Raw genomic sequence first — 57,671 nt, forward strand, 5'->3', positions numbered from 1 at the left:
CCACACGGGCACCGTCCTCCAACGACAGACCACCCGCCACACACGCCGCAGCGATCTCACCCTGCGAATGCCCCACCACCGCCGACGGCACCACACCAAACGAACGCCACAACTCAGCCAACGACACCATCACCGCCCACAACACCGGCTGCACCACATCAACCCGCCCCAACGCCACCTCATCACCCAACACATCCCACAACGACCACTCCACAAACGGCGCCAACGCATCCGCACACTCACCCAACCGCCCCGCGAACACCGGCGAGAACTCCACCAACTCCAACGCCATCCCAACCCACTGCGACCCCTGCCCCGGGAACACGAACACCACGTCCCCGGAGGCTCCGCTGCCCCGTACCACTCCCGGCGCGGGTGTCCCGTTCGCCACCGCATTCACACCACTCAGCAACTCGTCGCGTCCGGCGCCCACGACCACCGCACGGTGCGACAACGTCGTACGGGTCGATGCCAGCGACCATCCCACCTCCGCCGGGGTGGGGCGGGGATCGCCCGCCAAGAAGGCGCGCAACCGCTCGGCCTGGGCCCGCAGCCCGGCCTCGCCCTGTCCCGACAACACCCAGGTGACGGCCGCCGCTTCGCCGTCGCCTTCCCCGATGGCCCCGGTCGGCCGGGCCGGCTCCGGGGCCTGCTCCAGGATGACGTGAGCGTTGGTGCCGCTCACTCCGAACGATGAGACGCCCGCTCGGCGAAGGCCACCGGTCGTGGGCCATGGCGTCGTCCCGGTGAGCAGCTCCACCCGGCCGCCGGACCAGTCGACGTGGGGCGACGGCTCATCCACGTGCAGCGTTCGCGGCAGCACCCCGTGCCGCATCGCCATCACCATCTTGATCACACCAGCCACACCCGCGGCCGCCTGCGTATGACCGATGTTCGACTTCAGGGACCCCAACCACAACGGCCGGTCCGCATCCCGGCCCTGACCGTACGTGGCCAACAACGCCTGCGCCTCGATCGGATCACCCAGCGCCGTACCCGTACCGTGCGCCTCCACCGCGTCCACATCCGCCGCCGACAACCCCGCGCTCGCCAACGCCTGCCGGATCACCCGCTGCTGCGACGGACCATTCGGCGCCGTCAGACCATTCGACGCACCATCCTGATTCACCGCCGACCCACGCACCACCGCCAACACCCGATGCCCATTGCGCTCGGCGTCCGACAACCGCTCGACCACCAGCACCCCGACGCCTTCGGCCCACCCCGTTCCGTCCGCCGCCGCCGCGAACGCCTTGCACCGACCGTCCCTGGCCAGTCCCCGCTGACGGGAGAACTCCACGAACATCGACGGTGTGGCCATCACGGTCACACCGCCCGCCAACGCCAGTGAGCACTCGCCCGCCCTCAGCGACTGTACGGCGAGGTGCAATGCCACCAGCGAGGACGAGCATGCCGTGTCCACGGTGACCGCCGGGCCCTCGAGGCCCAGGGTGTAGGACACCCGGCCCGAGGCCACGCTCGCGGCGGTGCCGGTCAGCTGGTAGCCCTCGGCCGCCTCTCCGGCGTCCGCCGCGTAGCCGACCGACGAGGCGCCGATGAACACGCCCGTGCCACTGCCCTTGATGTGCTCCGCGGGGATCCCCGCCCGTTCCAGCGCCTCCCACGATGTCTCCAGCAGCAGCCGCTGCTGCGGGTCCATCGCCTCGGCCTCGCGCGGTGAGATCCCGAAGAACCCCGCGTCGAACTCGGCCGCGTCGTACAGGAATCCGCCGTCGCGTGCGTATGACGTGCCGGGGCGGTCGGGGTCGGGGTGGTAGAGGCCGTCGAGGTCCCAGCCCCGGTCGGACGGAAAGCCGGAGATGGCGTCCTCGCCGTCGACCACGATCCGCCACAGGTCCTCGGGCGAGTGGGCCCGGCCGGGAAACCGGCAGCCCATCCCCACGATCACCACCGGATCGCCGCCGTCAGGTGTCGCCACGGTCGCGGGCATGGCCCGCTCATCCGTCCGGCCGTGGAGCCTGCGGTGCAGATGCTCGGCGAGCGCGGCGGGCGTCGGATAGTCGAACAGCAAGGTGCCGGGCAGCGGAAGGGCGGTCGCCTCAGCGAGCCGTTCGCACAGTTCGACGGCGGTGATCGAGTCGAACCCGAGCTGCTTGAAGGTGTGCTCGGCGCCGATGGCTGTTGCCGACGCGTATCCGAGCACGACGGCCGCGTGCGCCCGGACCATGCCGAGCATCTCGCCACCGCTCAGTCCGGTGTCGGGCACCTCGTCGTGGCTCAGGCCCTCGTCGAACGCCTCGTCGCGGCTGAGGCCGGTGGCCGTGCGCTCGGGCCCGGATGTGGCCCCATGGCCAGGCGTGGTTCCGCTCTCGGGCCCGGGTGCGGAGAGCCAGTACCGCTGCCGCTGGAAGGCGTACGTGGGCAGTGGAATCCGCCGCCCACCGGACACCAGCGGGCTCCATGCCACTTCGACACCCGAGACGTACAGCTCGGCCAGCGCGGTGACCAGGGCTTGTGGCTCGGGCCGGTCGCGGCGGAGGGTGCCCACCAGCGTCCCGGGCCCGGTCAGGCAGTCGCGGGCCAGGGTGGTGAGCGCCTTGTCCGGGCCCAGTTCCACGATGGTGGTGACGCCTTCGTCCTCCAGACAGCGGACGCCGTCCAGGAACCGTACGGTCCGGCGGACATGTTGGACCCAGTACTCCGGAGAACACAGCTCTTCCGCCGTGGCCCGCCGACCGGTCACATTCGACACCAGCGGGATCCGGGGCGCCCGGTAGGTAAGGCTCTCGGCGATGTGCCGAAGCTCGTCCAGGACGGGATCCAGATGGGGCGAATGGAAGGCGTGGCTCGTCCGGAGCCGCTTCGTCCTGCGTCCACGGCGGGTCCACTCCACCGCCAGGTCGAGTACGGCGCGCTCGTCCCCCGAGATCACCGTGGCGGTGGGGCCGTTGACCGCCGCCACGCAGACCCGGGCACCGTCGTCCGAGGCCCCGCTCGCCATGAGCGTCCGGGTGACCTCGTCCTCGGTGGCTTCGAGCGACACCATGGCGCCCGGCTCCGTCACGGCTTGCATCAGCCGCCCACGGGCGGCGACGAAGGCGGCGGCGTCCGCCAAGGACAGCACACCCGCCACATGGGCGGCGCTCACCTCGCCGAGGGAGTGGCCGATCAGCAGGTCCGGTACGAGGCCGAAGTCCTCGAGCAGCCGGAACAGCGCCACCTCCACCGCGAAGAGTCCGGCCTGGGCGTACACCGTCCGGTTGAGCAGTTCGGCGTCGGCACCGTGGATCACGTCCCGAAGCGGCCGGTCCAGGTGTGCGTCCAACGCAGTGCACACTTCGTCGAGAGCCTGGGCGAACGCGGGGAACGCGGCGCTGAGTTCACGTCCCATGCCGAGACGCTGCGCGCCCTGGCCGGCGAAGGCGAAGGCCAGCTTTCCCGCCGTCCTCGCCGTGCCCGTCACCAAACCTGCCACCGTGCGGCCTTCGGCGAGCGCGTCCAGGCCGTGTGCCGCGTCGGTCGCCTGCCCGGCGATCAGCACCGCGCGGTGGTCGAAGGAGGTTCGGGTGGTGGCGAGGGAGTAGGAGAGGTCGGTGAGGTTCGGCGATCGCTCCAGATACTCCCGTAGCCGCGTCGCCTGGCCGCGAAGCGCGGCAGCGGACACCCCGGACAACGGAAGCGGGACCGGGACCGGGACCGGAGCCGGAATCGGGATCGAGCTGGGCAGGGACTCAGGCTCAGGGTGATGCGCGCAGACGTGGGAAGCGTGGGAGGCGTGCGAGGCGACACCGACGAGTGGTTCTGCGAGTAGGACGTGGCAGTTGGTGCCGCCCATCCCGAAAGAGCTGACACCGGCGACCAGGCGGCTGTCCGACCTCGGCCACTCCCCCGGTGCCAGGCGCATCTCCAGGTTGAGCTCGCCCATGGGGATACGGGGATTCGGCGTGCGGTAATTGAGGCCGGCCGGCAGCTGCCGGTGGTGGATGGCCAGTGCGGTCTTCAGAAGGCCGGCGATACCGGCGGCGGCTTCGAGGTGGCCGATGTTGGTCTTCACCGACCCCAGCTGCACCGGCCCCGCTCCGCTCCGGCCGAAGACGGCGCCCAGGGCCGCCGCTTCCGCCGGGTCGCCGAGTGCCGTTCCGGTGCCGTGCAGCTCCACGTACTGAACGGCCTCGGGGGAGATCGCGGCCCGCCGCTGGGCGAGCCGGAGCACCTGCCGCTGACCGTTCGGGTCGGGTGCGGTGAGCGATGCACCGCCGCCGTCGTTGTTGACCGCGCTGCCCTCGACCACGCAGTAGACGGTGTCGCCGTCGGCGCGAGCGTCGGAGAGCGGTTTCAGGACGACGAGTCCGCCGCCCTCGCCCCTGACATAGCCATTGGCGCGTGCGTCGAAGGTGAAGCAGTGGCCGTCCGGGGAGAGCGCGCCGAACGCGGCGATATCGGCGGCGGTCTCCGCGGAGAGGTTCAGATTGACCCCGCCCGCCAGCGCGAGCCGTGACTCGCCGCGGCGCACGCTCTCCACGGCCATGTGCACCGCGACCAGGGAGGACGCCTGGGCCGCGTCCACGGTCACGCTCGGGCCGCTCAGGCCGAACACATGGGAGAGCCGGTTCGCGATCATGCCCCGCTGGGTGCCGGTCAGCGTGTGGTGTGAACGGCCGCGGGCGCGGATCAGCGAAGCGTAGTCGTCGGAGCCGGCGCCGATGAACGCTCCTACGGTGGCGCCCCGCAGGGTGGCGGGCACGATGCCCGCGTCCTCCAGCCCTTCCCAGGCCAGCTCGAGCATCAGCCGCTGCTGGGGGTCCATCGCCGCGGCTTCCCGTGGTGAGATGCCGAAGAACGCGGGGTCGAAGCGGTCGACGTCGTCGATGAAGCCACCGCGGCGGATGGCGGGCGGTGTGGACCGGTCGTCGGTCCACCGCCCCTCGGGCACCTCACCGATGGCCGAGACGCCGTCGCTCAGCAGCCGCCAGAACGCCTCGGGATCGGGTGCCTGCGGAAAGCGGCAGGACATTCCGACAACGGCGACGGCCTCATCCAGTTCCATGCGATTCCTCGGGGCGGGATCGTTCACTGGTCGCGGCCCCGGCCCTGCCACACCTGTGAGACCGGCCGTCCGGGATCCGCGGCGGCCGCGGAGACGACCGCCACCACGTCGTCGCAGAACCGCTCGATCGTGGCACGGTCGAAGAGGGACTTGCTGAACAGCACGGTGCCGGCGAGGCCGCCGTCCTCCGCGCTCTCGTACAGGTCGATCTCCATGTCCACGTTGACCGTCACCGGCGGGTGGGTCATCAGGAACGGCTCGGCGGTCAGTCCGGTGAGCCGGAGTGGCCGCGGCGGGGTGTTGACGATCTGAAAGATCACCTTCACCGGCGGGTCGTCCGACAGCCGCGTCCCGGCCCGCTTGCCGACGGTGTCACCGGCGAGGTCACCGGCCGGGTCGGCAGCGGGGTCGGCAGTGTGTTCACCGATGTGCTTGAGGACGGACACGAAGGGCACGTCCTGGTGGGTGTGGGCGTCGGACATCGCGTCGCGCACCGTGGCCAGCAGCGTGCCGAAGTCCGTGGCGCCGGGCACCTCGGTGCGCAGTGCGAGCATCTTGGAGACGAGGCCCACCGTGTTCTCCAGTTCGTCCCGGCCACGGTTGGCCGTGGGCACACCGACGAGGACGTCCTGGTTGTCCGAGCGGGCGGACATGACCACCTTCAGGGCGGTCAGCAGCGTCATGTACAAGGTGGCGTTGGACGATTCGCCCAGCCGTCGGGCGGTTTCGACGGCGTCCTTCGGCAGTCGCCAGTGGAAGATGTCGCTCTCGTAGCGGGCCGACGCGGCGCGGGGCCGGTCGGTGGGCAGTTCGGCGGGGGCCATGCCCTCGAAATGCCGCTTCCAGAAGTCGAGTTGGCGTTGCAGCAGCGGACCGTGCAACCACTTCCGCTCCCAGCTCGCGACATCGGCGTACTGGACGGGTACGGGTGGCAGGTCCGGTTCGGTGCCGTGCAGCAGTGCCGCGTAGACGATGGACAGATCGCGGACCAGCACTCCCTGGGACCAGCCGTCGGTGACCAGGTGGTGCAGGGTGAGCACCAGTACGTGGTCGGACTGGGACAGCCGCAGCACGCGCAGTCTCGCCAGCGGGCCGCGGGTGAGGTCGAAGGGGCGGGCCGCCTCCTGGCCGGCCAGTACCGAGGCTTCGGTCTCGTCGTGCGCCTCGGCCACCTCCACCTGGACCGGCGCACTCGCCCGGATCACCTGGACGTATCCGTCGGCCTCCCTGACGAAGGTGGTGCGCAGGGCCTCGTGGCGGTCGATCAGCAGGTCCATCGCCCGGCGCAGGCAGTCGAGGTCCAGTTCGCCCGAAACCCGCACCGCCATGGGGATGTTCCAGTGCCCGGCGTTCAGGACATCGTCGAAGAAGAGGTCCGTCTGCTGCTGTGCGAAGGTGAGGGGGACGGGCCGGTCGCGCCGCGTGGGAACCAGCGGGGGCAGCTCGGGTTCGGGACCGGAGCGGGCCGCCGCGGTGAGCGTGGCCGCCAGCTCTCGGGGGGTGCGCTGCTGGAAGACGGTCTTCAGCGGTACGGCGATACCGAGGGCGGACCGGAGCCTGGCGACCACCCTGGTGGCGATGAGGGAATGGCCGCCCAGCGCGAAGAAGTCGTCGTCGATGCCGACCTTGGTGGCGCCGAGCAGATCCGCGTAAACCCGGCAGACGGCCTCTTCCTCGGCGGTGCGGGGTGCGACGTAGCCGACCTCGAGCACGGTGCGCAGATCGGGGGCGGGCAGCGCCTTCCGGTCGATCTTGCCGCCGGAGGTCAGGGGCACGCTGTCCAGCAGGACGAACGCGGAGGGCACCATGTATTCGGGCACCGCGGACTCGACGTACCGACGCAGGGTCTCGGGCAGCCGGCCGTGCCGGTCCGCGGCGGTGGCGTCGGCCACCACATAGGCCACCAGCCTCTTGTCGCCGGGGGTGTCCTCGCGCACCATCACGGCCGTGTGCAGAACGTCCTGGTGCCGGGCGAGGATCGCCTCGATCTCGCCCGGTTCGATCCGGAAGCCGCGTATCTTCACCTGGTCATCGATCCGGCCGAGGAATTCCAGGTTGCCGTCGGGCAGCCAGCGCACGAGGTCGCCGGAGCGGTACATACGCGACCCGTCGCCGCGGAACGGGTCCGCCACGAACCGGGCGGCGGTCAGGTCCGGGCGGCCGAGATAGCCCCTGGCCAGCCCCTCTCCGGCCACGCACAGCTCACCCGGCACCCCCACCGGGACGGGCCGGAGCCGCCGGTCGACCACGTACACCCGGGTGTTGCCGATCGGGCGGCCGATGGGCGCGGTGAGCGGCCACTCGGCCACCTCGGCGGGGAGCGAGTACGACGTCACCACATGGGCTTCGCTGGGACCGTAGTGGTTGTGCAGCCGCAGCTCGGGGCGGCGGGCGCACAGCTCGCGCAGATCGTGGTGGAGGGAGAGGGGTTCGCCGGCCTGTGAGAGGTGGCGCAGTGCGGCCAGCTCGGTGCCGTGCGGATCCACCTCCTCGGAGATCGCCCGCAGCATCACATTCGGGACGAAGAGCTGGTCGATCTCCTGGGCGTGGACCCATTTGGCGAACTCGACGGGGTCCATGCGCAGTTCCTCGCCGGGGACGACGATCGTCTCGCCGTACAGCAGCGCGGAGAAGATCTCCTGCAACGAGATGTCGAAGGTCAGCGTGGCGAACTGTGCCGTCTTGGCGTCGGGACCGATCGGCAGGGCCCGCTTCTGCCAGGCCACCAGGTTGAGCACACAGGTGGCGGGCATGAGGATGCCCTTGGGGACTCCGGTGGAGCCGGAGGTGTAAATGACATACGCGAGGTTCTGGGCGCTGGGCCGTGCCGTGGGCGGGGTCCGGGGCTGCCCGGCGAGCGGTTCGTGCTCGGCGTCGAGCAGGATGAGCCGGATCCCGGACGCCGCGGACGCATCGGATGCCCGGAGTGCATCGGCCGTCCCGGACGCATCGGGTGTCCCGGGCACATCGGGCGTGCCGGACGCATCGGGCGTCCCGGGTGCCTCCGGGGTTTCGAGCAGGCCGGTGAAGCGCTGCTGGGTGACGGCGACGGTCACCCCGGAGTCGGCCAGGACGAACTGGACGCGGTTCCGGGGGTGGTGGGGATCGATCGGCACATAGGCCGCTCCGAGCTTGAGGATCGCGAGGATCGCCACGATCATCTCGATGCCGCGATCGACGCAGAGCCCGACCAGGGTCTCGGGGCCCACCCCCCGGGCCTCCAGCAGATGGGCGAGCTGGTTCGCCCGCTGATCCAGCTCGGCGTAGGTCACCCGGTCATCACCGCAGATCACGGCCACCGCGTCGGGGCGGCGCTCGGCCTGGGCGGTGAAGAGCGCGGGCAGGGATCCGGCGGGTACGGGGCCCGTGGTCGCGTTGAACTCCTCCAGGACCTTCGCCCGCTCCGCCTCGTCGAGCAGCGAGATCTCGGAGATGCGCCGGTCCGGCTCGGCCAGGACGCCCCGAAGGACGACGGTGACGTGGTGCAGCAGCCGTTCAACGGTGCTCGTGTCGAACAGGGCCTTGCTGAAGACGACGTGTCCCAGGACCCCGTCCCCGGTCTCGACGAGATGGACCTCCAGATCCATTCGGGTGAGGATGCCGCCGTGGTCGTAGGGCTCGGTCCGCGCGCCGGGCAGATCGAGCCGCTCCGCCGGTACGTTGATCATCTGGAAGAGCACCTGGACCAGCGGGTTCCGCGACAGGTCCCGCTCGGGGTGCACCTGCTCCACCAGATACTCGAAGGGCAGGTCGCCATGGGCGAAGGCACCGGCCGCCGTGTCGCGGACGCGGCCCAGCAGTTGGCGGAAGGTGGGGTCGCCGGACAGGTCGGTCCGCAGCACCACGGTGTTGACGAAGAACCCGATGAGCCCCTCGACCTCGGCACGGCCCCGGTTGGCCACGGGGGTGCCCACCGTGATGTCGTCGCTGTCCACGTACCGGCCCAGTACCAGCTGGAAAGCGGCCAGCAGGGTCATATAGAGGGTCGCGTTCTCACCGGCGCCCAGTCGGCGGGCCGCCCGGATCAGTTCGGGCGGCAACTCCCAGCGCACCGCGTCGCCTTCCTGGCTGGCGATCGAGGGCCTGGGCCGGTCGGTGGGCAGTTCCAGCGCGGGCGCCATGCCGTCGAGCCGCTTCGTCCAGTAGTCCAGCTGACGGCGCAGGGTCGGGCCGGACAGCCAGTCGCGCTCCCACTCCGCGTAGTCCGCGTACTGCACGGGCAGCGGGGGCAGTACGGGCTCGTGCCCGGCGTCGAGCGACGCGTACGCGAGGGACAGCTCACGCACCACGATCCCCTGTGACCAGGCGTCCGTCGCCACATGGTGCACCGTCAGCAGCAGGATGTGGTCCTGTTCGTCCAGTCGCAGCGCCTTGGCCCGCAGCAGCGGTCCGGTGCTCAGGTCGAAGGGCTGGGTGATCTCGGCTCCGGCCAGCCGCCGGACCTCGGCCAGCCGCTCCTCCTCCGAGCCGCCGGACACCACTTCACGGCGCACCGGGACGGGGGCGGGGGGCTCGATCCGCTGCACCGGCTGACCGCCGGCCTCGCCGAAGGTGGTGCGCAGCGCCTCGTGCCGGGCGACCACGAGCGAAAGGGCCCGGGCGAGATGAGAGATGTCCAGGCGACCGCGCACCCGCACGGCGAAGGGGAGGTTGTACGAGGCGTTGCCGGGTTCCAACTGGTCGAGAAACCACAGCCGTTGCTGGGCGAACGACGCCCTCAGCTCCCGGCCCCGGTCGACCGGCACAATGCCGGTGGATTCGTTTCTCCTGGTCCGCTCGAAGAGATTGCTCATGGCCGCGCTGAGACCACGGGATTTGGGTGCGCCTGAATTCCCCACAACACAGCCTTCCCCGACGACTGATGGAAATTGCTTTTCGCGGCTATTCCGCTGGTGCTGTCGCTTTCGCTTGCCAACTGATGGCGTAACGCTTCTTAAACGGCAGTACGGCCGGGATTACATTCGGCGGCAAACCCGAGAAAGGTATCGACTGCGAGGTGTTCTTCGCGCGTGAATCCTGTAGCGGCGATGGAGCCGGGAGAGTCGAGGGACTCGAATGCGGTGGGCTCGGCCGACCGCCGGTACTCACCCTCGACGCGGGCCGCATGACCGGCATCGATGGTGTGATCGGCGTCGATATTGCCGATAAAACCGCCACGCCGCGCCGAGTGGTCGTATTCCGCGCAGCCCAAGGCGGCAATCCCGGAGGTTCGCAACTCCGAAACACTCACTACAGTCCCCGTCCCCCGTCCAACGAGCCCCCTCGAAAGGAACCTAGATCGTTGGCTGATCCGCTGTCAACCCATACTTTTGGGGCGGCAAATAGGGCGAATTGCCGACCCGCCCGAACTCACCCGCCGACCCGATCCGCATGTCAGCGGCGCCGAGCGATTTCCACTCCGGGCCGGGGGCCGCCGCCGGAGTCACACGTTCCGCACCCCGCCAACGCAAGCCACTTGCAGTAGTTGCGCTACGCTTGCGTACATGACGCGACGACTTGCTGAAGTGGCGAAGAAGGTCGGTGTCAGCGAGGCCACGGTCAGCCGGGTACTCAACGGCAAGCCCGGGGTCTCCGCAGCCACCCGGCAGGCGGTGCTGTCCGCGCTGGACGTCCTCGGCTACGAACGGCCCACGCAGCTGCGGGGCGACCGGGCCCGGCTGGTGGGGCTGGTGCTGCCCGAGCTCCAGAACCCCATCTTCCCGGCGTTCGCCGAGGTCATCGGCGGGGCGCTGGCACAGCTCGGACTGACTCCGGTGCTGTGCACCCAGACCAAGGGCGGGGTCTCCGAGGCCGATTACGTGGCGCTGCTGCTGCAACAGCAGGTCTCCGGGGTGGTGTTCGCGGGCGGGCTGTACGCGCAGGCCGACGCGCCGCACGACCACTACCGACTGCTCGCCGAGCGCAACATCCCGGTGGTGCTGGTCAACGCGGCCATCGAGCACCTCGGCTTCCCCGCCGTCTCCTGCGACGACGCCGTGGCCGTGGAGCAGGCGTGGCGGCATCTGGCCTCCCTCGGCCACGAGCGGATCGGCCTGGTGCTCGGGCCCGGTGACCACATGCCGTCGGCACGCAAGCTGACCGCCGCGCGGGCGGTCGCCGGCCACCTTCCGGATGAGTTCGTGGCCCGGGCGATCTTCTCGATCGAGGGCGGCCACGCCGCGGCGTCCCGGCTGATCGACCGGGGCGTCACGGGCATCATCTGCGCCAGCGACCCGCTGGCCCTGGGCGCGATACGAGCCGCGCGCCGCAAGGGGTTCGGCGTGCCGTCGCAGGTGTCCGTGGTCGGCTACGACGACTCCGCGTTCATGAACTGCACCGAGCCACCGCTGACCACCGTCCGCCAGCCCATCGAGGCCATGGGCAGGGCGGCGGTGGAGGTGCTGAACGCGCAGATCGGCGGGGTGGCCGTGCCGTCCGAGGAGCTGCTGTTCGAGCCGGAGCTGGTGGTCCGCGGCTCCACCGCCCAGGCGCCACGGGACTGAGCGGACGGAGGCCCGTCGAGGGGGGACCGAAAGGACGGTCGCGAAATGCCGACAGGCTCAATCGACATGATCCGCAGCGCAGTTGAATAATTACAGAATCTACGCGACATCTTGCGGGCCGATGTCGTCGGTGCTTGAGTGTGCGGCGCACTCACGGTTGTGTGCGCCCCGCTCACGGCCGTGGGGCTTCCCTGCTCCTGTACAGAGGGGTCCACCCATGAGAAGCACCGGGTTCCGTCGTACTCTCATCGCGCTCAGCACGTTCTCCCTCGCCCTCACCGCCTGCGGTGGATCGGGCGACGGCTCGGCGGGCGGAAAGACGCGTATCACGGTCAACTGCATGCCGCCCAAGAGCGCCAAGGTCGACCGCAGGTTCTTCGAGGAGGACATCGCCTCCTTCGAGAAGCAGAACCCGGACATCGACGTCGTCGCGCACGACGCGTTCCCCTGCCAGGACCCGAAGACGTTCGACGCCAAGCTGGCCGGGGGCCAGATGGAGAACGTCTTCTACACGTACTTCACCGACGCCGGACATGTGGTCGACATCAACCAGGCGGCCGATCTCACTCCGTACGTCAAGGAGTTGAAGAGCTACTCCACCCTCAGCAAGCAGCTGCGCGACATCTACACGGTCGACGGCAAGATCTACGGCATCCCGCGCACCGGCTACTCGATGGGTCTGATCTACAACCGCAAGCTCTTCGAGAAGGCCGGACTCGACCCCGACAAGCCCCCGATGACCTGGGAGGAGGTCCGCGCCGATGCCAAGCGGATCGCCGAGCTGGGCGGTGGCACGGTCGGCTACGCGGACTACAGCGCCCAGAACCAGGGCGGCTGGCACTTCACCGCCGAGCTGTACTCACAGGGCGGCGATGTCGTCAGCGCGGACGGCAGGAAGGCCAGCATCGACACCCCCGAGGCGCGCGCCGTGCTGCGGAACCTGCACGACATGCGCTGGGTGGACGACTCGATGGGCAGCAAGCAGCTCCTGGTCATCAACGACGCCCAGCAGCTGATGGGCTCCGGCAAGCTGGGCATGTACCTGGCCGCGCCCGACAACATCCCGATCCTGGTGAAGGAGAAGGGCGGCAGCTACAAGGACCTCGCCATCGCTCCCATGCCCGGTGGCAAGGGCACGCTCATCGGCGGCGACGGCTACATGTTCCAGAAAAAGGACACACCGGCCCAGATCCGGGCCGGTCTCAAGTGGCTCGACCACATGTTCCTCACCCCGGGCAAGGGCTTCCTCGGTGACTACGTCCGCGCCAAGAAGCGGCACGCCCCGGTGGGCCTGCCCGAGCCACGGCTGTTCACCGGCGCCGCCGATGCCGAGGACCAGCGGATCAAGAAGGCCAACGCCAATGTCCCCGTGGGCAACTACCAGACCTTCCTCGACGGCAACCAGAAGCTGCGGATGAAGATCGAGCCGCCGCACGCCCAGCAGATCTACTCCGTGCTCGACGGGGCCGTCTCCGCCGTCCTGACCAAGAAGGACGCCGATGTCGACCAGCTCCTGGAGGAAGCCTCCGACAAGATCGACGGCATTCTGGCCCGGGACTGACCCCGATGACCAAGACCGCTGCGCGGCCGCCCGCCGAGGCGATCGCCGTCCACCCGGTGCAGGCGCCGCCCCCGGCGGGGGGTCGGGGGCGGCGCCGTCTCGCCGATCAGGTCCGGGCCTATGGCTTCCTCCTCGGCGGCCTGATCTGCTTCGCGCTGTTCTCCTGGTACCCGGCGATCCGCGCGGTCGTGATCGCCTTCCAGAAGTACACGCCCGGCTCGTCCCCCGAATGGGTCGGCACCGCCAACTTCACCCGCGTCCTGCACGATCCGGAGTTCACCGCGGCCTGGCGTAACACCCTCACCTTCACCCTGCTGGCGCTCCTCATCGGCTTCGCGATCCCCTTCCTGCTCGCCCTCGTGCTCAATGAACTCCGGCACGCCAAGGCGTTCTTCAGGGTCGTGGTCTATCTGCCGGTGATGATCCCGCCGGTGGTCAGCGCCCTGCTGTGGAAGTGGTTCTACGATCCGGGCGCCGGGCTGGCCAACGAGGCGCTGCGCTTCCTGCACCTGCCCACCTCGAACTGGTCCAACGGCGCCGACACCGCCCTGATCTCCCTCGTCATCGTGGCCACCTGGGCCAATATGGGCGGCACCGTCCTGATCTACCTGGCGGCGCTCCAGTCCATCCCCGGTGAGCTGTACGAGGCGGCCGAACTCGACGGCGCGAGCCTGTTGCAGCGCATCCGCCACGTCACGGTCCCCCAGACGCGGTTCGTGATCCTCATGCTGATGCTGTTGCAGATCATCGCGACGATGCAGGTCTTCACCGAGCCCTTCGTGATCACCGGTGGTGGCCCGGAGAACGCCACGGTCACCGTCCTCTACCTGATCTACAAGTACGCCTTCCTCTACAACGACTTCGGTGGCGCCTGTGCGCTGAGCGTGATGCTGCTCGTGCTGCTCGGCGCCTTCTCCGCCCTCTATCTGCGGCTCACCCGCTCCGGGGAGGACGACGCATGAGCACCCGGACCCTCGTCTCCCCAGCCGCCCTGGCCCGCCCGCGCGGCCGGGCCGTCTACTGGACGGTCTTCACCTCCGTGGTGGTGCTGTTCGCGATCGCCTTCCTCTTCCCGGTCTACTGGATGGTGACCGGTGCGATGAAGTCGCCGGACGAGGTGGCGCGTACCCCACCCACCATCGCCCCGAAGGAGTGGCACCTCAGCGGCTACGGCGACGCCTGGGACCTGATGCAGCTTCCGCAGCACCTGTGGAACACGGTGGTCCAGGTGGCCGGCGCCTGGGTGTTCCAGCTGGTCTTCTGCACGGCCGCCGCCTACGCCCTGTCCAGGCTGAAGCCCGCCTTCGGCAAGGTGATCCTCGGTGGCATCCTGGCCACGCTGATGGTCCCGGCCCAGGCGCTGGTCGTGCCGAAGTACCTGACCGTCGCCGACCTGCCGCTGATCCACACCAGCCTGCTCAACGACCCGCTCGCGATCTGGCTGCCGGCCGTCGCCAACGCCTTCAACCTCTATCTCCTCAAGCGGTTCTTCGACCAGATCCCGCGCGATGTCCTGGAGGCCGCCGAGATCGACGGTGCCGGGAAGCTGCGCACTCTGTGGTCGATCGTACTGCCCATGTCGCGCCCGGTGCTGGGCGTTGTGTCGATCTTCGCGCTGGTGGCGGTGTGGCAGGACTTCCTGTGGCCGCTGATGGTCTTCTCCGACACCGGCAAGCAGCCGATCAGCGTGGCGCTCGTCCAGCTGTCGCAGAACATCCAGCTGACCGTGCTCATCGCCGCGATGGTCATCGCCAGCATCCCGATGGTCGCGCTGTTCCTCGTCTTCCAGCGGCACATCATCGCCGGGATCAGCGCGGGCAGCACGAAGGGCTGACACCGCCCCCTCGACAGAAAGGCTCCCACCGTGGCCCAGCCCACCCCTGCCCGGACGCCGAACGACTGGTGGCGCTCCGCCGTCATCTACCAGGTGTATGTGCGCAGCTTCGCCGACGGGGACGGCGATGGCACCGGCGACCTCGCGGGTGTCCGCGCCAGGCTGCCGTACCTCGCCGAACTCGGCGTCGACGCGCTGTGGTTCAGCCCCTGGTACCAGTCGCCCATGAAGGACGGCGGCTATGACGTCGCCGACTACCGCGCCATCGATCCGGCCTTCGGCACCCTGGCCGAGGCGGAGAAGCTCATCGCCGAGGCCCGTGAGCTGGGCATCCGCACGATCGTGGACATCGTGCCGAACCATGTCTCGGACCAGCACCCCTGGTGGCGGGCCGCCCTCGCGGGCGGCGCCGAGCGCGAGCTCTTCCACATCCGCCCGGGCCGCGGCGACCACGGTGAACTGCCGCCCAACGACTGGACGTCGGAGTTCGGCGGCCCGGCGTGGACCCGGCTGCCGGACGGCCACTGGTATCTGCATCTGTTCGCCCCCGAGCAGCCGGACCTCAACTGGGCCCACCCGGCCGTGCGCCAGGAGCACGAGGAGATCCTGCGCTTCTGGTTCGAGCGGGGTGTGGCGGGGGTGCGCATCGACTCGGCCGCCCTGCTGGTCAAGGATCCCCGGCTGCCCGACTTCGTCGAGGGCCGCGATCCCCATCCGTACGTCGACCGCGATGAACTCCATGACATCTACCGCTCCTGGCGCGGCGTGGCCGACGAGTACGGCGGTGTCTTCGTCGGCGAGGTGTGGCTGCCGGACAGCGAGCGCTTCGCCCGCTATCTGCGCCCCGACGAGCTGCACACCGCCTTCAACTTCTCGTTTCTGGCCTGCCCCTGGGACGCCCGGCGGCTGCGGACGTCGATCGACGAGACGCTCGCCGAACACGCTCCGGTGGGGGCTCCGGCCACGTGGGTGCTGTGCAACCACGATGTGACCCGGACGGTGACCCGCTACGGGCGCGAGGACACCGGTTTCGACTTCGCCACCAAGGTCTTCGGCACCCCCACCGACCTCGCCCTCGGCACCCGGCGGGCACGGGCCGCCGCCCTGCTGTCACTGGCCCTGCCCGGTGCGGTCTATGTCTACCAGGGCGAGGAACTGGGCCTGCCCGAGGCCGACATCCCCCGCGACCGCATCCAGGACCCGATGCACTTCCGCTCCGGCGGCACCGACCCGGGCCGGGACGGCTGCCGGGTGCCGCTGCCGTGGGCGGCCCAGGCGCCGTACGCCGGTTTCGGCTCGCGCGAGGAGCCATGGCTGCCGCAGCCCGCGCACTGGGCGGAGTACGCGGCCGATGCGCAGACGGAGGACCCGGGCTCGATGCTCGCCCTCTACCGCGCGGCGATCCGCATCCGCCGCGCCACCCCCGGCTTCGGCGACGGGCCGCTGACCTGGCTCCCCTCGGCCGACGGCGTCCTGTCCTTCGCCCGTGACGACGGTCTGGTCTGCGTGGTCAACCTCGCGGACACCCCCGCCGAGCTGGACGGCACCTCCCGGCTTCTGCTCAGCAGCGGCCCGCTGGACGCCCGGGGCCGCCTTCCGCGGGACACGGCGGCCTGGCTGCTCCGCTGAGCCGCCACCCCCCGCACCGCGCTATCCCACCACCCCCACCACGAAGGGATCAGCACATGCACCGCAGCAGTACCGCATCGGCATCCGCCAAACGCCTGTCGGCGATCGGCGTGGCCGTCGCCCTCGCGGCCGGCACGCTCGTCACCCTGACCCCCACGGCGGCACACGCGGCCGCGGGCGCCTCCCTGCCGTTCACCTCGGCCGAGGCCGAGTCGGCCACCACCACGGGGACGAAGATCGGCCCCGACTTCACCCAGGGCACGCTCGCCTCCGAGGCGTCCGGGCGGCAGGCCGTCCGCCTCGCCGCCGGGCAGCGCGTGGAGTTCACCGCGCCACGCGCCGCCAACGCGGTGAACGTGGCCTACAGCGTGCCCGACGGCCGGGGCGGCGAAGTTCAGCGATGTCACGGCCTCCAGCGTCGGCGCGGCGGGCGTCTACAACTGCCCCTACCCGACCGGCTCCGGCACCTTCGACCTCACCGACGGCGGCGGCAACTCCGGCTGGAGCAGCACCTGGTCCGACTGCTCCAGCTGGCCCCGGCCCGGCCAGGGCAACCCGGACCCCGAGCCGGGCCGCAACCTCGCCAAGGGCCGCCCGGCCACCGCGACCGGCTCTTGGGACGTCTACACCCCCGGCAAGGCGGTCGACGGCGACGCGAACACCTACTGGGAGTCGACCAACAACGCCTTTCCGCAGGCCCTGACGGTGGACCTCGGCTCCAGCCAGGCGGTCCGCCGGCTGGTGCTGAAGCTGCCGCCGTCAGCGGCGTGGGGCGCCCGCACCCAGACGCTGTCCGTGCTGGGCAGCGCCGACGGCTCCTCGTACACGACGGTGGTGGGCTCGCAGGGCTACCGCTTCGACCCGGCGTCCGGCAACAAGGTGACCGTCGCCCTGCCCGACAGCGCCAATGTGCGCTACCTGAGGCTCAACGTCACCGGCAACACCGGCTGGCCGGCGGCCCAGGTCAGTGAGGTGGAGGCGTATCTGACCTCCTCGTGACCCCATCTTCGCGCCGGGGAGCGAGGTGTGGATCAAGGTCATCACCAGGGGCGCTTGCATGATCATGCGTAACCCTGCATACTCCTGCTGTGTCCAAAGTTCTCACCTCCCTCCCTGTCGGCGAACGCGTCGGGATCGCCTTCTCCGGCGGCCTCGACACCTCGGTAGCGGTCGCGTGGATGCGCGACAAGGGCGCGGTGCCCTGCACCTACACCGCCGACATCGGCCAGTACGACGAGCCCGACATCGCCTCGGTCCCCGGGCGCGCCACGACGTACGGCGCGGAGGTCGCCCGTCTGGTGGACTGCCGGGCGGCCCTGGTGGAGGAGGGGCTCGCGGCCCTCGCCTGCGGGGCGTTCCACATCCGCTCCGGCGGCCGCAGCTACTTCAACACCACCCCGCTCGGGCGGGCGGTCACCGGCACCCTGCTGGTGCGCGCCATGCTCGAGGACGATGTGCAGATCTGGGGCGACGGCTCCACCTTCAAGGGCAATGACATCGAGCGGTTCTACCGCTACGGCCTGCTGGCCAACCCCTCCCTGCGGATCTACAAGCCGTGGCTGGACGCCGATTTCGTCAGCGAGCTCGGCGGCCGCAAGGAGATGTCGGAGTGGCTGCTCGCCCATGACCTGCCCTACCGGGACAGCGCGGAGAAGGCGTACTCCACCGACGCCAACATCTGGGGCGCGACCCACGAGGCCAAGTCGCTCGAGCACCTCGACACCGGTATCGAGATCGTCCAGCCGATCATGGGCGTGCGGTTCTGGGACCCGTCGGTCGAGATAGCGGCCGAGGACGTCACGATCGGCTTCGAGCAGGGCCGCCCGGTGACGATCAACGGCAAGGAGTTCGCCTCCGCGGTCGATCTGGTGCTGGAGGCCAACGCCATCGGCGGACGCCACGGCATGGGCATGTCCGACCAGATCGAGAACCGCGTCATCGAGGCCAAGAGCCGGGGCATCTACGAGGCACCGGGCATGGCGCTGCTGCACGCGGCCTACGAGCGGCTGGTCAACGCGATCCACAACGAGGACACCGTCGCCACCTACCACACCGAGGGGCGCCGCCTCGGCCGGCTGATGTACGAGGGCCGCTGGCTGGACCCGCAGGCGCTGATGGTGCGCGAGTCGCTCCAGCGCTGGGTCGGCGCGGCGATCACCGGCGAGGTGACCCTGCGGCTGCGGCGCGGTGAGGACTACTCCATCCTGGACACCTCCGGACCGGCGTTCAGCTACCACCCGGACAAGCTCTCCATGGAGCGGACCGAGGACGCCGCCTTCGGTCCCGTGGACCGGATCGGCCAGCTGACCATGCGCAACCTCGACATCGCCGACTCGCGCGCCAAGCTGGAGCAGTACGCCGGTCTCGGCATGGTCGGCAGCTCGCATCCGGCGCTGATCGGCGCCGCGCAGGCGGCCTCCACCGGGCTGATCGGCGCGATGCCGCAGGGCGCCTCCGAGGCGATCGCCTCGGACGGGCATGTGTCCGGGCAGGACCAGCTGCTCGACCGCGCCGCGATGGAGTTCGGTGCCGACTGACCTCCCCGCCTGCCTGGTCCGCCGCCCCACCCGCGCCCGAGCGCGGGTGGGGCGGCGGCGTGTGACGGCCGGGCCGGGTCAGCGCACCGACTGCTCCGCCGTGCCGCCTCCCAGACCGTCGACGTACGAGGCGATCCAGGCCAGCGGGGCGTTCCAGTTGATGGTGATCTCGTTGGTGGAGAACGCCATCAGGCTGTCGGTGTAGCACATCGCCGGGGCGCAGCCCTTCAGCTTCTTCTTGGCCACCGGGTCCTGGAGCCCGGAGTTCGGGCCGCCCGCCAGCGAGCCGGGCGCCGGATGCGGCAGCCGGTGGTCGCGCTGGTGGGCCCAGAAGCGGTGGTGCTGGTTGTGCGAGTCCCGTTCGCCGTGGCCGGTGACATAGGACTGGTTGAGCGGATTGCCGCCCAGCAGGTAGTCCATGCCGCGGAGCACCGCGTCGAGGTAACGGTCCTTGCCCGTCAGGTCGTGTGCGGTGGCGAGCACGATCATGTTGTTCAGCACTTGGCTGTTGGAGCCCCACTCGTACTTGCCGTCCTTCGGCGCGTACGGCACGCCGTAGGCCGACTTCGCGGAGTCGGCGGCGTAGCGGTCGGCGGCCTTCGTCACCATCGCGCGCACCTCGGCGCGCTGCTTCGGGGTGAGCTTGTTGGGGACGGTGGCCAGGTCCAGCGCGCCGAGGCCCGCGACCTGGGCCCACGACATGCCGCCGCCGCGCGGGAAGAGCGCGCCCACGTCGCGGTGGAGCGGCGAGTCGAGCACCGCCTTGGCGTAGCCGTGGTCGCCGGTGGTGATGAACAGCTCGGCCGCGGCCCAGTAGAACTCGTCGCCGACGTAGCGGTCGCCGTAGGCACCGCCGCCCGTGGAGTCCTTGTCGCTGGCGTAGATCTTCGGATGTGCCTTGGCCGCGTCCCAGGCGGCCCGGGCCGCGTGCAGACAGCGCGCGGCGAACTCCGGGTCGTAGGACTTGAACAGCCGGGCGCTCTGCGCGGCGGACGCCGCCAGGTTGAGCGTGGCCGCGGTGGACGGCTTGTGCAGCTCGCGTTGCTGGTGGTCCTGGTCCGGCCGGGTCGGGAACCCGGTCCAGTGCTTGTCGTGCACCTTGTGGAACGCCATACCGGCGAGCGGCTTGCCCTTCGGCACCTGCATGCGCAGGAGGAAGTCCATCTCCCAGCGGGCCTCGTCCAGGATGTCCGGGACGCCGTTACCACGCTCGGGCACCCGGAGCCTGCCATCGCCCAGCGACGCGGCGTCGACGCCCTTGGTGGTGCGGGTGCGCTCGTACGCGGACATCAGCTGGGCCACCGAGATACCGCCGTTGACGACGTACTTGCCCTGGTCACCGGCGTCGTACCAGCCACCGGCGACATTCCGGCGGTAGTCGCACACGCCCTTGACGCACGGGACGTCGGTGTCGCCCCGGTGCGGGGCCGCCTTGTCATGGCCCGCGGGACGGGCGTACTTGGAGCCCACCAGATCCTTGTCGATCTTGATGCCGCTGCGGTTGTGGTAGAAGTACGCGAGCGCGTCGCTCCGCAGTGAGTCGTAGAGGTGGTCGCCGATGGCGAACGGCTCGCTCTTCTTCCCGTCGATGGTGACGGTGTACCCCTGGCCCGCGTCCGTGACCTTGCTGAAGTCGAAGGTCTGGACGTGTTGCCGGGAGCTGGGGTCGACGCCCGCGGGGGTGGTGGTGCCGCTCGCCCGCTCGGTGCCGTCGGCGGCCCGGAGCGTCCAGGTCAGCGGCTTGGTGGCGGGCGTGACGACGGTGCCCTTCTTGGGGCCGTGGGTCAGATAGCCGACCTGGTTCACCCGCACCGGCGAGCCGGTGTCGGCCTTGGGAGCGGCCGTCCCGGCGGCGTGCCGCGCGTGGTGGTCCGCGGCGCTCGCCGCGGGTGCGGCCAGGGCGCCGAGGGTCAGTCCGGCCGCGACCGCCGCGCCCACCATGCGCCGGCGGCGGCGGTCGGTCCGATCAGGGGTGATCCGTACGCGAGCAGCAGTAGCAGACAAGACTCAGCACTTCCGGGGTTCGGCGTCTCTTCCGTCCCTCAGAGGCTAAGAAGAGGCCCTGGCCTGGAGCTTCGTACGCTTAGCCGAAATCCGGGTACACCAGGTGACCGGGGCCGGCCTCCTTCAATCGAGGTATCGCGGGAGGTGAGCCGCGGTGGCGGCGGGCTACCAGCGGGCGAGGTCCGCCTGGAAGGACGGGTCGAAGCGCCGCATGTACCCGGTGTCATCGCGGTTGCGCAGTCCGCATCGGACGTACTGCTCATGCAGGCGCGCCAGGGCGTCGGGGTCCAGCTCCACACCGAGGCCGGGGGCGCCCGGCACGGGCACCGCGCCGTCCACGAAGGTCAGCGCGCCGTCCACGATCACGTCCTCGGTCTTCCACGGCCAGTGGGTGTCGCAGGCGTAGGTGAGGTTCGGAGTGGCCGCGGCGAGGTGGGTCATCGCGGCCAGGCTGATGCCCAGGTGCGAGTTGGAGTGCATGGACAGGCCCATGCCGAAGGTGTCGCAGATGCCGGAGAGCAGCTTGGAGCGGCGCAGCCCGCCCCAGTAGTGGTGGTCGGAGAGGACGACCTGGACGGCGTCGGCGGCCACCGCGGGGGCCAGCTCGTCGAAGGCGACCACGCACATGTTGGTGGCCAGCGGCATGGGGACCTCGCGGGCGACCGCGGCCATGCCGTCGATCCCGGGGGTGGGGTCCTCCAGATACTCCAGGACGCCCTCGAGCGCGCGTCCGACCTTCACCGAGGTCTCCGTCGTCCAGACGGCATTGGGGTCCAGGCGCAGCGGATGGCCGGGGAAGGCGCCGCGCAGCGCCCGGATCGCCTCGATCTCCTCCTCGGGGGGCCGGACGCCGCCCTTGAGCTTGATCGCGGTGAAGCCGTAGTCGTCCACCATCCGGCGGGCCTGGGCCACGATGGCGTCGGGGTCGAGGGCCTCGCCCCACTCGTCCGGCTCCTGGCCGGGGTGGGCGGCCCACTTGTAGAAGAGGTACGCGCTGAACGGGACGGCGGACCGCACGGCGCCGCCGAGCAGGTCGCTGACCGGGCGGCCGATGGCCTTGCCCTGGATGTCCAGGAGCGCCACCTCGAACGGGGAGGCGACGCGGTCGACGGTGCTGCTGGTGGTGATCATGCCGGTGAGCCCGGAGCCGCCGGAGCCACCCACGCGGTCGATGACCCGCTGGACGCGCTGGTGCAGCTCCTCGGTGGCGAAGGCGTCCAGCCCGACGATCTCGTGTCCGACGGCCGCCAGGCGCTCCAGATGGAGCTCGTCCGCGTAGGTCTCGCCGAGCCCGGTCAGGCCCGCGTCGGTGTGGATCTGCACGATCGAGCGGAGCGCGAAGGGCTCGTGGACGCCGACGGAGTTGAGCAGGGCCGGGTCGCGGAAGGCGACGGGGGTGAGGGTGACATCCGTGATGCGCAGGGGTGCTCCGTCAGACATCGACGTCCATTCATATGGTTGAACAGATGGTAGGTCCATGAACCCTATCAAGGGTTGCCCCGCCGATGAGCAGCCAAAACACCCGGCACAACTCATGTGATTCCGCGTGGAATTGTTGCTTCCGGAGCCATTGACCGAGGGAACGGGTGATCGTAAGGTCTGCACCCCACTGCCAGTGGATTCATGTGTGTGAACGAAGCGAGGAGAGCCGCCATGGTGAATCCCCCCGCCCCCGACCGCGAACCGGCCGCCTCCTCGGAGCTCGTCCAACGGTCCGTGACCAAGTTTCTGCGACGTGTGATGCCCATCCTGGTCATCATGCTCGTGGTCAACCAGATGGACCGCACCAACGTCGGCTTCGTCCAGGACGACCTCAAGGCCGACATCGGCATCGGGAGCGCGGCCTACGGGCTCGGTGCCGGGCTGTTCTTCATCGGCTACGCCCTGCTCGAAGTCCCCAGCAACATGCTGATGGAGCGCTTCGGCGCGCGCGTCTGGCTCACCCGGATCATGATCAGCTGGGGCGCGGTGACCGTGCTCATGTGCTTCATGACCGGGGCCACCTCCTTCTACGTCCTGCGGTTCCTGCTGGGCATCGCGGAGGCGGGGTTCTTCCCCGGGGTGATGTACTACCTCACCACCTGGCTGCCGGACTCCGCGCGCGGCCGGGCCAGCGCCATCTTCCTCGGCGGTTCCGCCACCGCCTACATCGTCACCGGCCCCATCAGCGGCGCGCTGCTGGAAATGCACGGCCTGGGCGGATTCGCCGGCTGGCGCTGGATGTTCGCGCTGGAAGGCGCCATCTCCATCAGCGTGGGCCTCGTCGCCGCCTTCTTCCTCGTCTCACGGATCAGCGACGCCCGCTGGCTGAGCGCCGAGGAGAAGGCCGCCCTCAGCACGGCGGTCGAGCGGGACCGCGAGGCGCGCAGCCGCGAGCCCCAGGTGTCCAGGCTGCGGCTGGTGGTCCACCCCCAGGTGGCGCTGCTGACCGGCGTGTTCTTCGCCATGGCGCTCACCGGATACGCGATCACCTTCTGGCTGCCGAGCCTGGTGGACGACATCGGCGGGCTCTCGTCCTTCCAGATCGGGCTGCTCACGGCCATCCCGTGGATCTGCGCGGTCATCGCGATGTACACGATGAGCCGCTACACCGACCGGGTGCCGGACCGGCGGCCCTACCTCGCCATCGTGCTGGTGCTGTCCGCCATCGGAACCTTCCTCGCCACCCTGGGCTCCCCGTGGTTCGGGCTCGCGGCCGTCACCCTGGCCGCCGTGGGCAGCAAGTGCGCCGCCAACCTCTTCTGGCCGCTGGCCCAGTCCACGCTCGACCTCAAGGTCACGGCCGCGGGGCTCGCCGTCGTCAACTCCCTCGGCAACCTCGGCGGCTTCGTTTCCCCCACCCTCTTCGGCTATCTGGAGGAGACTACGGGCAGCACCAACGGCGGCCTCTACGCACTCTCCGCGGCCTCGCTGCTCGCCACCGTCGGCGTCTACTTCATCCGCCGCGGCAGTGGCCGTGGCGGGGCCGACGAGGCCGCCGCGCCCGCTCCGGTCCGGACCGCCTCCGGGTGACCATGGCGCGGCCCCGCCCGGAACCGTGGGGCCCCGCCCGGAACCGTGTGGTTACGGGCGGGGGCCGTGTGGTTACGGGCGGCCGTGTGGTTACGGGCGGGGCCGTGTGGTTACGGGGGCCGCGGCCGTCACCGTCGTACGGCCGTCGCGTCGCTGGCGCCGGTCGCGGTCAGCGAAGCCCGGACGCGGGCGTGGGCACGGCCCGCGTGACCTGGATCTTCTCCCGGAACAGCAGTTCGTCGACCCGGGGGCCGATCTCCTGCTGCCACCGCTCGCTCTGGTAGACGGCCTCGTAGAGCCGGACCCGCTCCGCCTCGTCGGCGAAGCGCCGCAGCCACACATAGCCGTCCGGGTCCTCCTCGTCGATGAACGAGGCGATGACGTTCATCCCCTGCGCCGTCTGGAAGGGGATCACCACCTCCTCCATGAAGCTGACCCATTCCTCCCGGCGGCCGGGCCTGGTCTGGTAGCGGCGGATCTCGTAGAACATGCTCGTCTCCTGGGGCTGGTGTGCGGGTGGTGCGAAGTGGCCTCGGGCATCCGCCGTCGGGCATCCGCCGTCGGCCATCGGTCGGGGAACGGTCAGGCGCCGGTGCGGAGCACCAGCTTGCCGCGGGTGTGGCCGTCCTCCCCCTGGCGGTGGGCGCGGGCGGCCTCCTCCAGCGGGAAGACGTCCTCGACCTCGACCTCCACCGCGCCCTGGTCGATCAGTCCGGCGATGGTGGTCAGGGCGGCCCCGTCCGGCTCGACGAGGAAGGGGCTGGTGCGCACGGCGCGGGCGTCCGCGGCCTCCCGCAGCTCGGGGCTGACGCCACTGGGGACGGCCACCAGCAGTCCCCCCTTCCTGAGCACCTCCAGGGAACGGGTGCTGGTGGCGTCGTACTCCTCTCCCAGCAGGTCGATCACCACATCGACGTTCTCGACCGTGTCCTCGAAGCGCTGCCTGGTGTAGTCGATCAGCTCCGCCGCGCCGAGCCGGCCGAGCCACTCGTGGCGGCTCTCCCGGGCGGTCCCCACGACCGTTGCCCCCAGGTGGCGTGCGAACTGGACGGCGAAGTGGCCGACACCACCGGCGGCGGCGTGCACCAGAACCCGCTGACCGGCCTCCACCCTTGCGGTATCCACCAGGATCTGCCAGGCCGTCAGCGCCGCAAGCGGCACGGCGGCCGCCGCCTCATGGCTCAACGTGGCGGGCTTACGGGCGAACTGACGGGAGGGGGCCGTCACGAACTCCGCGTAGCCGCCCGCCTGACGGGGGAACCACGGCATCCCGTACACCTCGTCGCCGGGGGCCAGCGTGGTCACCCCGAACCCGACCTCCTCGACCACACCGGAGACGTCCCAGCCCAGGGTGAACGGCGGCTCGCCCAGCACGCCCGCCATACCGCCGCCCTGACGGGTCTTCCAGTCGACCGGGTTGACGCCGGCGGCGTGCACCCGCACCAGCACCTCGGTGGGCAGCGGTTCCGGCCGCGCGACCTCCGCGACGCGCAGCACCTCCGGGCCGCCGGGCGCGTCCTGCACCACCGCACGCATCATGGACCTGGACACGTGTTGCCTCCTGAGCTCATCCGTATCTCTCGCGCCCGCTCTCCGAACGCGCTCGCACGCTAACCTCAGGGACCTGGTTACCCACAAGGGACGCTGCTACCTTTTAGGTAGTACGAAGCAGCCCGGAAGGTCTCCTCCATGAGTACGCGATGCCACACGGGCCAGCACGCCCATCATGATGTGTACGAGGCCCAGTGCCCGTGCCGCGCCATGCTGGATCTGCTGGCGAACAAATGGTCGGCGCTGGCCATCGGCGCCCTGGAGGACGGCCCCCTCCGATTCGGCGCGCTACAGCGCCGGCTTCAGGGGGTCAGCCCCAAGGTGCTCACCCAGACACTGCGGCGCCTCGAGGACGCCGGGCTGGTGGAGCGGACCGTCTACCCGGCCGTTCCGCTCCATGTGGAGTACGAGCTCTCCCCCCTGGGCCACAGCGCGTCCGTTCCGCTCCGGAATCTGCGTCTGTGGGTGGAGGACAATCTGGATCTCACCACCTCGGCCGCGAAGCCGATGTGACGGCGCCGGTTCCCCTGCCGGTCGCCGCCCGGCCCCCCCCCTCAGCGCCCTCCTCGCACAGCGCGAGGGCACCCTGGTCCGGGCCCTTGTCAGGCGGTGGGGGCGGTGCGGATGGCGGCGATGTCGAACTGGAGCCGGACCTTCTCACTCACCAGGGCGCCGCCCTCGGCCAGCCTGGCGTTGTAGGTCAGCCCCCATTCGGAGCGGTTGATGGTGGTCGTGCCGTCGAAGCCCGCCCGCTGGTAACCGAAGGGGTCCGTGACATGTCCGATGTAGGTGAGCTCCAGGACGACGGGGCGGGTGACGTCCCTGATCGTGAGCTCCCCGACCATGCGGTAGACATCAGGGCCCGCGACCTCCACGGCGGTGCTGATGAACCGGATGTGCGGGAAGGATCTGGCGTCCAGGAAGTCCCGGCCCATCAAGTGGTCGTCGCGCTGCTCGACACCGGTCTGGACACTGGCGGTGGACAGCAGGACCTCGGCCCGGGAACGGCGCGGGTCACGGCCGTCGAAGTAGAGTCGGCTCTCGAACTCCGTGAAGGCGCCACGCACCGTGCTCACCATGGCGTGCCGGACGGAGAAACCGATCCGGCTGTGCGCCGGGTCGACGATCCACTCTCCGGTGAGAGCCGCGAGGCCGGGGTCCGGCAGAGCGACGGCGCTGGATGTCGCCCGAGTAGTGGGGGTCTCCGGTGCGGCGCTGGCGATCGCGCGGCGGGAGGTACTGCGGCTGAACAGGTTCATGCCACCCGTTGTTATTTCAACTTAGGGGATGACGCAACCCTTGATCAAGAGCAGATACTCAAGGATCTTGAGTAAGTGTCTGCGATGTTCCCCCCGAGGAGAAGCCCCCGTTGACGACCGACAGTTACTACGAGCCGATCGACGAGTACCGCTACAAGCCCACCTCCCATGTCAGTGGCGCCTGGAGCACCGACGAACAGCACTTCAGCCCGCTGGGCGGGCTCATCGTCCACGCCATCGACCGCCACCTCGCCACCCGTCCGCACACCGGGCTGCTGCTCAGCCGGATCAGCTTCGACATCCTCGGGCGCCTGGCTCTCGACGAGTGCGAGGTGCGGGTGGAGACCATCCGGCCCGGCCGCACCATCGAACTCCTCGAGGCCGTGGTGCTCATCGCCGACCGTCCCGTGGTCCGGGCGCGCGCCTGGCTCCTGGCCGCCGTGGACACCGCCGCCGTGGCCGGTGGCCCCGGAGACCGGCTCACCCCTCCCGAGCGGCTGGCCCCCTGGTCGATGGCCTCGCTGTGGCCCGGCGGCTACATCGCCTCCCTGGACTCCCGTCCGCTCGCACCGCGCGAGCCCGGCCGCGCGACCCTCTGGGTCTCCACCCCGCTCGACCTCGTGGCCGGGCAGACCAGCACCGCGCTGGCCTCGTACATCGCGCTCGTGGACACCGCCAACGGCATCGCCGTACGGCAGTCGCCCACCACCTGGATGTTTCCCAACGTCGACCTGACCATCCACCTCCACCGGCAGCCCGAGGGCCGCTGGACCGGGCTGGACACCACGGTCACCTTCGGCGGCACCGGGCAGGGCATCACCAGCACCGTGCTGCACGACCTGCGCGGTCCGGTCGGCCACGCCCAGCAGATCCTCACCGTCCGGCCCCTGCCCGGCACCTGATCGCGCACGGGACAGGCCGCCACCGGCGAGGTGGCGGCTCCCCCTGTACGATGAGCCCGCAAGCAACGAACCACTCTGCCTGACGCAGAGCTGGCGCGACCGCTCGGCGGCCGCGGTCCTTCAAGCCCTCCGATCGGCGCGGACCCGGTATCTACCCCGGTCCAGCGCGAGAGGACAGCTCTCGGCGCACTCCGCCACGCCGGCCCGGGTGCGCTACCAGGCGGCGGAAAGGCGTCGGCCGTGGCATCCGCGGTCTCCAGCGACACCCCTCCCCCCGTACAGCGCGTCGGCTACCGGCAACTGCTGCGCACCCCGGGCGCGTGGACCTTCCTGCTGCCCGGGTTCGCCGCCCGGCAGCCGTTCGCGATGCTGACGATCAGCATCGTGCTCCTGTTGCGCCACACCACCGGGTCGTACGGTGTCGCCGGTGCGGTCGCGGCCGTCACCGGCGTCTCCATGGCGCTGTGCGCGCCCCAGAGCGGCAAGCTCGCCGACCGCCACGGACAGCGCGCGGTCCTGGTGCCCGGTGTGCTGCTCCACGCGGCGGCCGCGGCCCTGCTGACGGCGCTCGCACTGGCCCACGCGCCACTGTGGGCGCTGATCGCCGCCGCGGTGCCCACGGGCGCCTCCGTCCCGCAGGTCGGACCCATGGTGCGGGCCCGCTGGGCGACCGCCCTCGGGGACGGCGCGCCGGGCGGATCCGGGCCGCGCCCTGGACGCCATCCGCTGCTGGCGACCGCGGCCGCGTTCGAGTCCGTGACGGACGAGCTCACGTTCGTCATCGGCCCGGTGCTCGCCACCGCCCTGAGCACCGCCGTGCACCCGGCCTCCGGCCTGATCGCGGAGGCCGCGCTGACACTGGTGGGCGGGCTGCTCTTCGCGGCACGGCGCCGTACCGCGCCACCGCCGAGCCCGGCGCGGGCGGACGCGCGGGAGCCGCACGCCTCGGCCCTGTCCGTGCCCGGCGTACGGGTCCTGGCCGTGGCCTTCCTGGGCATCGGCTCGGTGTTCGGCGGGATGCAGGTCGCCCTGACCGCCTTCACCCAGGAGCACGGTCAACCGGGCCTGAACGGTGTGCTGTACGGGGTGTTCGCGGCGGGCAACATGCTCGCGGGCGTGGCCTGCGGCGCCATCGCCTGGCGCACCTCCCCGCGCCGGCGGCTGCTGACCGCCTACGCCGCGCTGACGCTGATCTGCTCGACGCTGTGGGCGGTGTCCTCAGCCCTGCCGCTGGGCGGGCTGGGACTGCTGGCGGGCCTGTGTATCGCACCGGCGCTGATCACCGGGTACACCCTGGTGGACGCGCTGGTCCCGGCCGCCTCCCGGACGGAGGCGTTCACCTGGCTGACCGGCTCGGTCGCGCTGGGGCAGGCCGCGGCGGTGACGGCGGGCGGCCAGGTGGCGGACGGCTTCGGCGCGAGCGCCGCCTTCACCGTGCCGCTCGCGGGCACGGCCCTGGCCCTGCTGACGGTGGTGTCCCTGCGCGCCCACATCGCACCGCGCGGCACCACCACGGCGATACGCCAGGACCGGCACACCGCCGACCCCTCAGTGTGTCAGTCGGTGAGGAACGACGACACGATCGCCCCGGCCTCCGCCCGGCACTCCTCGAAGTAGCCGTGCCGGGCGCCCTCGAAGATGTGCGTCCGTGCCCGGGGAATGCGCGAGGCGAGCAGCGGTGTGTTGGCCGCCGGGGTGAGCCGGTCGTCCGCTCCGTGCAGGATCAGCGTGGGCGCGCCGATCAGCGGGAGGACGTCCCAGGCGTCGTGCTCATTGCTCGCCACCAGATGGCGCCGCCGGGCGTGCGGGGGCATGCCGGGATCGCCGAGGGTCGTATACGGCCCGGGGTGCCCGGACCGCCAGGCCGGGGTGTACATGAGGTCGATCAGCGCCTCCCTCGCCGCTGCCGCGTCGGCCTGCGCCAGGGAGCGCCGTACCGCCATGTCGCGCTCCATCGCCCGTGGCCCGCCGGGTGAGGTGCAGCCGAGGACGAGCCGCCGGATCCGCTCCGGGTGGCGGGCGGCCACCCACTGGGCGACCCGTCCGCCCATGGAGGTCCCGTACAGATCGGCGGACTCGATGCCCAGATGGTCGAGGACGGCGATCACATCGTCGGCGAAGTCCCGCGTCGCGTAGGGGTGGTCGGGCTTTCCGCTCTCCCCGGTGCCGCGCCAGTCCATGGTGAGGGTGGAGTGGGTGGCGTGGAAGTCCGCCCGTATGCCGTCCCACCAGTGGTGGTTGTTGGCCTGGCCGGCCAGGAGCACCAGCGGCGCCCCGGTGCCCTGGCGCTGGTAGGCGAGGAGGGTGCCGTCCAGTGCGCGGGCGTGGCCGCTGACCTGCTGGGGGACTTCGGTGTGTGGCATGGCTGTCTCTCGTCTCTCGGGGTTTTCAGTCGTCGTCGGTGTGCGCGGTCCGCGACGTCCCCCGCCACGCGCTCAACCGCGGGCGATGACCTTGCCCGGGTTGAGGATCCCGTGCGGGTCGAGGGCCGTCTTGACCGCTCGGTGCATGTCCAGAACGGCCGGGGTGAGCTCCCGCTCCAGACCGTCCCGCTTCAGCAGCCCCACCCCGTGTTCACCGGTGACCGTGCCGCCGAGGTCGATGGCGTCCGCGATGATCTCGTGGAACGCGGCCTGGGCCCGCTCGCGGGCCGCGGTGTCGCCGGGCCGGGTGATCAGCAGTGGGTGGAGGTTGCCGTCACCGGCGTGGGCGATGTTGGCGATGAGCGTGTCATGGCGGGTGGCGGCGCGCTCGATGCGCGCCAGCATCTCCGGTACGGCCGCCTTGGGCACGCACACGTCCTCGGTGAGCACCGGGCCCAGCCGCTCCAGCGCCGGATAGGCGAGCCGCCTGGCCGCGAACAGCGCGTCGGCCTCCTCCTGGTCCGTGGACTGCGCGGCCCAGGTCGCCCCCGCCTCCTCGAAACAGGCGAGCATGCGCTCGGCCTCCTGGGCGCCGGCCGGGCCCGGGGCGTCCGTACGCCCGAGGAGCACCACGTCCGCGTCGACGGACAGGCCCATGTTCTTCCACTTGTCGACCGCCGCCAGGCAGTGCCGGTCGATGAGCTCCAGCGCGGACGGGGTGAGCCCCGCAGCGCCGATCGCGGCCACCGCGCGTCCCGCCGCCACGACCGAGGAGAAGTATCCGGCGACCGTGCGCTCCGCCTCGCGCCGCGGCCGCAGCCGCACCGTGACCTCGGTGATCACTCCCAGGGTGCCCTCGGAGCCGACCATCAGCCCCGCCAGGTCGTACCCGGCCACGCCCTTGGCGGTCCTGCGGCCGAGCCGCACCAGCTCACCGGTACCGGTCACCACTTCCAGGCCGAGCACATAGTCGCGGGTGACGCCGTACTTCACACAGCACAGCCCGCCCGCGTTGGTCGCCACGTTGCCGCCGATGGTGGACCAGGGCGCGCTCGCCGGGTCCGGCGGGTACCACAGCCCCCGCTCGGCGCAGGCGGCCCGCAGATCGTCGTTGACCACCCCGGGTCCGACGACCGCGAGGCGCTCCACCGGGTCGATCTCGTGGATGGTGTCCATGGCCTCGGTGGAGAGCACCACACAGCCCTCGACGGCGTTGGCACCACCGGAGAGACCGGTGCCGGCGCCCCGGGTGACCAGCGGAACGCCGTGCCGTACGCAGGCCCGCACCACCGAGCGCACCTCCGCCGCCGTACGTGGTCGCACCACCACGCGGGGCGTGCCGTATGGCGCCCACTCCGCCTCGTCGTGGACGAACCCGGCGGCGACACCGGGGTCCTCGACCATCCGGCCGTCCGGCAGCTCCTGCCGCAGATCATCGATCAACACGCCGGTCCCCTGCCTTGTCGTCGAGCGTGGCACTTCCCGCTCGCACGGTACCCACCGCCATCGGAAAGCGTGATCACCACCCCCTGGCTCCGGGGCGGTGGCGGGTCGGCACTTGCGCGAGAACCATCGTTCTCCTAGTGTCGTGACCGATGGAGAGAATGCCCGTTCTCCCCTCCTCCCGCCACGACTCGAGGAGTCGACATGACCGATGCCGCACGCCCGCCGTTCCCCCCGTTCACCCGCGAGACCGCCATCGAGAAGGTCCGGCTGGCGGAGGACGGCTGGAACTCCCGCGACCCGGAGAAGGTCGCCCTGGCCTACACCGTCGACTCGCGCTGGCGGAACCGCGCGGAGTTCGCCACCGGGCGCGCGGAGATCGTCGCCTTCCTGACCCGCAAATGGGCGAGGGAGCTGGACTACCGGCTCATCAAGGAGCTGTGGGCCTTCGACGGCGACCGCATCGCCGTACGCTTCGCCTACGAGTCCCACGACGACTCCGGCAACTGGTTCCGCTCCTACGGCAACGAGAACTGGGAGTTCGACGACAACGGTCTGATGCGCCTGCGTTACGCCTGCATCAACGACCTCCCCATCGAGGAGTCGGAGCGCCTGTACCACTGGCCGCTCGGGCGCCGCCCCGAAGACCACCCCGGGCTGAGCGACCTCGGCCTCTGAGACCTCGGCCTCCGGCCGGCCCGACACCAGGAGAGCAAGGCAATGATCAGTCCCGAGACCGCGGAGCTCCGGATCCTCGACGCGGCCGAGACCCTGTTCTACGGACGGGGCATCCAGGCGGTGGGCATGGACGAGATCCGCTCCGCGTCAGGCGTCTCCCTCAAGCGGCTCTACCAGCTCTTTCCGTCCAAGGGTGAGCTCATACAGGCGTATCTGCGGCGGCGCGACATCCGCTGGCGCCAGCGGCTGGCCGCGTACGCCGATTCCCGGGCCACCCCCGAGGAGAGCATCCTGGCGGTCTTCGACTGGCTCCACGAGTGGTTCGGCGAGCCGGACTTCCGCGGCTGCGCCTTCAGCAACTCCTTCGGAGAACTCGGCGCCACCTCCTCGGCCGTGGCCGAGACGGCCCGGGCGCACAAGGAGGCGTTCTTCCGCTACCTCGCCGAGCTGACGGCGGCCGCGGGCAAACCGGCCTCGCTGGGCGACCACTTGGCCCTGCTGGCCGAAGGCGCCATCACCACCGCGGCGATCACCGGCAGCGCCGAACCCGCGCATCGGGCGAAGGCGGCCGCGCGTGTCCTGCTGGACGCGGCTCAGCCGTCGGCGTGACGGGCATAGCGGTCACCAGCAGGCGCACAGCCGCTACCATCCAGTCTTATGCGGGGGTGGTGGGAGCGGGGCCGGGCGCTGGGAGCAGCCCACCCGCAGGCCGTGGACATCGGGATCGCGCTCCTGGTCCAGGCGGCCATGACGATGCCGTTCGTGGTGCCGCGGCCACCCGATCAGGAACCGGCGACCTGGCCCGCCTACGGGCTGACCACTCTCACCGTCGTCCCCCTGATCTGGCGCCGGCGCGCTCCTCTCGCCGTGCTGACCGCGATCATCGCGACCAGCGCGCTGTACAAACTGGCCGTGGAGGGGCCCGGGCAGCCGCTGCCGTACACCGGGCTCGTCATCATCTACACGATCGCCGCCGCTTCACCGCCGTGGCAGCGGCTGGTCGCCGGGGGGCTGCTGACGGTCGCCGTGCCGGTGTCGGTGTGGCTGAACACCCGGACGGCACGGGAGCTGACCTTCTCCCTCTTCGTGTTCGCCGCGGCGTATGTCTTCGGGCGGCTGACCGATGCCCGGCAGCGGGAGCACCTGATCGGGGCGGAGCGGGCCGCCGCGCGCGAACGGGCCCGGATCGCACGGGAGATGCACGACATCCTCTCCCATGCGGTGAGCCTGATGATCGTGCAGGCGGAGGCCGGTCCGGTGGCGGTGCGGACGGCGCCGGAGCGGGCCGAGGCCGCCTTCGACGCCATCTCCGCGACCGGCCGGGACGCCATGGCCCAGCTGCGCCGGATGCTGGGTGTGCTGCGCGAGGGCGATGAGCCGGACCGCGCCCCGCGCGAGCCACAGCCGGGCCTGGCCGCTCTGCCCGAGCTGCTCGACCGGATACGGGCGAGTGGCCTCGAGGTGGCGTACGAGTCGGCGGGGGCCGTGCGGTCGCTGCCGGAGGCCACCGGCGCGAGCGTCTTCCGGATCGTCCAGGAGGCCCTGACCAACGTGGTCAAGCACGCGGCCGCCCGTGCCGTCTCCGTCCAACTCACCTACGGCGAGGCCGCGGTGGACATCCGGGTGCTGGACGACGGGCGCGGACCGCGGTCCGGCTCCGGTGGCGGCCACGGTCTGGTCGGGGTCCGCGAGCGCGCGGCGGCACACGGCGGTACGGCGGCCACCGGGCCGGGTCCGGACGGCCGGGGCTTCGAGGTACGGGTCCATCTCCCCGTACCCACCGCGACGGAGGTGGCGCGTTGACGATCCGGGTGGTGGTGGCCGACGACCAGGAGCTGGTGCGCAGCGGCTTCGCCATGATCCTCGACGCCCAGACGGACATCGAGGTGGTCGCGGAGGCGGGCGACGGGGCCGAGGCCGTCGAGGCGGTGCGGCGGCACACGCCGGATGTGGCCCTGCTGGACATCCGGATGCCACGTGTGGACGGTATCGAGGCATGCCGCGAGATCGCCGCGTCCGGCGGCTGCCGGACGGTGATGCTGACGACCTTCGACTCCGACGAGTACGTCTACGAGGCGCTGCACGCGGGCGCGAGCGGCTTCCTGCTGAAGGATGTGCGCAGGGACGACCTGGTGCACGCGGTACGGGTGGTGGCGCGGGGCGACTCACTGCTCGCGCCGTCGGTGGCCCGGCGTCTGGTGGAGCAGTACACCCGGGCCACCGCCCGGCCCCGGCGGCCGGACCCCCGGCTGGGCGCGCTGACCGGGCGGGAGCGGGAGACGCTGCTGCTGCTCGCGCGGGGGCTGTCGAACGCCGAGATCGCCGCGGAACTGGTCGTCAGCGAGCACACGGTCAAGACGCATGTCGGCAATGTGCTCGCCAAGCTGGGACTGCGGGACCGGATCCAGGCGGTGATCTGCGCCTACGAGACGGGCCTGATCACGGCCGGGGATCCCCCGCCCGGGGGAGCGGCCGGGCCCGGCTCCTCCCCCGCGTCGGCGAGGAACTGACACCGGCAACACCGCTCGCGCGGGCGATCCGCGCCGTACCGCCGGTCACCAGGATGGAGCCACCGGGAACAACGGCTCATATCACTGGAGTTGACCATGAAGAGCACCAGCCGCACCCTGCTGGCCGCGGCGCTCGTCCTGGGCGTCGTGGCGGGCCCCGCGGTGCCGTCGGCCCTCGCGGCCGCCTCATCGCCCGCGGACACCTCATCGTCTACGGACACCTCATCGCCCGCGGCCCCCGAGCAGTCCGGGATCCCCGAGCGGGCCGGGATCCCCGGGCTGGAGGCCGCCATCGCGGATCTGCCGACGAGCGATGCCACTGCCGCGCTGGTACGGGTCGGGGGCACCGAGGGCGTCTGGAGAGGCAGTTCGGGCGTGCACGACCTGACGACCAACCGGGCCGCCGATCCGACGGCCCGGTTCCGCGCCGGTTCGGTGACCAAGGTCTTCACGGCCGCGCTCGCCCTGCAACTGGCCGCCGAGGGCACACTCGACCTGGACCGCACGGCTCGCTCGTATCTGCCGGAGCTGATCCCGGCCTCGTACGGGAAGGTCACCGTACGGCAGCTGCTCAATCACACCCACGGCATCCCGGCCGCCGATGTCCCAGGGGACACGGTCGAGGAGCGGTACGCCGACCGCTTCCGGATCCATGACCCCGAGGAGATGGTCCGCTCGGCGACATCGAAGAAGCGCGAGTTCGCGCCCGGCGAGAAGCAGCACTATCTGAACATCGGCTACACCATCGCCGCCCTGGTCATCGAGCGGATCACGGGCGACACCTACGAACACCAGGTGACCCACCGGATCCTGAAGCCCCTGGGGCTGCGCGACACCTACCTCCCGGGAACGGATCCGCACATCGCGGGCCCGCACAACCACGGCTACCAGACGATGCGGCTGGACGACGGCACGACCGGGCTGCGCGATGTGTCGGTGTGGAGCCCGACCGACGGCTGGGCGGCCGGGGACATCATCTCGACCACGGCGGACCTGGAGCGGTTCACCAAGGCCCTGTTCCAGGGGCGGGTGGTGCGCGGCCCGCTGCTGCGGGAGATGTTCACCCTGCCGAAGGTGGCGGACTTCACCACCGGCGCCCCGGCCGCGTACTCGGTCGGCCTCTCGATGAAGAAGTTGGGCGGCCGCGAGGTGTGGGGGAAGTCGGGCAGCCGCTGGGGCTACAACACCGGCATCGCCTCCACCCGCGACGGCTCGCGCACCCTCGTCTACAGCGTCAACTCCACCGACGCCAAGGGCCAGGAGATGAACACGGTGGTGCGGGACATCATGGTGGCGGCCTACGGCAGCCCCTGAGCGGCGCCTCACGGCGGCGCGTCACCCCGCGCCCGCGCCGCCGCGAGCAGCTCCGGCAGATCGGCCAGCCGGTCCAGGCCACGAACCGCCCTGGTCATGCGGTGGTTGCCGGAGAGCCGATCGCGATGCCGGTGCAGAAAGGACCAGTAGCCCACGGTGTACGGGCAGGCCCGCTCACCGGTGCGGTCCCCCGGGCGGTAGGCGCAGGGGCCGCACAGATCGCTCATCCGGTCAATGTACGCCCCGGCGGAGGTGTACGGCTTGGTGGTCATCAGGCCGCCGTCGGCGTACTGCGACATCCCCACCACGTTCGGCAGCATCACCCAGTCGTATCCGTCGACGAAGCAGCGGTGGAACCAGTCCATGACGGCGGCCGGGTCCCAGCCGTCCTGTAGCGCGCGGCTGCCGAGCACCATCAGCCGGGGGATGTGGTGGGTCCATCCGGTGTCCCGGACCTGTGCCAGCACGTGGCGCAGACAGCGGGCGGTCACCGCGTCGGCGTCCAGGTCGAGGAACCAGCGGGGCGGCGGGGTGGTGTGGCCGAGGGCGTTGCGGCCGCGGTACTCCGGGCCGAACCACCAGTAGAGGCCCCATACGTACTCCCGCCATCCGGCGATCTGCCGGACGAACCCCTCCACGCTGTTCAGGGGCGCGTCCCCGGCGCGCCACGCCCGCTCGGCCCGGTCCACGCACTCGGCCGGGTGGAGCAGCCCGAGGTTCAGGGGTGCCGAGAGCAGGCTGTGGCCGAGCACGGGGTCCGCCGCGAGCATCGCGTCCTCGTACGGGCCGAACCACGGCAGCCGGTGGGCGATGAAGTGGCGCAGCGAGGCCAGCGCCTCCCGGCGGGTCGCGGGGAAGCGCCGTGGGCCGTCGCGTCCGACGAAGGACACCTTTCCCTCGCGCTCCCAGCGGTCCAGATCGCGCCGGACCCCGTCGTCGATCTCGTCCTCCTCGGGGCGCCACGGGTCGGGCGCGCCGAGGGTCCGGGCGCCGCGGGGCGGGGGCTCACGGTTCTCCCGGTCCAGGTTCCACCGCCCGCCCGCGGGCTGGTCGCCGTCCATGAGCAGCTCGTGTTCACGGCGCACCCAGCGGTAGAAGTCCTCCATCCGCGTCCGCCCCCGGGTGTCGCCGGCCCATGCGGCGAAGGCGTCCCGCGGCGTCAGAAAGCCCCGGGCGGGGAGCACCTGGACCTGTTCGAGGGACTCGACCAGGCCGAGCGCCGCGTGGGAGGTCGGTTGGCAGACGGTGACCGGGTCGCGCCCGGCTGCCTCGGCCAGCCCCTCGCGGTAGGTCCGCGCCCGTACGTACCGCACCCGGTCGCCGAGTTCGGCCGCGCGGTGCCGCATCGCGGAGAGCACGAGATGGGCCTTGGCACGGTGGAAGCGGCGCCGCCGCAGCACCGCCCAGGACTCGATCATGATGAGGGGGGCCCGGGCATCGGGGCCGTGGTGGCGGTGGTCGACGAAGTGCGGGCCGAGCTGATCACCGAAGAGCCCGTGCGGGCGTACGGCCATCGTGCGGACTCCTGGGCGGCGGCGAATGCCATGGCGGCGAATGCCCCCAGGCTATGCGCCGCGCCCCGGCCGGTCCGCCCGCGACGCGCCTCAGTCCGCCTTGAGGGCCGTGAGGATGTTCAGCCGGGCCGCCCGGCGGGCGGGCCAGAGTCCGGCGACCACTCCGACGTGCGCGGCACCCGCGAGGGCCACGGCGATACGGCCCCAGGGGATGACCATCTCGTACCCCTGGATGCTGTCGGAGACGAGCTTGCCCGCGGCCCAGCCGAGGAAGATGCCCGCGCCGATGCCCAGGACGGCCCCGAACAGCGAGATGAGCACGGACTCCAGACGGATCATCCGCTTCGTCTGCTCGGGCTGGAGCCCCACCGCGCGCAGCATCCCGATCTCACGGGTGCGCTCGAAGACGGACATCGCGAGGGTGTTGACGACTCCCAGGACCGCGATCACCACCGCCATGGCCAGCAGCCCGTAGAGGACGTTGAGGAGCAGTGTGATGGCCTCGCCACCGGCCGCCTCGGCCAGGTCGTCGGTGTTCCGCACCTGGATGACGGGGTTCTGGTCGAGGGCGCGCTGGAGGGAGTGGCGCACCGCGTCGCCGTCACCGGCCTTGGTGCGCACCAGGACCGAGGCGTCCTGGACCTCCTTCAGATGGGGCTGGAGCGTGGCCACCGGCATCATGGTGGACGGGAGGTATTCGTCGTCGTGGTAGACGCCGCCGATCTCCAGCGAGCCCCGGCCGCCGTCGTCGTAGACCACCGGAACCCGCTGTCCCGTGGTCCATCCGTAGCTGTCGGCGATGGAGGTGTCGATCAGCAGGCTCTTGCCCCCGCCCGAGCCCAGGGCCGCGAGCGAGCCCGAGACAAAGCTCGGGTCGAGGAGGTCGCCGATGGTCCGGGGGTTCACACCGGTCAGGGTCACCTCGTCGCCGCCGATCCGCACGGCCCCCTGGCGCCGCGGGCTGGAGGAGGTCACGGCCGAGGACTTCGCCAGGGTGTCGTGTACCGACGCGGGCAGGTGGCCGCTGTTCTTCGACGAGATCTCGAAGTCGGCCGTGACGGAGTTCTCGGCCCGCTCGCGCAGCGATGTCGTGGCGGACACCGCGACCACCGTGAGTCCGGTGACCAGGGACAGCCCGATCATCAGGGCCGAGGCGGTGGAGGCGGTGCGCCGGGGGTTGCGCCGGGCGTTGCGCGGCGCCAGCGTGCCCGGGACGCCGAAGCGGCGCAGCAGCGGTCCGGCCAGGTCGACGGCCGGGCCGGAGAGCGCCGGTGTCACCACGATGATGCCGATGAGCAGCAGGGCGGCCGGAAGGAGCACGATGGTCCTGCCCTGCTCGCCGCTGGACGCCGTGACCACCACGCCGAGCACACCGATCGCGATCAGGGCGACGCCGATCGCGTTGCGCCTGCGGAGGCCGCGAGCCGGCGGGGGCGTGTGGATCGCGGACATGGCGGCCACGGGAGGCACGGCGGCGGCGCGGCGGGCGGGCACATAGGCGGCGAGCATGGTGACGACGACGCCCACCAGGAACGAGACCAGTGCGGTGCCGGGCGAGATGACCAGCGGTCCGTCCGGGAAGCCGGATCCGGTGGACGCGAACAGCTGCCGGATGCCCATGGCCACGCCGATGCCGAGGAGGAACCCCGCGGCGCCCGCGCACAGCCCCAGCAGGCCGGCCTCGATGAGGACGGAGCGGGTCACCTGGCGGCGCTCGGCGCCGACGGCCCGCATCAGGGCCATCTCCCGCGAACGCTGGGTGACGAGCATGGTGAAGGTGTTGCCGATGACGAAGATGCCGACGAACAGGGCGATGGCCGCGAAGACGAGCAGCACCTGGCTGAGCCCCCGCGTCCCCTCGGCGGCCTCGGTCCGCTGCCGCTCGCGCAGCTGCGCCCCGGTGCTGATGTCGGAGTCCCCCGGCAGCAGATGGCGGGCCTCGGCCGCGAGCTCCGCCTCGGGGGTGCCGCGGTCGGCCTCGAGGGTGATTCCGTCGTACCGGCCGGGCTTGAGGAACAGCTTCTGCGCGGTGGCGTCGTCGAAGAGCGCCAGGGTGCCGCCGGAGCCGTGGGTGTCGTCGGTGCGGACGATGCCGACGAGCTTCTTGTGCAGCACCGGTCCGTCGACGGCCAGCCGGACGGTGTCGCCGACCCGGTAACCGCCCTGGTCGGCGGTGGCGGTGTCCAGCAGCACCTCGTCGGGCCCGGTGGGGGCGCGCCCGGCGGTCAGCGGATGGCGGGTGTCCGTGCCGTCGGCCTGGGGGAAGTAGTTGCCCCCCGCGGTCACATGGTCCTCGCCGAGGGGGTGGCCGTCCTTGGCGGCCACGGCGGCGAACCCCTCGACGGAGCCGGTGACGGACGCCACACCGGGCAGCCGCTGGAGGCGGCGCAGGGTGTCCTCCGCCACCGTTCCGCGCTCGCCGGCCTTCTCGTCGTAGGGCGGTGTGGCCTGGACCGAGACATCGCGCAGGGTGGTGAGGAAGCGCTCCTTGTAGGCGTTGCCGACGGTGTCGGTGAAGACGAGGGTGCCCACGACGAAGGCCACGCCGAGCAGGACGGCGAGCATGGTCATCAGCAGACGGGCTTTGTGCGCGAGGACGTTGCGCAGGGCGGTACGGAACACGGGGCGGCCTTCCGGGAGGGTGCCGGGAGTGAGTGGGGAGCGGGACAGTCGTCAGGCGTGCGCCGGGGTGAGGCGGCCCATGCGCTCCAGGACGGCCTCGGCCGTGGGCGCGTGGAGTTCGTCGACGATGCGGCCGTCGGCCAGGAAGACCACGCGGTCCGCGTAGGAGGCGGCGACGGGGTCATGGGTGACCATCACGACGGTCTGGCCCAGCGCGCTCGCGGAGCCGCGCAGGAACTCGAGGATCTCGGCGCCGCTGCGGGAGTCGAGGTTGCCGGTGGGCTCGTCGGCGAAGACGATGTCGGGCCGCCCGGCCAGCGCGCGGGCCACGGCGACGCGCTGCTGCTGGCCACCGGAGAGCTGGGCGGGGCGGTGGCCCAGCCGGTCGGCCAGGCCGACGGTCCGGATGATGCTCTCCAGCCAGGACCGCTCCGGTTTGCGGCCTGCGATGTCCATGGGGAGGGTGATGTTCTCCAGCGCGCTCAGGGTGGGCAGCAGGTTGAACGCCTGGAAGACGAAGCCGATGCGGTCGCGGCGCAGCCGGGTGAGCTGACGGTTGCTCAGGGAGGCGATCTCCGTGTCACCGAGGCGGACCGAGCCGAAGGACGGCGAGTCGAGACCGGCCATGCAGTGCATCAGGGTGGACTTCCCCGACCCGGACGGCCCCATGATCGCGGTGAACCGCCCCTTGCCGAAGCCGACCGTGACCGCGTCGAGGGCCACCACACGGGTGTCCCCCGTGCCGTACACCTTCGTCAGATCGGTGGCGTGGGCCGCGTAGGACTCCGGGGCGGAAGGGGGCTGGTGTGCGTGCATGCCGGTCCTCGGTGAGCGCTCGGTGGAGGGCCCTCGTGGCGGAGGGCGCCGCCGCTGGTGGCGACGTCCATGAGCCTCCCGCCCGGCCACCCCCGCGCGGATCCCCCGACCATCCGGAGCCGCATCCCCCGATCGGGGGAGATCGCCGCGGAACCACCACTCGGCACACCCGCGGGACCGCTACTCCGCGCGCCCCGTGCGGAAGGCCCAGGCCGCGATCTCGACCCTGTTGCGCAGGCCCAGCTTCGCCTGGACCGAGCCCAGATGGGTCTTGACCGTGCTGGGCGCGATGTACAGCTCGGCGGCGATCTCCGGGTTGGTCAGTCCGCGGGCGATGCCCTGGATGACCTCCTCCTCGCGGTCGGTCAGCGGCTCGGCCGGCTCATGTGCGGCGCGCCGCCGGCTCTTGGTGAAGTGCTGAAGCAGCCGGAGGGTGATCTGCGGGGCGACCATCGCGTCCCCGCGCACGGCCGCCCGCACGGCCTCGGTCAGCAGCGCCGGACCGGCGTCCTTCAGGAGGAAGCCGGACGCGCCGTTCGACAGCGCCGTGTACACGTACTCATCGAGATCGAAGGTGGTGACCACCACCACCTTCGGGGCCCCGGGCCGACCGCCGCCGGCCAGTCGGCGGGTGACCTCCAGACCGTCGGGCGGGGGCATCCGGATGTCCACGAGGCACACGTCCGGCTGGGTCTCGCGGGCCAGCGCGAGGGCCGAGGCCCCGTCGGCGGCCTCGGCCACCACCTCCATGTCGGACTCGGCCGAGAGCACCATGCGGAACCCGGCCCGCACCAGATGCTGATCGTCCGCGACCAGGATGCGTATGGTCATGCCGTCCTGCCCTCCCGTAGCCGCAACCCGCCTCGTACGGCGTGCCGCCCGCGTGTCCGCGGGGTGCGCGCGGCCTCGTCGGGGCGCAGCGGTACGGAGGCGCGGACCCGCCATCCGCCTTCGACGCGGTGGCCCGCCTCGAAGGCGCCGCCGAGCAGTTCGATCCGCTCCCGCATGCCCATGATGCCGAAGCCGCCGCCGAGCCGGCTGAGGCTGCCGCGGTGTCCGGACGGGGAGCCGTGTCCGTCGTCCTCCACGACCAGTTCGGCGTGGCGTGCCGCCACCCGGGCGGACACATCCACCGACCGCGCTCCGCGCGCATAGCGCTGGGCGTTGGTCAGGGCCTCCTGGAGGACCCGGCTCAGCCCGCCGGTGACCTCGGCCGGTACGTCCTCCGGCAGATCCCGCCCGAGGTCCAGCCGGACCGGCAGCCCCGTCCCCCGTGCCTCGTCCACGATGCGGGTGAGGACCTCACCGAGGTTCTGCGGATGCCGCGGGGTCTCATCGCCGCGCATCGAGCCCACCAGGCGCCGCATCGATGTCAGCGCCTCGCCGCCCGCGTTCTCGACGGCCTGGAGCATCTCGTTCAGCGCCTGCGGGTCGGGGGTGCCCCGCCCGGTGACATGGCGTACGGCCTGCAACTGCACCACGATCGCGGTCACCTGGTGGGCCACGGTGTCATGCAGATCCCGGGCCAGCGCCAGCCGTTCCTCCTGCCGCACCAGCTGTCCGGTGCGCTCCTGCTGGACGTCGTAGAGCCGCAGCACCAGCCCGCAGGCGAAGGCCAGCGCCAGCAACAGCGCGGTGTTGTCCGAGAAGTCACCGGGGTCGGAGTCCCGCAGGAGCGGGACGGAGAACACGCTGACGCTCATCGCCGCCACGGACACCAGGGCCCACCAGGGCGTACAGCGCCGCACCCCCACGGCGAGGAGGAACAGCAGGCCCATCAGTTCGGTGCCGCTGGACTCGCTGGTCACCATGTTCACCGGCATCAGGTGATAGGCCACCGTGGCCGCGAAGGTACCGGCACAGGCCACCAGCGCGGCCCGCGGGACCCATCGGACGTCGCGCACCACGGCCAGCACGGCCATCGCCCCGGCCAGGGCCCCGGAGGCGATCGGCACCCAGTCCCCGGCGAACGCCTCCGTGTCGAGGTCCGGGTCGAGGACGAGCCGTTCCCGCACGTCCTGGTAGACGGAGAAGAGGAACCACAGCGCCAGCGCGGCGATCACGACCCGCCCCGGCCAACGTCGATAACCGGCGCGCCGGCCGGAGGACACAGCTATTCGCACCCGCGCCACCCTACGCACCTACGGCGGCGATTGCCGCCCGCCTCCCGCACCCGGGCCCGCACCCGCCTCCGGTCCCGTGGCCGGGCGCCGGCCCGGGTCGGTGGGCATGGGCGCGGGCCGTGCGTCGCGCACCCGCTCCGGTGTCCAGTACGAGGGGTCCGGCGGGTCCGCCCGGTGGGTCCGTGGGGTGTCCGGTGCGGGGGGATCGCCGGTGTCGTCGCCCCGGGCGGTGACGGCGAGGACCGTGACGATGCCGGTTCCCACGACCGCCGCGCTGATGAGGAGTGCGGTGAGCGGGCGCATGACGTTTCTCTCCCGAGGGTGGGGCGCTACGGATGCCGGAGGCCGGGGCCCCTGGGTGCGGGGCCCCGGCCGAATGCGGTGTGTGTGGTGCTCTGGTGCTCAGCCGTTGGCGGTGTTGTCGTAGATCGTCTGGATCTTGTTGTCGAAGTAGGCGCTGTCGATGTAGGCGGGCGGATCGGTCCGGGTGCTGGTGACGCCGATCTCGGTGCCCAGGCCCGTCGTCTCGTTGTAGTCCCGCAGCCAGGGGCCGCCGCTGGCGCCCTCGACCATGGTGCACCCGTTCTGCACCCGGGAGCCGTCCTGCCACGTGGGGATGTTCTGGCATACGTAGGGCAGCTCGCCGTCGTAGCCGAAGGCGGCCGGATAGCCCCAGACGGTCACGGTGTTGGAGTACCCGTAGTTGTAGCCGAGGCCCATGCCGCCGACCGTGTTGACCAGCTTGTTGGAGCCGTTGTCCCAGACGTTGACCACGCCGATGTCGTAGTTCAGGTCACTGTTGTTGATCCAGCCGTTGAACGTGGTCAGCGTCTTGGCCGACCAGGTTCCGTACGGCCGCGAGCCGTTGTAGTAGGCGGGCACGAACACCCAGTTGGTGGCCCAGGTGCCACCGGCGCCACCGTGGACGCAGTGCCCCGCGGTGAACACCATGTTCTTCGTGGGATTGTTGACCGCCGCGGCGGAGCAGGCGTAGTCGCCGCCGTTGGTCGGGTTGTGGAAGTAGACCTTGCCCTGCACGATCGAGGTGGCGATCCGCACCCCGCGGGTCTTCCGCGAGGTGGCCTTCTGCGGTTTCGCGAGCTGAGCGGGTTCGGCCGCCGCGTCGTTGGCCGCCTTCCGCGACGCCTTGGCGTCGGCGGGCGTGTCGGCCTCGACGGCTCTGCGCATACGCCGCGGGGTCCAGTAATTCTCGGCGGACTCCGCGGATGAGCGGGACGCGGCACTCTTGTGCGTGGACACCGCGGTGTCCACGCCGTGTGTGACGGTGCTGTGCGAATCGGCGGACGCGGCCGCCGGAATCGTCAGGGCGAACGCGAAAACCGCTCCGCTCGCCGCTAAAACGACCTTGCGTATCTGCACCAGTCCCCCAGTTTTTGATCGGGACGGGGAGCGGATGCCCCCGGTGAAATCCCGGGCGCACCGTATCGCGTGATGAAGTGCCCACGCCAAGATCCCGCGGCTGGTCAGAACGGTATCCGGCCAGGCATGATGTCCCCGGACCGGTACGGAAAATCGCCTCGCGACCGCTGGACTGCCCTTTTCGGTGAAAGCGGAATGGGCGGTGTGCCGCATTGAACGAGGAATTCCGACGCGTCAACGCGCGTCAACGGCCGCCTTCTCCCACATGGCGACCGCCGCCCGGTCCCGGACAGTGTCCGGAACCCGCGTTCGCATTTCTCTTGTCGAATTCACAGAAGTATTCACGCATTCACGGCAGCCCCGCACTACGCGATGGGCCCGCCTGCCGCAGCGGATGCTGTTAGCCTCCCGGCATCCCCGTAGGCCCGCCGCTCCGAGGAAGACCATTGGTGACGAACCTCCAGGACGACCAGGACGCCCAGGACAGCCAGGACACACCGGCGCCGCAGCACGCACCGGACGCGCCTGACGCGCCTGACGCGCCTGACGCGCCGCCCCCGGGCTGCCCCGCCCACGCCGCGCGGCTGTACGGGCCGGACTTCCGACGCCGCCCGGACGAGACCTACCAGCGGATACGGCAGGACAGCGGACCGGTCGCACCGGTCCTGCTCGAAGGCGACATCGACGCCTGGTTCGTCCTCGGCTACCGCGAGACGCGTCAAGTGCTGTCCGACACCGAGACGTTCGGCCGGGACCCGCGCCGCTGGAACGGCTGGGACAGCGTGCCGCCGGACTGGCCGCTGATGCCGTGGGTGGCGTACAGCCCGATGATGACCTTCACGGAGGGCGAGGAGCACCAGCGGCGAGCGACGGCGGCGAGCGAGGCCCTCGCCACCGTCGATCCCTTCGTGCTGCGTGGCCACTGCGAGCGGCTCGCCGATCAGCTGATCGACAAGTTCGCCGCGAGCGGCAGGGCGGATCTGGTGTACGACTACATCTACTCGGTGCCCACCCTCGCCACGGCCGAGCTGTTCGGCCTGGCCCAGGACGAGGCCGGGCTGGAGGCCCTGGCGGCGGGGCTGACCGTGTCGTTCCTCTCCAACGAGGAGGCCATCGCCGGTCAGCAGCGGGTCGCCGCGTATGTGACGGAGCTGGTGCGGGCCAAGCGCGAGGATCCGGGCCCCGACCTCACCTCGCGGTTCATCCTGAACACCCCGGACCTCACCGAGGAGCAGCACACCGCGGACATCATGGTGCTGATGGCCGCGGCGCTGCCGCTGACCTCGTACTGGATCGGCAACACCCTGCGGCTGATGCTCACCGACGAGCGCTTCGCCATGAACCTCTCGGGCAACCGCCGCAGCATCGGCGAGGCCATGAACGAGGTGCTGTGGGCGGACTCCCCGCTCCAGAACCTCATCGGGCGGTACGCCACCCGCGACACCGACCTCGGCGGCCGGCGCGTCCACGCCGGCGACCTCGTCGTCCTCGGTCTGGCCGCCGCCAACGCCGATCCGCTGCTGTGGCCCGACACCCCCGTCGGCCACGCCGGGAACCACTCCCATGTGGCGTTCAGCGGGGGCGACTACGGCTGCCCGGCGGGCGGTCCCGAAACGGCCAGGATCATCGCGGAGACGGCGATCGAGGTGCTGCTGGACCGGGTTCCGGACCTGACGCTGGCGGTCGCGCCCGACGAGCTGAGATGGGTGGACTCGTTCTGGTACCGCTGCCTGGAGTCACTGCCCGTCACCTTCAGCCCCGCTCCGGTCACCGCGGGCTAGCGCCCGAAGGACCGGAACCCGGTGTCAGTTGCCGGGCGGCTGCTGGAGCATGGCGAGGGTCAGGACATTGCCGCCGATGCCCCAGCCGCCGTCGGTGACCTCCTCGACCAGGACCATGGTGGTGGCGCGGGCGCGCTCACCGTAGATGTCGACGTACAGCTCGGTGGCACGGGTGACGATCTCCTCCTTCTGCTTCTCGTCGAGGGATCCGGCGGGGACCTTGAAGTTCGCGAATGGCATGGTCGTTCTCTCTCCTACGTGGATCTCGGTGGGTTCGAGGGTGCGATTCGGGTGTGGTTACAGTGAGCTGCCCGTGGTGAGCAGATCGTCCAGCCCGGCCCGGCGGAAGAACTCGGCGCGGACGCGGTCGGCGACCGCGGAGACGACTTCGCTGCCGTCGCGGCTGGGGTCTATGTGGGTGCGCAGCGGCCGGGTGCCGGCCGGGAGGGCCACCAGGCGTACGACGGCGTCGGCGACGTGCGCGGCGTCCGCGTCCGGCGGAATCAGCGCGGTCAGCCGCTGGTCCAGATCGGCCAGCAGGGTGCCGTAGCGCTCGTCGTAGGCGGTGGCGCGGTCGGCGTCGGCGGGCGCGCCCGCGTGGCTGAAGTGGTTGGTGCCGGAGGTGAAGGCGCCGGGGACGACGATCGCGGTGTCGATGCCGAAGCGGACCACCTCGGCGGCGTAACTGACGGCCAGGGCGTCCATGGCGGCCTTCGCGGCGAAGTAGGGCCCGACGAAGGGCGGGCAGCCGCCGCGGGTACTGGAGCTGCCGATCCACACCAGCAGCCCCTCCCCCTGGGCCCGCAGACGCGGCAGCGCGGCACGGTTGACGCGCTGGGTGCCCAGGACGTTGACGTCGTACAACTGGGCCAGTTGCTCGGGGGTGAACGCCTCCGCCGGGCCGGTGGCCATGTGTCCGGCGTTGTGGACGATCACGTCCAGCCGGTTCCGGTCGGCCAGGATGCGGGCGACTGCGGAGTCGGCGGAGTCCTGCGAGGTGACGTCGAGCTCCACGGCGCGCAGGTCGACGTCGTGGTCGGTGGCGTAACGGGTCAGCTCGGCCACCGCGGACGCGTTGCGGGTGGCCGGCTGCCGGATCCCGGCGTAGACGGTGTGTCCGGCGCGGGCCAGGGCGCGTGCGGTCAGCGCCCCGAAGCCGCTGGAGGCGCCGGTGACCAGAACGGTCGTGGGGGTGTCGGGGGGCATGGGGGTGTCGGAGCGCATGGGGTCCTTACGGGCGGGAGGAGGGAAGACGTTGTGCGGCGGCGGTCAGATGATGCCGCCGTTGGCGCGGACGCACTGGCCGTTGACCCAGTGGCCGGCCGGGGAGGCGAGGAAGGCCACGACCTCGGCGATGTCGGCCGGGGTGCCCAGGCGCTCCAGCGGGGGCTGGGCCGCCATCCGGGCGATGGTCTCCTCGTCCTTTCCGTCGAGGAACAGATCGGTGGCGGTGGGGCCGGGGGCCACCGTGTTGACGGTGACGTCCCGGCCGCGCAGCTCACGCGCGAGGATCATGGTGAGCGCCTCGACCGCTCCCTTGCTGGCGCTGTAGGCGCCGTAGCCGGGGAGGGCCAGGCCCACGATGGACGTGGAGAAGGTGATGAGCGCCCCGCCGCCGCGGACCCGGCGGGCGGCCTGCTGGGCGACGACGAAGGTGCCGCGGATGTTGGTGCGGTGCAGCGTGTCCAGCTCGGCCAGGTCCAGCTCGGCGATAGGCGCCAGATACAACCGGCCGGCCGCGTGGACGACGACGTCGACACCTCCGTACTCGGACTCCGCGGCGTCGAAGAGCCTGGCCACCTGCTGTTCGTCGGCGATGTCGGCCTGGACGGCGACGGCCCGGCCACCGGTGGCGGTGATGTCCTTGGCCGCGGCCTCGGCCGATTCGCGGTGGCCCGCGTAGCCGATCACGACGGCGTATCCGTCGGCGGCCAGCCGCTTCACCGTCTCGTGGCCGATGCCACGGGAGCCTCCGGTGACGATGGCGACGCGGGGCCGGTCGGTGGGGTGCTGGGGCGCGGTTTCCTGGGGGGACATGGAGACTCCTGGGGGACCTGTGCTGGTGGGCGGATGCCACGGCGTACGGGCCGTGACCCCCGGGGCGCCGGCGTCGTTCGCCGCCGTGCCCCTTCGGTGTTTCCAGCTTGGGCCGGGATCGCCGGGTCAGCCACGGCTCTCTCCACCCAGGGGTTGCCAACCCCTGGCTCAGCTCACCGGCACAAGCGACCATGGAGGGCGTGAACCACTCCGAATTCGCCGCCTTCCTGAAGTCCCGGCGCGACCGTATCCGCCCGGCCGACGTCGGTCTGCCCGCCGGTCCGCGGCGCCGGGTGCCCGGCCTGCGGCGCGAGGAGGTCGCCCAGCTGGCCGGGTTGTCCGCGGACTACTACACCGAACTGGAGCGCGGGCGCGGCGCCCAGCCCTCCGCCCAGGTGCTCGCCGCGCTCGCCCGGGCGCTGCGGCTGAACGGTGACGAGCGCGACCATCTGTTCCACCTCGCCGACCGTCCCGTTCCCCCGGCGACACACGGCCCGGCCGCGCAGGTCCAGCCGGCCCTGCTCGGCCTGCTGGACCGGCTCACCACCACCCCCGCCCAGGTCATCACCGATCTGCACCAGACCCTCGTACAGAACGAGCTGGCCGCGGCACTGGTCGGCCGTCCTCCGGCGGTGCGCGGCCCCGCGGCGAGCCTCGTCTACCGCTGGTTCACCGATCCGGACGCCCGTGGGCTCTACCCGCCCGAGGACCACCCCCACCACTCCCGGGTCTTCGTGGCCGATCTCCAGGCCGTCGCCGCCCGGCGCGGCGGCGATTCCGAGGTACGGCGGATGGTGGCGGCGCTCCGCCGCCGCAGCGAGGAGTTCACCGCCCTCTGGGACACCCATGACGTGGCCCTCCGGCGGACCGACCACAAGCGCATCGTCCACCCCTCACTGGGCGTCATCGAGCTGGACTGCCACTCCCTGTTCAGCGAGGACGGCCACCAGCGGCTGCTGTGGTTCAGCGCCCCGCCCGGCACCGAGGGCGCCGCCCAGCTGGAGCTTCTCTCGGTGATCGGCACGCAGGACATGACGGCCGGTGAGCACAGCGCGTCAGGGTGAATCCTCCGCGGTACGGCGGTGGTGTGGCGGCCTCGGAGACCGGCCACGACCCTCTGATCGCGCCAACATGGTGACGTTCGAGGTGCGGAGCGAGCGAGCGGCCCGTCATTGGGAACCCCTGTCGCAGTACGAGCGGGCTCTGCCCGGTGCCGGGGCCACGGCACCGGCGGTGGGCCCGCCGGTCTCCGACTCACCCAAGGACCCCGTATGAATGGACCAGCCCCGCTTCTGACCCTGAACAACGGCGTGCGGATGCCCGCCCTCGGCCTCGGTGTCTACCAGAGCCCGCCCGACGAGACCGTCCCCGCGGTGACGACCGCTATCGGATGCGGCTACCGCCTGATCGACACCGCGGCCGCCTACGGCAACGAGAAGGAGGTCGGTGAGGGCATCGCCCGCTCGGGCATCGCCCGCGAGGACATCTTCGTCATCACCAAGCTGTGGCTGACCGACTACGGCTATGACTCCACCCTCCGGGCCTTCGACACCAGCCTCACCAAGCTGGGCCTGGACCACCTCGACCTGTATCTGCTGCACTGGCCGGTCCCGTCCACGTACGACGCCACGGTGGCCTCGTACAAGGCGGCCGAGAAGCTGCTGGCCGACGGCCGGGTGCGGGCCATCGGCGTATGCAACCACACCCCCCAACACCTGACCGATCTCATGGCGCGCACCGAGGTCGTGCCCGCGGTGAACCAAGTCGAGCTGCACCCGAACTTCAGCCAGCCCGAGCTGCGCGCGTTCGACGTCCGCCATGGCATCCGCACCCAGTCCTGGTCGCCCATCGGCGGGGTGAACCGCTACGGGGGCGAGGGCACGGACAAGGTCAGGGATCCGCTCCAGGAACCCACCATCACCGGCCTCGCCGAGAAGTACGGCAGGAGCCCGGCCCAGATCATCCTGCGCTGGCAGGTCGAGCACGAACTGTGCGCGATCCCGAAGTCCGTCAAACCCCACCGCATCGCGGAGAACATCGGGATCTTCGACTTCTCCCTGACCCCCCACGAGGTGGCCGCCATCGATGCGCTCGACACCGGGGCGCGGGGTGGTCCGGATCCGGACCGGGTCGCGCTCGACACATTCTCCTGAGACCCGGTTCTTCCAAGAGACCCGGTTCTTCCGAGACCCGGTTCCTCCGAGACATCGGTGCGGGGCGGCCGGTGGCCGCCCCGCACTGGGTCGTCCGGGCAGGAGACTACTGAGTCCCTTCGTGGAATGATGGCGCGGGCTTTTGTCGGTTCCAGACCTCTGTCGGTGGGAGAGAGGCATGAGGGGACTTCAGGGCAAGAGGATCGTCATCGCGGGTGGCGCCACCGGGATCGGCGCCGCCACGGCCGAGCGGCTCGCCGGGGAGGGTGCCTCCGTCGTCGTCGGCGACATCGACCTCACGGGTGCGAAGGCCACCGCCCAGCGCATCGCCGAGACCGGCGGCACCGCGGTCGCCGTGCCGTTCGACCTCGCCGACGAGGAGTCGATCGGCGCGCTGATCGACCGGGCCGCCGCCGAACTCGGCGGGGTCGACGGGCTGTACAACGTCGGCGCCGACCTCTCGGACGAGCATCTGGGCCGGGACACCGATCTGCTGGAGATGGACCCGGCCGTGTGGCGGCGCACCCATGAGGTGAATCTGCTGGGCTACGCCCTCACCTGCCGGGCGGTCATTCCGCGGTTGCTGGCCCAGGGCGGCGGCGTGATCGTCAACACCTCCTCCGGCGCGGCCTGGGGAGGGGAGCCCCGGCGTCCCGCGTATGCCGCGTCGAAGGCCGGGATCAACGCGCTGACCCGCCATATCGCCTCCCGTTGGGGCAAGGAGGGCATCCGCTGCAACGCCGTGGCGCCCGGGCTGGTCATGGGCGACACCCAGAAGCAGCGGGACGACCAGCGGCTCCAGACCATGGCGCTGAAGATCGCCCGCAGTCCGCGGCTGGGCGAGCCCGCGGACGTGGCGGGCACCGTGGCGTTCCTCCTCTCGGACGACGCCGAGTGGGTCAACGGCCAGGTGTGGTCGGTCTGTGGCGGCATGAGCCTGCGCGACTGAGGGCTCCCCCGGGTCCGTCTTGCGGCGGGTTACGGCGTCCAGGGACCGGACACTCGCCAACTCACATCGTCGGCCCATGACGTGGCGCTGTCGAAGGGGTTGGACCCTCCGTTGGAGGCGATGTAGACCTTGTTCTCGTAGTGGCGGATGAACCGGTCGGGGTAGTTGTAGGACGCGAACGAGGTGCCCTGGCCGTTCTTGCCGGTCTGGGGGCAGAAGGTGGCATCGGCCCGGAAGACGGCGGTGCCGTCCATCGGCTGCCGGAGCAGCCGGTAGTCGTAGTGGCGCAGGAAGTCGCCGGGGTAGTTGCGCGACTCGAACGACACACAGGAGGCGTTGGCGAGGCCGCGGCGGACGATCCAGGACGCGTCGCTCTTGTCGAGCGCGGAGCTGCCGGAGGACACCACGGAGGTGACGGCGCTGTTGGCCTGGTGGCGGACGTAGCGGTCGGTGTAGCCGGGGGTGGTGGCGCGCAGGGACATCGTCGAGCCCGCGTCGAGGGTGCCGCCCGCCACGGGGCTGGGCGCGCCGTAGCCCACGGAGACGACGTTGGCCTGCACGGCGTCGTCGGCCGCGTCGGTCGGCAGGCCGCTGGTCATCACGCCCTCGAAGAACGAGCCGATGGACCCGTTGCTGTTGTCGCCGCCCGTCCCGAGGACGATGGAGCCCTCCTGGTGCATCGGTGAGTAGCCCGGCCTGGACGGCTCAGGGCCCGCGTACTGGGTGGTGAGCCTGCCGGACTGGGCGTTGCCGTCCTTGAGGGCGAAGTAGTTCTGGCCGTTGTTCTTCAGCAGGGCGGTGACGAAGGGCGCGGAGTTGCCGGTGTTCGAGGGATTCTTGCTGTAGCCGCTGTCCGACTGGAACAGGCCGTTCTCCAGGTCCGCCTGCACCCAGGGACCGGATCCGCCGCACGGCGGGAACCAGCACTCCGTACCGAAGTTGATGGCGTCCATGTGGCCGTTGCCGGTGTCGGCGATCCGCACCTCGGCGTTGCCGTAGTCGAAGCAGCACAGGCCATTGACATGGGTGCCGGAGGTGACCATGTACATCCCCTCGGGCTGGCCGTTGACGGCGACACCGGAAGCCGCGGTGTGGCGGTAGCCCATGCGGCCGGAGAAGGACGCGCCGTAGACCTGGTGGCCGCCCGCGGTCACGGGTAACGCGTCGGCGGGCACACCGGAGTTGGCGGGGCCCGCGGTGCCGGCCGGTTCGATGGGCATGTGGTTGTGGCGCGGTGACTGGTCGTAGATGACGTTGATGACGCAGGTGGTTCCGGCGCAGAAGGAGTCCTGCCGGGCGGCGTCGGCGTAGCCGCCCGCCGTCAGCGTTCCCACGTCGGTCACGGCGCTGTCGGAGGCGCGTTTCAGCTGGTAGAGCGGGCCGTTGAAGGAGGCGTAGAGGGCCCGGGTGGTGCTGTGCGCGGCCACGCAGGGCGTACCGGCCGCGGCGTAGATGTCGCACGGCAGGGAGGCCGCGGCCTGGGATGTCCCCGTGCCGCCGGCCAGCAGCCCGAGGACGAGGGTCGCTGTCGCACCCACCGACAGCAGCGCTCTTCTCACCCTCGTGAGAGCAGAAGGAACCTTCATGGTGGTGCCCTTCCCGTCGGAATGTCAGGGGCATGTCATCGCTCATGCGCCCATTGCGCGTTCGACATATCGAACATTGACCGTGAAATCGAACCTGACGGTAGGACTGGGGACCGTCGGCGTCAATGGCCGTGCGCGGAGGAGTAGCCTCCTGTGCGGCGACTCGTAGGGTTCGTTCGCCCCCACCGCCTATCGAGGAGAGACCGTTTGTCGACGTTTGTCGTGTTCGACCTTGAGTTCACCACATGGCCGGGAGCGCTTGAGCAGGACTGGTCGGAACCGGGGCAGCTTCGCGAAATCGTCCAGATCGGCGCGGTGCGCGTCAGCACCGGCTCTTCCGCCGGCGCCCACTCCGTTGTCGAGGAATACGAGGCGCTGGTCCGACCGGTCGTCAATCCTCGGCTGTCCCCGTTCTTCACCGGCCTCACCGGCATCGACCAGCGGACCGTGGACCGCGAGGGAGTCGCGCCCGCCGAGGCGATCGGTGACTTCCTGGCGTTCTGCCGGGGGCAGTCCGCTCTCTCCTACGGCAATGACATGGTCGTCCTCGGGGAGAACGTGGGGTGGGCCCGGGCCCGCGGCGAGGAGGTCAAGAACGGCTTTCTCACCACCCCCTTCCTGAATATCCGGCCATGGCTGAACGCCCTCGCGCCGATGACGGCCTCGACCAATTCCGGTCGGCTGTGGGAAGCACTCGGCCTGCCCAAACCCGCGGCCGGCAAGGAGCATTCGGCGCTCTTCGACTGCTATTCGATCGCCGCGGCGATCGGACACCTCTGCGCCGGTGGGGCCACCCTGCCCGAGGGGTGCCTCTAGGAGCCGCTCCGCCCTAGTGGTGCCTCCAGAAATGGAGCGAATCGGCCGGCGTGGCGCCTGACGCGCTCACAGCGAGTGGCACGATGGGCCGGAGATCTTGCTCGGCGGTGCTCGCGCGCTGTCCGGTGCGCATCGAGGAAAGGAACCCCCACATGACCGCAGTGCGCGGAACAACCGTGGACATCCCCACCCCGGACGGCATCGCCGATGCCTATCTGGCCCATCCCGACGACACCGACCGCCACCCGGCCGTTCTGCTGTACATGGACGCGTTCGGTCTCCGGCCCCATCTGTGCGGGATGGCCGACCGTCTGGCCGCGGCCGGTTACACCGTGCTGGTGCCCAACGTGTTCTACCGCCACGGGCGCGCTCCCGTGGTGGAACTGCCCGACTTCCTCGACCCGACGGCGCGTTCGGCGGTCTTCGAGCACATCGCCCCGATCGCGCAGGAGCTCACTCCCGAGCGCGCCATGCGCGACGCCGGCGCCTATCTCGACTGGCTGGCCTCCTGTGCGCAGGCCGCCGACGGACCCGTGGGCATCACCGGCTACTGCCTGGGCGCAGGGCTGGCCCTGCGGACCGCCGGAGCGCACCCCGGTCGTGTCGCCGCGGCCGCCGGTTTCCACGGTGCCTTCTTGGCCACGGAGGCGACGGACAGCCCGCACACGGTGGCCGGGCAGATCACCTCCGAGCTGTACTTCGGACACGCGGACCAGGACCAGGCCCTTCCCCCCGAGCAGATCGAGCGCCTGGACAAGGCCCTCGACGAGGCCGGTGTCCGCCACCGCACCGAGGTCTACGCGGGCGCTCAGCACGGCTTCACCCAGGCCGACACCTCCGCCTACAACGCCGAGGCCGCCGAGCGCCACTGGGCGGCCCTGCTCGACCTCTTCGGCCGCGCCCTCTGACCGTGGTGGGCCATGGCCGGTGACCGGCGGCCCCGGGCCGGTCACCACGGTCCGGTCACCACCGGCTAAAGCTGCCGGAGGTGGTCCCGCAGGGTGCGGGCCACCTGCGCCATCAGGGCCTCGGCGCCGGGCTGGCTGTTGGCGGGCACCAGCGACTCGGTGAGCACGGCGACGGCGAACACCTGGCCGTCGGAGTGCTCGACGATCCCGATCTCATGGCGGAGGTTGAGAAGGGTGCCGGTCTTGGAGGACCAGGTGGTGGCGTCGGAGCTGAAGTCCGGGGCGAGTCGGTGCCGCAGCACGTTGTGGGCCATGAGGTCGCGTACCCGCAGCGCCACTTCGGGGTGGATCTTCGACGGTGTCCACAGCGCCTGGAGCAGTTCCACCCAGGCGCGTGCGCTGCCGGTGTTGGCTCGGGTGGTGTCGAGTTGTGGCACCCGATGGCCGCGGCCGCTGGTGCCGGCGTCGATGGCGAGGGCGTGGGCGAGATGCGCCTGTTCGGCGTCGAAGCGCTCCACGGGGGTTTCGCTCAGTTCACGCATACCGTGCCGGACGGTGATGCCACGCAGCCCGAGCTCATGGAGGATCTCGGCCACCTGGGCGGGCGGGGTGAGGTCGAACAGCGCGTCGGCCGCCGTTCCGTCGCTCACACAGGTACTCAGGTAGAGCAGATCGTCGACCGCGATCCGGACGGGGTGGCGGAACCGGCTCAGCCCGGTGGGGCCGGGCGTGGTGATCCGCCCGGGTGGCACATCGAGCATCGTGGCTCCATCGAGCTCGCCACGCCGGATGCGCTCCACCGTGGCCAGTGCGAGCGGGACCTTGACCAGGGAGGCGGAGGGCAGCTGGGTGTCCGGGTCGATCCCCAGCTCGTCCCCGGTGTGGAGGTCCCGTACGAGCAGACAGCCGTGCAGACCGCCGTCGCGCAACTGCCCGCGCAGATCGCTCAGCAGTGGCTCGGTGCTCATGCCTCGGCTCCTTCCGCGGTGTCCGCCCGATCGCCCGCTTCCCCCGTGCCCGCAGAGGTGCCCGCGCCGAGGCAGCGGGCGATGGCGCCGCCCAGGCGCCCCTCGAGGTGCTGGGGATTGCCGTCCGCCGCGGCGGCGAGGGCGAACCCCCGGCTGAGCGCGAGCTCACCGATGGGCCGCCACGTCAGGGCGAGTTCCTCGGCCTGGGCGGGAGAGCACAGCAACAGGTCGTGGGTGCAGAGGACTTCGGCGGCGGCGGTCGTCAGATCGGTGGCGGCCACGAGCTGTGCGGGCCGCAGACCGACCGCGTCGCGCAGCCGGGTGAGCGGGTCGCGGATATGCGGCACATCGTCCTCCGGCTGGATCCATATCCGGCGGGCCGGGCCCCGGGCGGACCGGCCGACCCGCAGCGTCTCGAGATAGACCCGCCGCACACCGGGATCCCGCACTCCGGCGAGCCCGAGCGGCACGGACCATGTGGCCTCGTCCGCGGGCACCGCGAGCAGGGCGGCCCGCACCTGCTGGGCGTGGATGAGCTCCAGGCGCCGCGCGGGCGCCGCCACGCGGAGGTCGAGGGTGACCCCGTGCCCCCGCGCCTCGGCGACGAGGTGGGCGAGACCGGCCGTGGAGCAGATGCCGGGCACCGCGAGCCGCCACGGCTTGCGCCGGGCCGCCTCCGCCTCGTGCAGAAGCACATCGGCCGCCTGTACGAGCTGTCTGGCCACCGGCAGCATCTCCCGCCCGAACGGGGTGAGGACGGCCCGCCGCGAGGTGCGCTCGAAGAGCTGCTCCCCGAAGCGCTCCTCCAAAGCCGCCACGCGACGGCTGGCCACCGACTGCGACATCCGGGCGGCGGCCGCCCCGACGGTGAAACTCCCCCGCTCGCTCACGCTGACGAACGCCCGGCACACTCCCACCAGATCCACAACCGCACTCTATGCCAGATCGGCATGAAGAAGCGCATGAGCGTATTGGACCGCATAGCCGCCCGACGGCGAGGGTGATCCCAACGCCGATGACCACGCCCCGGAAGCGGGCGTCCGGTCATCCCATCCCGTGTGCGCCCCGCGTGACGGGGACCCAACCGGAGGTTCGGACCATGCGATTCACCCGTACCCGGCACACCGCAGTCAGCGCGCTCGCCACGCTCGCGCTGCTCGTCCCGCTGACGGCCTGTAGCGAAGGGGATTCCTCGGACGCGTCGGCGCCGTCGAGCTCCTCGTCCATCTCCGCCGAGAGGGCGAGTACGGCGAGTACGGGCGCGGACGCCAAGGCGGCCACCGGCGAGTTCAAGAAGCTGGAGCACTCCTACGACGCGCACCTGGGGGTGTACGCGATCGACACCGGCACCGGACACGAGGTGGCGTACCGCGACGGCGAACGGTTCGCCTTCGCCTCCACGTTCAAGGCGCTGGCCGCCGGTGCCGTACTGCGGAAGTACAAGCTGAGCGGGCTGGACCGGGTGATCCGGTACTCCAAGGACGATCTGGTCGACAACTCCCCCGTGACCGAGAAGCACGTGGACACCGGGATGAGCCTGGGCGCGCTGTGCGACGCCGCCGTCCGCTACAGCGACAACACCGCGGCGAATCTGCTCTTCGACCAGCTCGGCGGGCCAAAGGGCCTCGACGCCACCCTCGAGAAGCTGGGCGACGACGTCATCCAAATGGAGCGTATCGAGCCGGAGTTGAGCCGATGGGTGCCGGGCGAGACGCATGACACGACCACCCCGCGGGCGATGGCCAAGGACCTGCGCGCGTTCGTCCTCGGCGATGTCCTCGGCAAGGGGGAGCGCGCACAGCTCACGAAGTGGCTGCGGACCAACACCACCGGGGACGAGCTCATCAGGGCCGGAATGCCCAAGGGCTGGCAGGTCGGCGACAAGACCGGAAGCGGCAGCTACTACGGCGCCCGCAACGACATCGCCGTGG

The 57,671-nt window shown here is 71.0% G+C and carries 45 protein-coding genes and 3 pseudogenes (1 of these 48 running past the window's edge); 24 read left to right on the forward strand and 24 right to left on the reverse strand.

Annotated elements, in window-relative coordinates:
- The 3 genes from ABD329_RS25090 to ABD329_RS25100 all read right to left on the reverse strand — a co-directional run.
- The coding region (locus ABD329_RS25090; protein WP_344316935.1) for a beta-ketoacyl synthase N-terminal-like domain-containing protein at nucleotides 1-5,008 on the reverse strand (5,008 nt) is incomplete at its 3' end.
- A 23-nt stretch (nucleotides 5,009-5,031) separates the two neighbouring features.
- Entirely contained in the window at nucleotides 5,032-9,801 is a 4,770-nt protein-coding gene (locus tag ABD329_RS25095) for a non-ribosomal peptide synthetase (RefSeq protein ID WP_198277936.1), read from the reverse strand.
- A gap of 140 nt (nucleotides 9,802-9,941) precedes the next feature.
- On the reverse strand, nucleotides 9,942-10,238 hold the full coding sequence (locus ABD329_RS25100; protein ID WP_198277935.1) for a hypothetical protein: 297 nt from the start codon (nucleotides 10,236-10,238) through the stop codon (nucleotides 9,942-9,944).
- A gap of 253 nt (nucleotides 10,239-10,491) precedes the next feature.
- Between ABD329_RS25100 and ABD329_RS25105 the strand changes: the two genes are divergently transcribed.
- The 5 genes from ABD329_RS25105 to ABD329_RS25125 all read left to right on the forward strand — a co-directional run bounded on the left by ABD329_RS25105 (nucleotide 10,492) and on the right by ABD329_RS25125 (nucleotide 16,514).
- Nucleotides 10,492-11,490: a LacI family DNA-binding transcriptional regulator gene (locus ABD329_RS25105; protein ID WP_198277934.1), complete on the forward strand. Its 999-nt coding sequence runs from the start codon at nucleotides 10,492-10,494 to the stop codon at nucleotides 11,488-11,490.
- A gap of 217 nt (nucleotides 11,491-11,707) precedes the next feature.
- Nucleotides 11,708-13,051 (forward strand): ABC transporter substrate-binding protein, encoded by a 1,344-nt coding sequence (locus ABD329_RS25110; protein ID WP_198277933.1) that lies wholly within the window; start codon nucleotides 11,708-11,710, stop codon nucleotides 13,049-13,051.
- A gap of 5 nt (nucleotides 13,052-13,056) precedes the next feature.
- A complete protein-coding gene (locus ABD329_RS25115; RefSeq protein WP_198277932.1) occupies nucleotides 13,057-14,013 on the forward strand; it encodes a carbohydrate ABC transporter permease in 957 nt (318 codons plus the stop codon).
- A complete protein-coding gene (locus ABD329_RS25120; protein ID WP_198277931.1) occupies nucleotides 14,010-14,885 on the forward strand; it encodes a carbohydrate ABC transporter permease in 876 nt (291 codons plus the stop codon). The genes ABD329_RS25115 and ABD329_RS25120 overlap by 4 nt, the downstream gene beginning before the upstream one ends.
- A 30-nt stretch (nucleotides 14,886-14,915) precedes the next feature.
- A complete protein-coding gene (locus tag ABD329_RS25125) occupies nucleotides 14,916-16,514 on the forward strand; it encodes a glycoside hydrolase family 13 protein (RefSeq protein ID WP_198277930.1) in 1,599 nt (532 codons plus the stop codon).
- A gap of 49 nt (nucleotides 16,515-16,563) precedes the next feature.
- Here the strand turns inward: ABD329_RS25125 and ABD329_RS25130 are convergent, their stop codons facing one another.
- Nucleotides 16,564-16,776: a hypothetical protein gene (locus ABD329_RS25130; RefSeq protein WP_246618833.1), complete on the reverse strand. Its 213-nt coding sequence runs from the start codon at nucleotides 16,774-16,776 to the stop codon at nucleotides 16,564-16,566.
- Here ABD329_RS25130 and ABD329_RS48285 point away from each other — a divergent pair.
- From ABD329_RS48285 to argG, 3 genes and pseudogenes are all read left to right on the forward strand, one after another.
- Nucleotides 16,751-16,849, forward strand: a pseudogene (locus ABD329_RS48285) (hypothetical protein); the annotation flags it as partial. The gene ABD329_RS25130 and the pseudogene ABD329_RS48285 overlap by 26 nt on opposite strands.
- Before the next feature lie 46 nt (nucleotides 16,850-16,895).
- Nucleotides 16,896-17,513: pseudogene (locus ABD329_RS25135) on the forward strand (discoidin domain-containing protein); the annotation flags it as partial.
- Nucleotides 17,514-17,602: 89 nt separating this feature from the next.
- Nucleotides 17,603-19,051 (forward strand): argininosuccinate synthase, encoded by a 1,449-nt coding sequence (gene argG / locus ABD329_RS25140; protein WP_198279780.1) that lies wholly within the window; start codon nucleotides 17,603-17,605, stop codon nucleotides 19,049-19,051.
- A 78-nt stretch (nucleotides 19,052-19,129) separates the two neighbouring features.
- Here argG and ABD329_RS25145 read toward each other — a convergent pair whose 3' ends face one another.
- Nucleotides 19,130-20,992: a glycoside hydrolase family 9 protein gene (locus tag ABD329_RS25145; protein WP_198279785.1), complete on the reverse strand. Its 1,863-nt coding sequence runs from the start codon at nucleotides 20,990-20,992 to the stop codon at nucleotides 19,130-19,132.
- A 228-nt stretch (nucleotides 20,993-21,220) separates the two neighbouring features.
- Nucleotides 21,221-22,495 (reverse strand): glucarate dehydratase family protein, encoded by a 1,275-nt coding sequence (locus ABD329_RS25150; RefSeq protein WP_198279781.1) that lies wholly within the window; start codon nucleotides 22,493-22,495, stop codon nucleotides 21,221-21,223.
- Nucleotides 22,496-22,708: 213 nt separating this feature from the next.
- Here ABD329_RS25150 and ABD329_RS25155 point away from each other — a divergent pair, with 213 nt between their 5' ends.
- Nucleotides 22,709-24,067 carry an MFS transporter gene (locus ABD329_RS25155; RefSeq protein WP_198279782.1) on the forward strand — a complete coding sequence of 453 codons (1,359 nt, stop codon included), beginning with the start codon at nucleotides 22,709-22,711 and terminating at the stop codon, nucleotides 24,065-24,067.
- Nucleotides 24,068-24,236: 169 nt separating this feature from the next.
- On the opposite strand, the gene ABD329_RS25160 is transcribed toward ABD329_RS25155, so the two are convergent.
- On the reverse strand, nucleotides 24,237-24,557 hold the full coding sequence (locus ABD329_RS25160; protein WP_198279783.1) for an NIPSNAP family protein: 321 nt from the start codon (nucleotides 24,555-24,557) through the stop codon (nucleotides 24,237-24,239).
- A gap of 92 nt (nucleotides 24,558-24,649) precedes the next feature.
- Nucleotides 24,650-25,618 (reverse strand): NADP-dependent oxidoreductase, encoded by a 969-nt coding sequence (locus ABD329_RS25165; RefSeq protein WP_425574379.1) that lies wholly within the window; start codon nucleotides 25,616-25,618, stop codon nucleotides 24,650-24,652.
- Nucleotides 25,619-25,756: 138 nt separating this feature from the next.
- Here ABD329_RS25165 and ABD329_RS25170 point away from each other — a divergent pair, with 138 nt between their 5' ends.
- Nucleotides 25,757-26,131, forward strand: a complete 375-nt coding sequence (locus ABD329_RS25170) for a winged helix-turn-helix transcriptional regulator (RefSeq protein WP_198279784.1) — start codon at nucleotides 25,757-25,759, stop codon at nucleotides 26,129-26,131.
- A gap of 89 nt (nucleotides 26,132-26,220) precedes the next feature.
- Here ABD329_RS25170 and ABD329_RS25175 read toward each other — a convergent pair whose 3' ends face one another.
- On the reverse strand, nucleotides 26,221-26,877 hold the full coding sequence (locus ABD329_RS25175; RefSeq protein WP_198278386.1) for a YceI family protein: 657 nt from the start codon (nucleotides 26,875-26,877) through the stop codon (nucleotides 26,221-26,223).
- A gap of 110 nt (nucleotides 26,878-26,987) precedes the next feature.
- Here ABD329_RS25175 and ABD329_RS25180 point away from each other — a divergent pair, with 110 nt between their 5' ends.
- Together ABD329_RS25180 and ABD329_RS25185 are read left to right on the forward strand one after the other, a co-directional pair.
- Nucleotides 26,988-27,779 (forward strand): thioesterase family protein, encoded by a 792-nt coding sequence (locus tag ABD329_RS25180; RefSeq protein ID WP_198278385.1) that lies wholly within the window; start codon nucleotides 26,988-26,990, stop codon nucleotides 27,777-27,779.
- A 240-nt stretch (nucleotides 27,780-28,019) separates the two neighbouring features.
- A pseudogene (locus tag ABD329_RS25185) lies at nucleotides 28,020-29,335 on the forward strand (MFS transporter); the annotation flags it as partial.
- Here the strand turns inward: ABD329_RS25185 and ABD329_RS25190 are convergent.
- Both ABD329_RS25190 and ABD329_RS25195 read right to left on the reverse strand, forming a co-directional pair.
- Nucleotides 29,336-30,142: an alpha/beta fold hydrolase gene (locus ABD329_RS25190; RefSeq protein WP_198278384.1), complete on the reverse strand. Its 807-nt coding sequence runs from the start codon at nucleotides 30,140-30,142 to the stop codon at nucleotides 29,336-29,338.
- A gap of 72 nt (nucleotides 30,143-30,214) precedes the next feature.
- Nucleotides 30,215-31,546, reverse strand: coding sequence for an FAD-binding oxidoreductase (locus tag ABD329_RS25195; RefSeq protein WP_214665085.1), 1,332 nt, complete (start codon nucleotides 31,544-31,546; stop codon nucleotides 30,215-30,217).
- A 243-nt stretch (nucleotides 31,547-31,789) separates the two neighbouring features.
- Between ABD329_RS25195 and ABD329_RS25200 the strand changes: the two genes are divergently transcribed.
- From ABD329_RS25200 to ABD329_RS25220, 5 genes are all read left to right on the forward strand, one after another.
- Nucleotides 31,790-32,263: a nuclear transport factor 2 family protein gene (locus ABD329_RS25200; RefSeq protein ID WP_198278382.1), complete on the forward strand. Its 474-nt coding sequence runs from the start codon at nucleotides 31,790-31,792 to the stop codon at nucleotides 32,261-32,263.
- 42 nt (nucleotides 32,264-32,305) lie between these two features.
- Nucleotides 32,306-32,872 (forward strand): TetR/AcrR family transcriptional regulator, encoded by a 567-nt coding sequence (locus ABD329_RS25205; protein ID WP_198278381.1) that lies wholly within the window; start codon nucleotides 32,306-32,308, stop codon nucleotides 32,870-32,872.
- A gap of 48 nt (nucleotides 32,873-32,920) precedes the next feature.
- A complete protein-coding gene (locus tag ABD329_RS25210) occupies nucleotides 32,921-34,066 on the forward strand; it encodes a sensor histidine kinase (RefSeq protein WP_198278380.1) in 1,146 nt (381 codons plus the stop codon).
- A complete protein-coding gene (locus ABD329_RS25215) occupies nucleotides 34,063-34,773 on the forward strand; it encodes a response regulator (protein WP_198278379.1) in 711 nt (236 codons plus the stop codon). The genes ABD329_RS25210 and ABD329_RS25215 overlap by 4 nt, the downstream gene beginning before the upstream one ends.
- Nucleotides 34,774-34,869: 96 nt before the next feature.
- Nucleotides 34,870-36,087 carry a serine hydrolase domain-containing protein gene (locus ABD329_RS25220; RefSeq protein ID WP_198278378.1) on the forward strand — a complete coding sequence of 406 codons (1,218 nt, stop codon included), beginning with the start codon at nucleotides 34,870-34,872 and terminating at the stop codon, nucleotides 36,085-36,087.
- 8 nt (nucleotides 36,088-36,095) lie between these two features.
- Here the strand turns inward: ABD329_RS25220 and ABD329_RS25225 are convergent, their stop codons facing one another.
- From ABD329_RS25225 to ABD329_RS25255, 7 genes are all read right to left on the reverse strand, one after another.
- The gene (locus tag ABD329_RS25225) at nucleotides 36,096-37,601 is read right to left on the reverse strand and encodes a cryptochrome/photolyase family protein (protein ID WP_198278377.1); all 1,506 of its coding nucleotides are present in this window, start codon (nucleotides 37,599-37,601) and stop codon (nucleotides 36,096-36,098) included.
- A gap of 90 nt (nucleotides 37,602-37,691) precedes the next feature.
- On the reverse strand, nucleotides 37,692-40,223 hold the full coding sequence (locus ABD329_RS25230) for an ABC transporter permease (RefSeq protein ID WP_198278376.1): 2,532 nt from the start codon (nucleotides 40,221-40,223) through the stop codon (nucleotides 37,692-37,694).
- Nucleotides 40,224-40,274: 51 nt separating this feature from the next.
- Nucleotides 40,275-41,039 (reverse strand): ABC transporter ATP-binding protein, encoded by a 765-nt coding sequence (locus tag ABD329_RS25235; protein WP_344316938.1) that lies wholly within the window; start codon nucleotides 41,037-41,039, stop codon nucleotides 40,275-40,277.
- A 180-nt stretch (nucleotides 41,040-41,219) separates the two neighbouring features.
- Nucleotides 41,220-41,870 carry a response regulator gene (locus tag ABD329_RS25240; RefSeq protein WP_198280833.1) on the reverse strand — a complete coding sequence of 217 codons (651 nt, stop codon included), beginning with the start codon at nucleotides 41,868-41,870 and terminating at the stop codon, nucleotides 41,220-41,222.
- Nucleotides 41,867-43,162 (reverse strand): sensor histidine kinase, encoded by a 1,296-nt coding sequence (locus ABD329_RS25245; protein WP_198280834.1) that lies wholly within the window; start codon nucleotides 43,160-43,162, stop codon nucleotides 41,867-41,869. The genes ABD329_RS25240 and ABD329_RS25245 overlap by 4 nt, the downstream gene beginning before the upstream one ends.
- Before the next feature lie 18 nt (nucleotides 43,163-43,180).
- Complete coding sequence (locus ABD329_RS25250) at nucleotides 43,181-43,465, reverse strand: hypothetical protein (protein ID WP_198280835.1); 285 nt, start codon at nucleotides 43,463-43,465, stop codon at nucleotides 43,181-43,183.
- A gap of 99 nt (nucleotides 43,466-43,564) precedes the next feature.
- Nucleotides 43,565-44,542: a trypsin-like serine peptidase gene (locus tag ABD329_RS25255; RefSeq protein WP_198280836.1), complete on the reverse strand. Its 978-nt coding sequence runs from the start codon at nucleotides 44,540-44,542 to the stop codon at nucleotides 43,565-43,567.
- A gap of 449 nt (nucleotides 44,543-44,991) precedes the next feature.
- Between ABD329_RS25255 and ABD329_RS25260 the strand changes: the two genes are divergently transcribed.
- The gene (locus tag ABD329_RS25260) at nucleotides 44,992-46,323 is read left to right on the forward strand and encodes a cytochrome P450 (RefSeq protein WP_198280837.1); all 1,332 of its coding nucleotides are present in this window, start codon (nucleotides 44,992-44,994) and stop codon (nucleotides 46,321-46,323) included.
- Nucleotides 46,324-46,347: 24 nt separating this feature from the next.
- Here ABD329_RS25260 and ABD329_RS25265 read toward each other — a convergent pair whose 3' ends face one another.
- From ABD329_RS25265 to ABD329_RS25275, 3 genes are read right to left on the reverse strand one after another with little or no spacing between them, the layout of a single operon-like run.
- On the reverse strand, nucleotides 46,348-46,563 hold the full coding sequence (locus ABD329_RS25265) for a tautomerase family protein (RefSeq protein WP_198280838.1): 216 nt from the start codon (nucleotides 46,561-46,563) through the stop codon (nucleotides 46,348-46,350).
- 57 nt (nucleotides 46,564-46,620) lie between these two features.
- Nucleotides 46,621-47,547: an SDR family NAD(P)-dependent oxidoreductase gene (locus tag ABD329_RS25270; RefSeq protein ID WP_344316940.1), complete on the reverse strand. Its 927-nt coding sequence runs from the start codon at nucleotides 47,545-47,547 to the stop codon at nucleotides 46,621-46,623.
- A 45-nt stretch (nucleotides 47,548-47,592) separates the two neighbouring features.
- Entirely contained in the window at nucleotides 47,593-48,360 is a 768-nt protein-coding gene (locus tag ABD329_RS25275; RefSeq protein ID WP_344316941.1) for an SDR family oxidoreductase, read from the reverse strand.
- Nucleotides 48,361-48,560: 200 nt separating this feature from the next.
- On the opposite strand from ABD329_RS25275, the gene ABD329_RS25280 reads away from it, so the two are divergent.
- The 3 genes from ABD329_RS25280 (at nucleotide 48,561) to ABD329_RS25290 (ending at nucleotide 51,462) form a co-directional block, all read left to right on the forward strand.
- The gene (locus tag ABD329_RS25280; RefSeq protein WP_309142638.1) at nucleotides 48,561-49,424 is read left to right on the forward strand and encodes an MmyB family transcriptional regulator; all 864 of its coding nucleotides are present in this window, start codon (nucleotides 48,561-48,563) and stop codon (nucleotides 49,422-49,424) included.
- A 207-nt stretch (nucleotides 49,425-49,631) separates the two neighbouring features.
- The gene (locus ABD329_RS25285) at nucleotides 49,632-50,513 is read left to right on the forward strand and encodes an aldo/keto reductase (RefSeq protein WP_198275733.1); all 882 of its coding nucleotides are present in this window, start codon (nucleotides 49,632-49,634) and stop codon (nucleotides 50,511-50,513) included.
- Nucleotides 50,514-50,691: 178 nt separating this feature from the next.
- Nucleotides 50,692-51,462 carry an SDR family NAD(P)-dependent oxidoreductase gene (locus tag ABD329_RS25290; RefSeq protein WP_198275732.1) on the forward strand — a complete coding sequence of 257 codons (771 nt, stop codon included), beginning with the start codon at nucleotides 50,692-50,694 and terminating at the stop codon, nucleotides 51,460-51,462.
- Between the two features lie 29 nt (nucleotides 51,463-51,491).
- Here ABD329_RS25290 and ABD329_RS25295 read toward each other — a convergent pair whose 3' ends face one another.
- On the reverse strand, nucleotides 51,492-53,048 hold the full coding sequence (locus ABD329_RS25295; protein WP_198275731.1) for an alpha-L-arabinofuranosidase B: 1,557 nt from the start codon (nucleotides 53,046-53,048) through the stop codon (nucleotides 51,492-51,494).
- Between the two features lie 207 nt (nucleotides 53,049-53,255).
- Between ABD329_RS25295 and ABD329_RS25300 the strand changes: the two genes are divergently transcribed.
- A complete protein-coding gene (locus ABD329_RS25300; protein WP_198275730.1) occupies nucleotides 53,256-53,864 on the forward strand; it encodes a 3'-5' exonuclease in 609 nt (202 codons plus the stop codon).
- 152 nt (nucleotides 53,865-54,016) lie between these two features.
- Nucleotides 54,017-54,772 (forward strand): dienelactone hydrolase family protein, encoded by a 756-nt coding sequence (locus ABD329_RS25305; protein ID WP_198275729.1) that lies wholly within the window; start codon nucleotides 54,017-54,019, stop codon nucleotides 54,770-54,772.
- 65 nt (nucleotides 54,773-54,837) lie between these two features.
- Here the strand turns inward: ABD329_RS25305 and ABD329_RS25310 are convergent, their stop codons facing one another.
- On the reverse strand, nucleotides 54,838-55,740 hold the full coding sequence (locus ABD329_RS25310; protein ID WP_198275728.1) for a serine hydrolase: 903 nt from the start codon (nucleotides 55,738-55,740) through the stop codon (nucleotides 54,838-54,840).
- Nucleotides 55,737-56,666 carry a LysR family transcriptional regulator gene (locus ABD329_RS25315; protein ID WP_198275727.1) on the reverse strand — a complete coding sequence of 310 codons (930 nt, stop codon included), beginning with the start codon at nucleotides 56,664-56,666 and terminating at the stop codon, nucleotides 55,737-55,739. Before ABD329_RS25315 ends, ABD329_RS25310 begins: the two co-directional genes overlap by 4 nt.
- Nucleotides 56,667-56,839: 173 nt before the next feature.
- Between ABD329_RS25315 and bla the strand changes: the two genes are divergently transcribed.
- Nucleotides 56,840-57,671, forward strand: partial view of a class A beta-lactamase gene (bla, locus tag ABD329_RS25320; RefSeq protein ID WP_198275726.1) — the 5' portion only. 125 nt of this gene lie beyond the right edge of the window; 832 of the gene's 957 nt are visible here — the first part of the coding sequence; the start codon lies at nucleotides 56,840-56,842; its stop codon lies beyond the right edge, outside the window.

The sequence above is a fragment of the Streptomyces javensis genome, from assembly GCF_039525925.1.
GTDB classification, from domain to species: Bacteria; Actinomycetota; Actinomycetes; order Streptomycetales; family Streptomycetaceae; genus Streptomyces; species Streptomyces asiaticus.

Bases quoted from the DNA above. Each gene is read 5' to 3' on its own strand.
- ABD329_RS25095 (WP_198277936.1), bottom strand. From the start codon at position 9,801: ATGAGCAATCTCTTCGAGCGGACCAGGAGAAACGAATCCACCGGCATT.
- ABD329_RS25105 (WP_198277934.1), top strand. From the start codon at position 10,492: ATGACGCGACGACTTGCTGAAGTGGCGAAGAAGGTCGGTGTCAGCGAG.
- ABD329_RS25110 (WP_198277933.1), top strand. From the start codon at position 11,708: ATGAGAAGCACCGGGTTCCGTCGTACTCTCATCGCGCTCAGCACGTTC.
- ABD329_RS25115 (WP_198277932.1), top strand. From the start codon at position 13,057: ATGACCAAGACCGCTGCGCGGCCGCCCGCCGAGGCGATCGCCGTCCAC.
- ABD329_RS25120 (WP_198277931.1), top strand. From the start codon at position 14,010: ATGAGCACCCGGACCCTCGTCTCCCCAGCCGCCCTGGCCCGCCCGCGC.
- ABD329_RS25145 (WP_198279785.1), bottom strand. From the start codon at position 20,992: ATGGTGGGCGCGGCGGTCGCGGCCGGACTGACCCTCGGCGCCCTGGCC.
- ABD329_RS25150 (WP_198279781.1), bottom strand. From the start codon at position 22,495: ATGTCTGACGGAGCACCCCTGCGCATCACGGATGTCACCCTCACCCCC.
- ABD329_RS25155 (WP_198279782.1), top strand. From the start codon at position 22,709: ATGGTGAATCCCCCCGCCCCCGACCGCGAACCGGCCGCCTCCTCGGAG.
- ABD329_RS25160 (WP_198279783.1), bottom strand. From the start codon at position 24,557: ATGTTCTACGAGATCCGCCGCTACCAGACCAGGCCCGGCCGCCGGGAG.
- ABD329_RS25170 (WP_198279784.1), top strand. From the start codon at position 25,757: ATGAGTACGCGATGCCACACGGGCCAGCACGCCCATCATGATGTGTAC.
- ABD329_RS25175 (WP_198278386.1), bottom strand. From the start codon at position 26,877: ATGAACCTGTTCAGCCGCAGTACCTCCCGCCGCGCGATCGCCAGCGCC.
- ABD329_RS25190 (WP_198278384.1), bottom strand. From the start codon at position 30,142: ATGCCACACACCGAAGTCCCCCAGCAGGTCAGCGGCCACGCCCGCGCA.
- ABD329_RS25195 (WP_214665085.1), bottom strand. From the start codon at position 31,546: ATGGTCGAGGACCCCGGTGTCGCCGCCGGGTTCGTCCACGACGAGGCG.
- ABD329_RS25200 (WP_198278382.1), top strand. From the start codon at position 31,790: ATGACCGATGCCGCACGCCCGCCGTTCCCCCCGTTCACCCGCGAGACC.
- ABD329_RS25205 (WP_198278381.1), top strand. From the start codon at position 32,306: ATGATCAGTCCCGAGACCGCGGAGCTCCGGATCCTCGACGCGGCCGAG.
- ABD329_RS25210 (WP_198278380.1), top strand. From the start codon at position 32,921: ATGCGGGGGTGGTGGGAGCGGGGCCGGGCGCTGGGAGCAGCCCACCCG.
- ABD329_RS25220 (WP_198278378.1), top strand. From the start codon at position 34,870: ATGAAGAGCACCAGCCGCACCCTGCTGGCCGCGGCGCTCGTCCTGGGC.
- ABD329_RS25225 (WP_198278377.1), bottom strand. From the start codon at position 37,601: ATGGCCGTACGCCCGCACGGGCTCTTCGGTGATCAGCTCGGCCCGCAC.
- ABD329_RS25235 (WP_344316938.1), bottom strand. From the start codon at position 41,039: ATGCACGCACACCAGCCCCCTTCCGCCCCGGAGTCCTACGCGGCCCAC.
- ABD329_RS25240 (WP_198280833.1), bottom strand. From the start codon at position 41,870: ATGACCATACGCATCCTGGTCGCGGACGATCAGCATCTGGTGCGGGCC.
- ABD329_RS25250 (WP_198280835.1), bottom strand. From the start codon at position 43,465: ATGCGCCCGCTCACCGCACTCCTCATCAGCGCGGCGGTCGTGGGAACC.
- ABD329_RS25265 (WP_198280838.1), bottom strand. From the start codon at position 46,563: ATGCCATTCGCGAACTTCAAGGTCCCCGCCGGATCCCTCGACGAGAAG.
- ABD329_RS25270 (WP_344316940.1), bottom strand. From the start codon at position 47,547: ATGCGCTCCGACACCCCCATGCCCCCCGACACCCCCACGACCGTTCTG.
- ABD329_RS25275 (WP_344316941.1), bottom strand. From the start codon at position 48,360: ATGTCCCCCCAGGAAACCGCGCCCCAGCACCCCACCGACCGGCCCCGC.
- ABD329_RS25285 (WP_198275733.1), top strand. From the start codon at position 49,632: ATGAATGGACCAGCCCCGCTTCTGACCCTGAACAACGGCGTGCGGATG.
- ABD329_RS25290 (WP_198275732.1), top strand. From the start codon at position 50,692: ATGAGGGGACTTCAGGGCAAGAGGATCGTCATCGCGGGTGGCGCCACC.
- ABD329_RS25295 (WP_198275731.1), bottom strand. From the start codon at position 53,048: ATGAAGGTTCCTTCTGCTCTCACGAGGGTGAGAAGAGCGCTGCTGTCG.
- ABD329_RS25305 (WP_198275729.1), top strand. From the start codon at position 54,017: ATGACCGCAGTGCGCGGAACAACCGTGGACATCCCCACCCCGGACGGC.
- ABD329_RS25310 (WP_198275728.1), bottom strand. From the start codon at position 55,740: ATGAGCACCGAGCCACTGCTGAGCGATCTGCGCGGGCAGTTGCGCGAC.